The sequence below is a fragment of the Chelativorans sp. genome, assembly GCF_031180965.1.
Classification (GTDB): Bacteria; Pseudomonadota; Alphaproteobacteria; order Rhizobiales; family Rhizobiaceae; genus Chelativorans.
The window spans coordinates 18485-74509 of the sequence record NZ_JAPSLH010000013.1; the positions used below are offsets into that span (position 1 = coordinate 18485).

Here is a 56025-nt window from a genome sequence, read left to right on the forward strand (position 1 = left end):
CCGGGGCCTTCTCTCGGCGTTGACCGCTTTCAGATTTGGCCGGGAGGGAAGACTTTACTGGCCGTTCCCCTGGCTCGCGCCGCCGACAGCGGGAACATTGACGTCGACGTCGGGCGTCTCTACCTGCGGGGCCTCGACATTCACCTCCGGTGTCGTGATGCTGGACGTCATTTCGCCGTCCACGTCGCCACCGAATATGCCGCCGCCGAAAAGGAACGCGACCACCACGATCGCTGCGATGGCGAGAATGATGCCGGCGATCATCCCAGCACCGGTCCCGCCGCCGTCGGTTTCAACGATAGTCGTCCTTTCTTCAGGTTCACGCATGTTTCTCTCCATGTCTTTGGATCATCGGTGATGCAACATTGCTGTGCAGCCGATGGTTCCGGAAGCCGATTACGCGAAACATTCGGAACAGCAGGGTTAATCATGAAGACTATCAAGTATTTCTCCCTGTCGCGGCTGCTGTACCAAGGAGCAACTTAGATATCGGCGGGTTTCGGCGGCGCTTTTCTTCAGGAGAGGCTATGGAGCGTCTCTTTACCTGACCCCCGGGCGTCTGGTTCCGGTTTTCGGTCCCGGCATCATCGCAGGGGCCATCGGCATTCTCACGACTGAACCTGGTGCCAAGAGCTCGATCTGCACGAGGCGAGGTGGGGATAGAGCCTGGATGGAGAGGGGGCGCGTGGCGAGGCGGAGAGGATCTCCGGGTTCCTGGTACGCCCAAGGGGAATCGAACCCCTGTTTCCGCCGTGAAAGGGCGGCGTCCTAGACCGCTAGACGATGGGCGCGCATGGAACGAGGCGCGTTATAGTGGCCTTCATCGACCCGGGCAACCCCGGCTGGCCGCGGGAGGCAAGATTTTTCCGGCTCAGCCACGCCGTCCGCAGCGCCAGTTCCAGTCGCGCTCCGGACCGACATCCACATGCACCGCATTGGTATGGCAGTAGGTGCCGACGCCGCCGCGCCCCGGCAGCGAGCGGGCGAAACGCGCCAGTTCCCACTTGCTGACGCCTTCGACCACGATATCGGCTGCGGCGCAGTTCATGTGCTGCGACCTCGGCGCGCCGCGCACGCGCCGGTTATAGGCAGGGCTGCGATAGCCGGAGGTGACGACGACCCGCTTGCCGAAGCGCCGTTCGATCGTCTTCAGCACATGGACCAGCCTGGGCTTGAAGCAGGAAACGTCCACGCTTTCGCGCTGCTTGAGCAGACCGTTCGGCGCCAGGCGGGCAAGACCGGCAGCGGAGGCGATCTCCACATAGCCCGCTTCCTGTTCATAGACGTCCACATCGCCCTCGTCGGTCAAGTTACCGAGCCGCACCTCGAAGAGCTGCTCGCCGGCGCGCACGCCGGGTAGCGCGTCGCCGCTGAATGCGGCGGCCTGCACCGGGGCGGTTTCTGCGGACGCCACGGCAATGACGGGCTTTTCAGCTTTCTCCGCCTTGGATCTCGCCGCCTCGGCCGCAGCCTTTGCCGCTTCGGCAGCTTGTGCGGCCTCGGCGGGCTTGGCCTTTTCGTCCGGGAAGGGCACCCTTCTCTCGGAGGGCGCAAAGAAGGCGGAAAGGAAGCTCCGCTTCTGCGGCAGCGTCTCGGCGGCTGCAGGGGCGGGTTCCGCCGCGGCTGGCGCGTCTTCGGTCTCGGCGGCTTGCGCAGCGGCTTGGATCCGCTCGGCCGGCGCTGCGGATTGAGCAGCGGCTTCGGCGGGCTCCTGCTGCTGCGCTGGAGCAGCGGCGACCTCCGGATCGGGCGCGCTTGCAGTGGATTGTTCGGCAGGGGGCGAACTATGTTGGGGCCCGGCTGCGAACAGCCCGGCAAGGAAGCCGCGCTTCTGGCGCTGGGACGGCGCGCTTTCCGCCTGGGCTGCCGGCTCTTCCTTCGGTTCCGCTGCGGCCGCTTCGGCCGACGCGACCTGATTGCCGGAGGCTGCGTCCGGCTTTGGCTGTGCCTCTTCAGCCTGCCTGTCTTCCCCCGCCGTGGGGCGGGTCGAGGGTTTAGCGTCGGCCGGCTCCGTTGCCGCCGGATCGAGGTTCAAGCCGTCGAGGGCCGGACTTCCATAGGAGGCAGGGGCAAGATTGAGCTGTGCGGCTGTGTCGGGGGCGGAGCATGATGCAGCCAGCGCACAGGCGAATACCGCGCCAGCTATGCTCCGCGTAGAGAATTGTGCCGCACTCGGTATTCCGGCCGAAGCCGATTTGTCCGCAGCCAAAAGCGATCCTCTCCGGCGCAATAAATAACGCCTCCGCCCCTGCTCGTTGAAAAGATCCCGAGCGGCGAACGCGCCTCTTCGTAGCCAAATTACGGATTCGTGGCAATATAGACCGGGTCGGCAGCCGGCGTGTGGTCTGCGGCGCCGTTCAAAAGAGATTTACGGCTGTAACAATGGCTCAGGCCCGGACATACTCGCCGGGCGCGTCGGCCAGCCACTTCTTCCGCTTATCGAGCCTGCGGGCGGGAACCCGCTCGCCCTCCTGCCGTTCGACCCAGGCCTGCCAGTGCGGCCACCAGGACCCCGGCATTTCCTGCGCGCCCGAGAGCCAATCTTCCAAGCTTTCGGCCAGCCCTTGCCGGGTCCAGTACCGGTATTTGCCAAGCGCGGGAGGATTGATGACGCCAGCGATGTGGCCGGACCCGGAGAGCACGAATTCGACCGGCCCGCCGAACAGCTTGCTGCCTTGGAAGACCGATCTTGCCGGCGCGATGTGGTCGTCCATGGCGGCGAGGTTGTAGACCGGAATTCTTATGTCGGAAAGGAAGAGGTTCTTCCCACGCAGCCGCGCCAGGCCGCGCGCAAGGTTGTTTTCCAGATAGCAGTTGCGCAGGTAATAGGAATGGTTCGCCGCCGACATGCGTGTCGAATCGGCGTTCCAGTGGAGGAGGTCGAAGGGCAGGGGCTCACGCCCGCGCAGATAATTGTTCACCACATAGGGCCAGATGAGGTCGCGCGCTCTGAGCATGTTGAAGGCGGTGGCCATGCGGTTGCCGTCCAAAAAACCTTTCTCCTTCATGGCCCGTTCCAGGGCTGCGATCTGCTCCTCGTCGACGAAGACCTTCAGATCGCCGGCATGGGTGAAGTCCACCTGGGTGGTGAAGAAGGTCGCCGAGGCGATGCGCTGGTCCTTCTCCTGCGCCATCAGGGCGAGGTCTGCGGCGAGGAGGGTGCCGCCGACGCAATAGCCGACCGCGTTGACCTTCTCCTCGCCCGTCTGCTTCGCGATCGTCGCGAGTGCGAATTCGATCCCTTCGGTCACATATTCGTCCCAGCCATGGGCGGCGTGCCGCTCGTCCGGGTTCACCCAGGAGATGACGAAGACGGTATGGCCCTGCTCGACGGCCCAGCGGATGAAGGAGCGCTGCGGGTTGAGATCGAGCACGTAGAACTTGTTGATCCAGGGAGGAACGATGATGAGCGGCCGGCGCAGCACCCTGCGGGTCGAGGGCTCATACTGGATGATCTCCGCCAGATCGTTGCGCGCCACTACCTTGCCGGGAGTGGTGGCGAGGGTTTTTCCGAGTTCGAAATTGCGGCGGTCGGACTGGCGCAGCTTGAGCTCGCCATTGCCGGTCATCAGGTCCTCGGCCAGCATGCGCATGCCGCGAACGAGGTTCTCGCCGTCCGATTCCATGGTCTCGCGCAGGAGCTGCGGGTTCGTCAGGATAAAGTTCGAAGGTGAGAGAGCCTCGGTCAGCTGACGCACATAAAAGCGCGCCTTGTGGAGCGAATGCTCGTCCAGCCCCTCCGCATTCTCGACGAGATCGGCCGCCCAGCGGGTGGTCACGAGATAAGCCTGCTTCAGGAAATCGAAGAAGGCGTTCCTCGCCCAGTCGGGATCGGCGAACCGCTTGTCGCCGGGCTCGGGCTCGATGCCGTTTTCGGTCGGCGCTCCGCTCAGGCGGCGGACGGAACTGGCCCAGATCATCATGTAGCCGGAAAGGAGCCGCGTCTGCGCCTCGAGAGCGCGGGAGGGCTCCGCCAGCCAGTATTCGGTGAGCTTGGAGAAGGTCTTCACCATATCGGCGAAGGGTTCCGGCACCACGTCGCGCCTTTCGCCCGTCTCGCGCGGACGTGCCCAGGCAGCAGCCGCCCTGCCGGCCTCCTCCAGCGCACGGGCAAGGTTGAGGGCGAAGCGCTCGGGGTCGCGCACCAGATAGGGCTCGACCGGGGCGCCTTCCTCGCGCTCTTTTGGCTCTTCCGTGCCGGCCATTCTTGCTGCTGGACCTTTCCCTCGCCGCTGTGTCAAATAGCGCCTGATCATCCTAGGACGATGTTTTAGAAGAACATATGAAAATCGCGGCCCCTGTTCGACAGTTTTCGGCCCTCGCCCTTGCGGCCGCATGTCTCATGCCGGGCCTGCTTTCGGGCTGCGCGCAGCGCGGCCAAGAGGCTGCGCCCGTCGCGGCCTCGCCCACCCAGCCCGACGGCTATCCCAATCTCAACCTGCCGGTCCGGCCGGCCGCGCCGCAGTTGACCAATGAGGAGCGCGCCGGCCTTGCGCAGGAGCTTTCCGCCAAGCGCCCCCAGGCAGGCGGCGCGGACGCCCCAGCGGCAACAGAGACGGAAAGCCTGCGGCAGCTCGCGCAGCGCCAACAGGACCTGCTCACGGAGCTCTCCTCCGGCCGGCCGCAGGCCGGCAGCGGGGATGCCGCAGAGGCAGCCGAGGCGGAAAGGTTGCGCCGGCTGGCGCAACAGCGCCAGCAGGAAATGCTGGGCCAGATCGAGAGGGCGCAGTAGTTCTCGTCGCTTCCGATCCAGGGCTGCGGAAACTATCGACCGTCCCGGCGAAGCGGTGTATGAGGGCGGCAACCCACCACTCCGGAAACAATCGTCATGGAAGAGTTCCACAAGGTTCGCCGGCTTCCGCCCTATGTGTTCGAGCAGGTCAACAGGCTGAAGGCCAGCGCCCGCTCGCGCGGCGCGGATATCATCGACCTTGGCATGGGCAATCCGGACCTGCCGACGCCGCAGGCGATCGTCAACAAGCTCTGCGAGGTGGCGCAGGACCCCCGTACACACCGGTACTCCTCCTCGCGCGGCATTCCCGGTCTGCGCCGGGCGCAAGCTGCCTACTATGCGCGCCGCTTCGGGGTGAAGCTCAACCCCGAAACGCAGATTGTCGCCACACTCGGCTCCAAGGAGGGTTTCGCCAATATGGCGCAGGCCATCACGGCGCCCGGCGACGTGGTGCTCTGCCCCAACCCGACCTACCCGATCCACGCCTTCGGCTTCATCATGTCGGGCGGCGTGGTCCGCTCCATCCCCGCCGAACCCGACCACAATTTCATCCCGGCGCTGGAGCGTGCGGTGCGCCATTCGATCCCCAAGCCGCTGGCACTCATCCTCAATTATCCTTCGAACCCGACCGCCTGCCTCGCAACCCTCGACTTCTACAAGGACGTGGTGGCCTTCGCGCGCAAGAACGACGTCATCATCCTGTCGGACCTCGCCTATGCCGAGATCTACTTCGAGGGCAGCCCGCCGCCTTCGGTCCTGGAAGTGCCTGGTGCAATGGATGTGACGGTCGAATTCACCTCCATCTCGAAGACCTTCTCCATGCCCGGCTGGCGCATGGGGTTTGCCGTCGGCAATGAGCGGCTGATCGCCGCCCTTGCCCGAGTGAAATCCTATCTCGACTACGGCGCATTCACGCCCATCCAGGTCGCGGCCGCCGCAGCCCTCAATTCGAATGGCGGCGAGATCGAGGAGGTGCGCAGCGTCTACCGCCGCCGGCGGGACGTGCTGGTCGATGCCTTCGGCCGGGCCGGCTGGCATGTGCCGCCGCCGCCGGCGACGATGTTCGCCTGGGCGCCGATCCCGGAGCCGTTCCGCCATCTGGGTTCGCTCGAATTTTCCAAGCTGCTGGTGGAGAAGGCCGATGTGGCCGTGGCGCCCGGCATCGGCTTCGGCGAGCACGGCGACGACTATGTGCGCATCGCCCTCGTGGAGAACGAACACCGGATCCGGCAGGCGGCGCGCAGCATAAAGCGCTTCCTGTCCACGGCCGCCGAACGGCCCGACAATGTGGTGTCGATCGCCGCCCATCGCTGAGCGGAACCGCAGGTATCGAGACAGAGGAAGGCTGCAGACATGGCCGATGCCTTGCGCATAGGAATTGCCGGACTTGGCACGGTGGGCGCGAGCGTCGTGCAGATGCTCGGGACAAAGGGCGCGGAGCTGACGCGGCAATGCGGACGCGAGATTGCGACCGTAGCGGTGTCGGCGCGCGACCGCGGGCGCGACCGCGGCATCGATCTCGGCAATGCGCAGTGGTTCGATGACCCGGTGGCGCTGGCGCGCTCGGCCGAGATCGACGTCTTTGTCGAACTGATCGGCGGCGAGGACGGGGCCGCGCTGGCCTCCGTGCGCACGGCGCTGGAGACGGGCCGCCATGTGGTGACAGCGAACAAGGCGCTGCTTTCCAAGCATGGGGTGCAGCTTGCCGCGATCGCCGAGAAGAAGGGCGTCTTGCTCAACTACGAGGCGGCGGTGGCCGGCGGCATCCCGGTTATCAAGACGATGCGCGAGGCGCTGGCGGGCAATCAAGTCTCCCGCGTCTTCGGCATCATGAACGGCACCTGCAACTACATCCTGACGCGCATGGAGGCGGAGGGGCTTTCCTTCGAGGAATGCCTGAAGGAGGCGCAGCGGCTCGGCTACGCGGAAGCCGACCCGACCTTCGATATTGAAGGGCACGACACGGCGCACAAGCTGTCTATCCTGACCAGCATCGCCTTCGGCTGCCGCATTTCGGCCGATGATATTTACCTCGAAGGCATCTCCAACATCACCCAAGCCGACATCCGCGCCGCAGCGGAGCTCGGCTATCGCATCAAGCTTCTTGGCGTCGCCCAGAAGACTGACAGCGGGATCGAGCAGCGCGTGCATCCCACCATGGTGCCGACCAGCTCGGTGATCGCGCAGGTGCATGGGGTGACGAACGCGGTCGCCATCGAGACGGACATGCTGGGCGAGCTCCTGCTTTCCGGGCCCGGCGCCGGTGGCAATGCCACCGCTTCGGCCGTGATCGGCGACATCGCCGACATCGCCAAGAGCAGGCCGGGCTTCCAGCATGGCCCCGTCTTCGGGCGCCCGGCGAGGGAGCTTCAGCCCTATAAGCGCGCGCGGATGCGCTCCCATGCCGGCGGGTATTTCATCCGTCTTACCGTGCACGACCGCATCGGCGTCTTCGCCGCGATCGCCCGGCGCATGGCGGACAACGACATATCGCTGGAGTCCATCGTCCAGCATGGCGATGCGACGGAGACGGAGCACAAGACCGTCATCCTCGTGACGCACGAGACGACAGAAGCGGCGGTGCGCAAGGCGGTGGAGGGCATCACCAGGGACGGCCATCTCGTCGACAAGCCCCAGGTGATCCGCATCGAGCGGGCGGCGTAGGCTAGATGTAGGAGCGCTGGCGAGGCTCCCTTAGATCTCGGAATACCAGCCAGGATCCGGCCGCGGCCGGATCGTCGTTCAGCGTTCCTGCAGCGCAAGGCGAACTCCCAGCGCGCAGTAGATGCTGCCGACCACCTTGCCTTGCCATTTCAGCACGGTTGGATTGCGGCGCAGCAAGGTGCCGAGGCTTCCGGCCGACACGGCGAACACCACCGTGCTGATCAGGCCCAGCAGCACGAAGATCATTCCCAGGACGGTCAGCTGAAGAGAGACCGATCCGGCATCGGGGCGGACGAATTGCGGCAGGAAGGCCAGGAAGAAGAGCGCGGTCTTCGGATTGAGAACTTCTGCCAGGATCGCCTGCCGGAATGCCTGACGCGCCGTGATCGGGAGGGTGTGGGCGGTTGGCTCGGCAGGCGTCTTCGCAAGGATCGCTTGGATGCCGAGATAGAACAGGTAGGCCGCGCCAATATATTTGACGATGCTGAAGAGCGTTGTAGAGGCGGCAATGACGGCGGAGATGCCGATGATCGCCATGAAGGTGTGAATGACGTCGCCGGCGGCGATCCCTGCGCCGGTAGCGATGCCCACCTTCATGCCCGAACTCGTCGCCCGCGCGACGGTCAGGAGCGTTGCAGGGCCGGGTATGAAGACGAAACCAACAACGATGGTGATGTAGGTAGCCAGTAAGGTCCAGTCGATCATCCGGCGGCTCCTCCGCAGCAATCCTGGCCAAGAGGGCCACCCGCCTGCACGAAAAGCAATGGCTGATTTGCGCCCGACGCGGCAGCCGGCTGAGAGGAAGCGCCCGCTGCATCTAAGCTCGCTCTGACCGGCCACCGAAGAAAATGCTGGAGGGTCATATTTATTCAACCGATTCAAGTTAATAGCCGGAGCAGAGGGCCTCTTGCTGTCGAACCGTCTCTTTGCCACAAGAGGTCACCATTTAGCGGAACACAATGCTCGTCGCACTTCTTCCGGAGAACAGGGATGAACTTCATGCCGAAATCCGCCCATGCCGGTCTCGACCGGATCCTCACGCTCGAGCTCGTCCGCGTGACGGAGCGCGCCGCCGTGGCGGCGGCCAGGTTGCGCGGGCGCGGCGACGAGAAGGCAGCCGACCAGGCGGCGGTGGACGCGATGCGTTCTGAGCTGAACCGGCTGCCGATCAAAGGCACGGTCGTGATCGGCGAGGGCGAGCGCGACGAGGCGCCGATGCTTTACATCGGCGAGGAGGTCGGCCTGGGCGAGGGGCCGGAGGTCGATATCGCCCTTGATCCGCTCGAGGGCACGACCATTTGCGCCAAGAACCTTCCCAATTCGCTGGCTGTGATCGCCATCGCTGAGCGCGGAAGCCTGCTCTACGCGCCCGACGTCTATATGGAGAAGATCGCGGTCGGCCCGGGCTATCCCGACGGCATCGTCAATCTCGATGCGCCTGCGGCGGAGAACATCGAGAACCTTGCCAAAGCCAAGGGCGTGCCGGTGTCAGAGGTCACGGCTTGCATCCTCGACCGTCCGCGCCATGCGCGCCTGATCGAGGAGGTTCGGGCAACCGGCGCCGCCATCCGCCTGATCGGCGACGGCGACGTGGCCGGCGTGATCCACACGACGGACCCGGACAACACGGGAATCGACATCTATTTGGGCATCGGCGGTGCTCCGGAAGGCGTGCTGGCGGCGGCGGCGCTGCGCTGCATCGGCGGGCAGATGCAGGGCCGGCTGCAGCTCAATACCGAGGAGAAGGTGGCCCGCGCGGCCAAGATGGGCATTTCCGAGCCGAACAAGGTCTACCGCATGGAGGAGATGGCGAAGGGCGACGTGCTCTTTGCTGCCACCGGCGTGACGGACGGCAATCTCCTCTCCGGCGTGAAGTTCGCGCGCGACTATATTCAGACCCACACGATCGTCATGCGCTCGTCCTCGCGCACCGTGCGCGAGATCAAGGCGCGGCATCAGGATTTGGAAAAGTTTTAGATTTTTTGCAATTCGGGGCGCCGAGCGTCTATCTTCGCCCGCAAGGTTGGGTGAATGATGTTGAACGGCGAACGGCGGTATTTTCTCGGCGTGCAAAAATCGGCGCGCGGCGTCTCGTGGGAGCACCGTCTCGATGCGCGGGGCGAAAACCTGGCGCTCGGCATGGCCCAGAGCCACGGAATGCCGGAAATCGTCGCCCGCGTGCTGGCGGGCCGCGGCGTCCCGCAGGATGAGGCGGCGCGCTTTCTTGCGCCCTCCATCCGCGATTTGCTGCCCGACCCCTCAACCCTCACGGACATGGAGGAGGCCGCCCAGCGCATTGCCGGGGCGGTGCTTGCCGGAGAGAAGGTGGCCATCTTCGGCGACTATGACGTGGACGGCGCTGTCTCTTCCGCCATTTTGAAGCGGTTCTTGTCCCACTACGGCGTGACGGCGGATATCTACATCCCTGACCGGCTGTTCGAGGGCTATGGGCCAAATCCGGAAGCCATGCGCGAGCTGGTCCGACGCGGGGCCACTCTGATCGTGACGGTGGATTGCGGCACCAATAGCGCGCCATCGATTGCCGCGGCGAAGGAGTTGGGTGCGGACGTGGTCGTCCTCGACCACCATCAGGTGGGCGGTCCGCTGCCCGAGGCCGCCGCCGTCGTCAATCCCAACCGGGAGGACGACCTGTCGGGGCAGGGCCATCTATGCGCCGCGGGCGTCGTATTCCTGGCTCTGGTGCAGACGACGAGAATCCTGCGCAAGAAGCTCGCCGCCACGTCGCCGCCGGACTTGTTGATGATGCTCGACCTGGTGGCCCTTGCCACGATTTGCGACGTGGTGCCGCTCGTGGGGGTGAACCGTGCCTTTGTCGCGAAGGGGCTGGTGGCCGCGCGCCAGCTGAGGACCCCGGGGCTCTCGGCGCTCGCCCGCGTGTCGCGCATCGGCGAGCCGCTCAACTGCCATCACCTGGGCTTTCTGCTCGGCCCGCGCATCAATGCCGGCGGGCGCATTGGCAACGCGGCGTTGGGCAGCCTCCTGCTCGCCACGCTCGAGCCGAGCGAAGCCGAAGCGATCGCCGACACGCTGGACCGGCTCAATCGCGAGAGGCAGGACATGGAAGCGGCCATGCTGGCCGAGGCCCGCGCGGAGGCCGACGCGGAGCTGATGAACGGCTCCGGCCCCGCCATAATGGTGACGGCGAGCGAGACCTGGCATCCCGGCATTGTCGGGCTGATCGCCTCGCGGCTGAAGGATCATGCCCGCCGCCCCGCCTTCGCCATCGCCTTCGATCAAAACGGAACGGGCACCGGCTCCGGCCGCTCGATCACCGGCTTCGATCTCGGCCGGCTGGTTCGCGAGGCGGTTTCCGAAGGGCTGCTGGTGAAGGGCGGCGGACATGCAATGGCCGCGGGCATCACGGTCGAGCGCGGGAAACTGGGCGCGCTCCGTGCCTTCTTCGAGGAGAATGCGGCTGGTGTGGTCGCCTCCCTGCGCGAGGCCGAAAGCCTGAAGATCGACGCCGCACTCTCGGCCGACGGCGCGACGCTCGACCTTCTGGAGACGCTGGAGGCCGCGGGGCCCTACGGCTCGGGCCATCCCGCCCCTGTCCTCGCATTGCCGCGCCATCGGCTGGTGGACGCCAAGCTGGTCGGCAACGGCCATGTGCGGGCTGATTTGCGCTCCCATTCGGGCGCGAAGCTGCAGGCGATCGCCTTCCGCGCCGCTGAGACGGAGCTCGGGAACTTCCTCTTCGCCCATCGCGGCGCGACGGTTCATATCGCGGGCAATCTCGCCGTCAACCACTGGAACGGCAGCCGCTCCGTGCAATTCCGCATCACCGATGCGGCAGCGGACGCATGACCGGGGATCTGCGGGGATACGAGCTCCGGCCGTCGACCGCGGCTGACCGTGATGCAATTGCCCATGTCTGGCACGCCAGCGCGAGCTTGCCTCGGGTGGGCCCGCCGGACATACCGACCGTTGAAGAGTTGCGAACACGTATCGATCTGGAGCTTGCAGCAGGTTGGAGCATAACGGTCGCCGTCCGTGACGGCGATGTGATCGGTTTTGTGGCTATCAAGCCGCAGGCACCGGTTCTCGACCAGCTGTTCGTTCGACCTGGATATCTCGGCATCGGCGTCGGCAGGGCGCTTCTGGAGCACGCCATGGCGGCGATGCCGGACGGGTTCACCCTGCATACGAGGTCGGGCAACTGGAGAGCGCGCCGGTTCTATGAGAAAGCCGGCCTGACCTTCCTCCGCGAAGACGTGCATCCCCGAACGGGTGATCCGGTGTCGCACTATGGTTGGAAGATTCGGTAGGGCGGCAGTCCCTGTTTCCAGCATTGCGCTGAGAAGACGGCCGCCCTTCTGTGACTTACGCCAGCACCGTCAGCATGCGCTCGATCTCCGAGAGCTGCGCCTTGGTGGTGTCGTAACCGATCTGGATGGCCTCGCCGGCGCGATAGAACTCCGTGAGCCCGATATGCCCGAGCTTGGGCTGCAGCGACAGGTCGGGCGGGTCGCCGGCGAGCCGGGCGCGGGAGATGCGGTCCTGGATGATGTTGAAGGCTTCGACCATCACGCCGGTGATGCCGAGCCTCGAATCGTGCCGGTTCGGACCCCTTTCGACAATGAGAGGGGCCTTCACACCGTCGAGCTGCTGTCCCTCCCTTTCCGGGAGATCGGCGCTGTGCCGGATGACGGCGGCCCGGCCGAAGAGGTCGTAGTGCAGGTTGACGGCCACGACGAGCGGCTGCTCGTAGGCCCGGCACACGGAGACGGGCACCGGATTGACCAGGGCGCCGTCCATCAGGACGCGGCCATTGCACACGACCGGCTCGAAGACGCCGGGCAGGGCGTAGGAAGCACGCATGGCCGTTATGAGGGAGCCGCTGGAGATCCAGATCTCGTGCCCGGTGCGGATCTCCGCCGCCACGCAGACGAAGGGCCGGCCGAGATCGGCAAATGTGAGGCCTTCCAGATGCTCCTGCATGCGGGTCGTGAGCTTCATGCCGCCGAACAGCCCGCTGCCGCCGAAATTGAGATCGAGCAGGCCGAGGATGCGGCGGCGCGTCAAGGACCGAGCGAAATCTTCGAGCTGATCCAGCTTGCCGGCGAGATAGCACCCGCCGACCAACGCGCCGATGGAGGTGCCGGCGACCATGGCGACGCGGATGCCAGCCTCGTCCAGCGCGCGGAGGACGCCGATATGGGCCCAGCCACGCGCCGCCCCGCCGCCGAGCGCGAGCGCAATGCCCGGACCGGCGCTTTCCCGAGGAGCGTGAGTGGAAGGAGGAGGTTTCAGACCCGCCGTGTCGGCGCTATCCGCCTTGGCGCGCAGCGGCCCCCAGTCGAGCATCGCAATCTCCTTGTCCCCGCCTAGAGGCTAAGGCGGTTTGGTAATGAATTCATGAACCGGGGAGGCAGGTTCGAAGGGTTTGGCAGTGGCAATATCAACCGCTGTCGGCCAGAATTGGGCGACCGCCGACAAGGTTTACGTTTCGGTAGAAGCAGGAACGCCGCCCCGTGTGACAGGTGGCTCCCCGCCCTTCCACACGGACAATCAATTGCAGCGCGTCCTGGTCGCAGTCGGTGCGGATTGCCACCACGTGCTGCAGATTGCCGGAAGTCTCTCCCTTTTTCCAGAGGGCGCTTCGCGAGCGCGACCAGTAGTGAGCGATGCCGGTGTCGAGGGTGGTTGCCAGCGCCTCGGCATTCATATGCGCGACCATGAGGAGCGCACCGTCATCGGCGTCGGTCACCACGGCCGTGATCAGGCCGTTGGCGTCGAAACGGGGCGTGAAGGCGGTGCCTTCCTCCAGTTCGGACTTGTCCGAGGGTGGTGGGGAAAAGCGGGACTCCGACATCACCGCTCCCTCAGCCGTTGCGCGGGTCGCGCACCATGGTGATGAAGCGCACCTGCTCTTCCGGCTGCTCCTTGAAGGCGCCGGTGAAGGTGGTGGTGATGGTGTTGGAGCCTTGCTTGCGGATGCCGCGCATGGACATGCACATGTGCTCCGCCTCTATCATGACCGCTGCGCCGCGCGGCTTCAGGATCTCCTGGATCGCGCCGGCGATCTGCGCCGTCATCGACTCCTGCGTCTGCAGGCGTCGGGCGAAGATGTCGACCACGCGCGCGATCTTCGACAAGCCAACGACCTTCCCGTCGGGCAGATAGGCCACATGCGCCCTGCCGATGATCGGCACCATGTGGTGCTCGCAATGGGAGTGGAAGGAGATGTCCTTGAGCACCACCATGTCGTCGAAGCCGGCCACCTCCTCGAAGGTGCGCCCGAGCTCGTCGGCGGGGCAGAGATCATATCCTGCGAACAGCTCGCGATAGGCCTTCACCACGCGCGCCGGCGTCTCCTTGAGCCCTTCGCGGTCCGGGTCGTCGCCGGCCCAGCGCAGAAGAATCCTAACCGCCGCTTCCGCCTCCTCGCGGCTCGGCCGGTTCGTGACCGGCTTGTCCATGTAGGCGGATTTTTCGGCCGGGACGGCAGTCTGGTCGGGACGAGGCGGAAAGCTCTTGATGATCGCGTCCATGTTAAGGCGTCTCCCGTAGCCCCTGTCGCGGCAGAGGCGAGTTGAACGGTCACTGCCTTTCGCGGGTATCGGGGAGCTCTGTCCCGCCCGTAAGCGGCGTGGTCGGCGGACAGGTCCTTGCCGTCCGCCGGATACCCTCACTATATAGTTTTGGAACGGCGCAAATGAAAGATACATGCGCGACAAGCGATGCTTGGATCGCGCCGGCAGGCGGAAAATCCATGATCGATGATGTCTACAACGCAAAAATTCTTGGCTTTGCCGGCAATATCCGTCGGATCGGCCGTCTCGCCGACGCGGACGCCACCGCCACGGCGCATTCGAAGCTGTGCGGATCGACGGTGACGGTCGATCTCAAAATGGCAGACGGCGTGGTAACGGATTTCGCGCATGAGGTGCGCGCCTGTGCCCTCGGCCAGGCCTCTTCCTCGATCATGGCGCAGAATGTGGTGGGCGCCAGCGCCGAAGAACTGCGCGCCGTGCGCGAGGCCATGCGCCGCATGCTCAAGGAAAACGCCGCGCCTCCGGAAGGCCGTTTCGCCGACCTGAAATATCTGGAACCCGTGCGCGACTACAAGGCGCGTCACGCCTCCACCATGCTGACGTTCGACGCAGTGGTGGACTGCATCGACCAGATCGAGCGCAAACGGGCCGGAAAGGCAGCCTGAGACCAGACGAGCCATGCGCCCCTCCGAAGCCCTTGCAAAGCACCGCGAAGAGGTCCTGGAGATCCTTGCCCGCTACCCGGTGAGCAATCCTCGTGTCTTCGGCTCCGCAGCGAGGGGCGAGGATACGGAGGAAAGCGACCTGGACCTGCTAGTAGAGCGGGTCGGTCCAATGAGCTATTTCGATCTTTTCACGTTGGAGGACGAGCTCAAATCCGTGCTGGGGTGTGAAGTGGAAGTTTTTACCAATCTTAAGCCCCATGTAGCCGCTTCAGTCGCCCCCGAACTCCGTGCGCTCTGACAGCATGAACGATACATCGCGCCTGCTCTCGTCCGATATAGTGTTCTGGGGCGAAAGAGTCGCGGCCCACACCGAAGGGCTGACGGAGCAACAGTTCCTCAACGATGATCTCGCGGCTGATGTGGTGTGCTGGTGCTTACGTTGCATCGGCGAAGCGGCGGGAGCGCTATATCGCTCCAACGCGACGTTACGATCGTTCGATCCGGCGCTCGACCTGGTAAAGGCGTACGGGATGCGCAATCGCCTCGCACACGATTATGGAGGAATCGATCTCGGTGTCGTGTGGCAGGCGGCGACGGTATCGGTCCCCGCAATGGTCCTCGCCGCGCGGCAAGTTATCCAGCGGGGCACATGAAGCCCTCCCGAAACTGGTCCGGCGCCTGGCCGAAAACGCCGGGGCGTGTGCTCGGCACGTCGATGGTGCGGCTCTACCAACTCACGCTTTCCGGCTTCCTCGGCAATTCCTGCCGGCATTTTCCCACCTGCTCGGAATATGCCTATGAGGCGATTGCCCGCCATGGCCTATGGGCTGGCGGTTGGATGGGGCTCTTCCGGTTCGCACGTTGCGGACCGGGCGGAACGCACGGTATCGATCCGGTGCCGGAGCGGCTTTCGACCGGCCATGCCTGGTGGGCGCCCTGGCGCTATTGGCGGCCGTAAGCTTTCGGCAACCGGTCTTTACGCCGGGCGCGGATGCCGCTACATGCGGCAATCTCACCGTTCACCACCCGCGCTCGTTGGCGGGACTGGATAAGGAGATATCGTATGGCCGTTTCCCTGACATTTCCCGATGGCTCGGTGCGCGACTTCGACGCTGCGACGACCGGTGCCGCCATTGCCGAATCTATCTCCAAATCACTGGCCAAGAAGGCCGTGGCCTATGCGCTGGACGGCACGTTGCATGACCTTTCCGACCCGGTCGGACGCAACGGCAAGATAGAGATTATCACCCGCGAGGACCCGCGCGCTCTGGAGCTGATCCGCCATGACGCCGCGCATGTGATGGCCGAGGCGGTGCAGGAACTTTGGCCAGGCACCCAGGTGACCATCGGCCCGGTGATCGAAAACGGCTTCTACTACGATTTCGCCCGCAACGAGCCCTTCACGCCGGAGGATCTCCCCGTCATCGAAAAAAAGATGCGGGAGATCGTTGAGCGCAACGAACGGTTCAGAAAGGAAGTATGGCCGCGCGAGAAGGCCAAGAAAGTCTTCGCCGAGAAGGGGGAGAACTACAAGGTCGAACTGCTCGACGCCATTCCCGGGGGTGAGGACGTCAAGATCTACTTCCAGGGGGATTGGTTCGACCTCTGCCGCGGGCCTCACATGGTCTCGACGGGGCAGATCGGAAAGGCGTTCAAGCTGATGAAGGTGGCGGGCGCCTATTGGCGCGGCGATGCAAGGAACGCCATGCTGACCCGCATCTACGGGACCGCCTGGGCGGATCAGGCGCAACTCGATACTTACCTCCAGATGCTGGAGGAGGCGGAAAAGCGCGACCATCGCCGCCTCGGCCGCGAGATGGACCTGTTCCACTTTCAGGAGGAGGGTCCGGGCGTCGTCTTCTGGCACGCCAAGGGCTGGCGCATGTTCCAAAACCTGGTCTCCTATATGCGCCGCCGGCTGGACGGCGTCTATCAGGAGGTCAATGCCCCGCAGGTGCTCGATTCCTCCCTTTGGCAGACCTCGGGCCACTGGGGCTGGTACAAGGAGAACATGTTCAAGGTCGAGTGCGCGGACGAGGAGGCGGAGGATCAGCACGTTTTTGCGCTGAAGCCGATGAACTGCCCGGGCCACGTGCAGATCTTCAAGCACGGCTTGAAGTCATACCGAGATCTACCTATTCGGCTTGCAGAATTTGGTGCCGTGCACCGCTACGAACCTTCGGGGGCGCTGCACGGCCTGATGCGCGTGCGCGGCTTCACCCAGGACGATGCGCATATCTTTTGCACCGAGGACCAACTGGCCGAGGAGTGCTTGAAGATCAACGATCTGATTCTGTCCACCTATGCTGATTTCGGGTTCCAGGAGATCAGGGTCCTGTTCTCGACCCGGCCCGAAAAGCGGGTGGGCTCGGACGCGCTTTGGGATCACGCCGAGGAGATCATGGGCGAGGTCCTGAAGCAGATTCAGCGCTCCGACGATCGCATCAAGACGGCGATCAATCCCGGCGACGGCGCCTTCTACGGGCCGAAATTCGACTATGTGCTGAAAGACGCGATCGGCCGCGAATGGCAGTGCGGGACGACCCAGGTGGACTTCAACCTGCCCGAGCGCTTCGGCGCCTTCTACATAGACAAGGACTCGGAGAAGAAGCAGCCGGTCATGGTGCACCGCGCCATCTGCGGATCGATGGAGCGCTTCCTCGGCATCCTCATCGAGAACTATGCCGGGCATTTCCCTCTATGGTTCGCGCCTCTGCAGGTCGTCGTGGCGACGATCACCTCGGATGCCGATGACTATGCCCGGGATGTCGCGCGGCGGCTGAAGGGGGCTGGACTGACGGCGGAGACGGACCTGCGCAACGAGAAGATCAACTACAAGGTCCGCGAGCATTCTCTCGCCAAGGTTCCGGTTATCCTCGTCTGCGGCAAGCGCGAGGCGGAGGAGGGCACGGTGAACATGCGCCGGCTCGGCAGCCGCGACCAGGCTTCGCTTTCGCTGGAAGAGGCGGTTGCGCAGCTTTCCGCGGAGGCCACCCCGCCGGATCTTCGCCGCAACAGCGTTTAGCAGCCGCGCCGGCTTGCCGGAGCGATTGCAGAGCTAGTCGGAGCTGCCGTCCGTCAGCTGTACGAGGTCTTCGGGCAAGAGCTCGATTACCGTTTCGCCATCCGCGGCGATGGTTTTGGGATCGACGGTGACCGTGAAGTCGCGTTGGTAGGTGCGGTCTCGGTTTATGGCAACCGCCGTATATTGGCCCTCCGGCAGCACGATCGAGGCATGAGCGACGACCTCGTCAAAGACCACGCGGTCGCTTTCCGTCATGGCGATCTTCCACTGGGTGTCCGCTATGGCCTCGCCGCCCGGTTCCCGCACCAGCTTCAGCGTCACCTGGGCGGCTCGATGCTCGACCGTCGCCTCGGTTAGCTGGCCAGCTTCGACCCGGATATCGGAACGGATGGTGGCGATGGGGCCGTAGTTGGAGATGACGTGATATGTGCCGGCATTGAGCCGCACCACCGCATCCGGCTTCACGTTCGGGACGATCAGCTGGCCCTCGCTGCTAGGTGCGTCCTTGGCTTCGTAGATGGAAAAGCGCAGTTGGTTGGGGTCGATCGGGATGTCGCCCGGAAGCACGGCATCCAGCTTGAGCCCTCCGGCATCGAGCACCAGGCGCTCGCGCATGCTTTCGCGGCCGAGCCGGATGCGCTTCGTGACACCCGCGCGGCCATAGGCCGCGTGCACGAGGTAGCTTCCCGGCGCGAGCTTGAAGGAGCTGGTCCCGCCGCGCGCGCTCGCCACCAGCGGCAGTTTCCCGTCAGGGCCGGGTTCCGGGGCAAAGATGCGCCATGTCAGTCCAGCGGGAAGCTCAGGCGAGTCCTCCGTCAGCTTTGCCGCCAGCACCAGCTCCGCCTCCGCGGCAAGGGCGAGGGGCCCTTGGGTTCGCGGGGAGGCATACTCGGTGATGCCTTGCAGCCGCAGGCCGTCCAATGCGGGATTTTGCTCCTGGGCGATGGCCGCTCCCGAGACTGCGGCAACTAGAGGGATGAATATGAATCGTCTGACCACCAACCACATGCCTTGCCTTGAAGCCCAGACCGGTGGCAATTTCAAGGCTCTACAACGACAGCGCCGTCGCTGCCATGAGCCGGTCGGCTGTTTCTTCCATACAGGAGCCTGTTCTTGAACACCGCTGTGATCGACCTTCTGCTTGCCCGCCGTTCCCCTCCGATCCATGAGCTGGCGCCGCCGGCCCCCTCTAGCGCCGAACTCGACACCATCCTGAAGGCCGCGTCTCGGGTGCCCGATCACGGGCAGCTGACGCCGTGGCGCTTCATCCTCTATCGCGGCGAGGCACGGGAAAGGGTGGGCCGGCTGCTGGCCGACCTTGCCGAGAAGCGCGAGGGGCCGCTCACCGAAGCGCGGCGTCAGCAGGAACTGACGCGCTTCTCCCGCGCGCCGCTGGTGATCGGCATCGTCTCCTGCCCGAGGGAGAGCATCAAGGTCCCGCAATGGGAGATGTTCCTGTCCGGCGGCATGGTGGCCATGAACCTGATTATCGCCGCCAATGCGCTGGGCTACCAGACCAACATCATCACCAACTGGTACTCGGACGTAGAGGAAGGACGGCGCATCCTGGGCCTTGCACCGGAAGAGCGGGTCGTGGGCTTCGTGCATATCGGCAGACATCCAGGCGGCACGCCGGACCGGCCGCGGCCGGATGTGAAGAGCCTCGTCAGCGACTATGCCGGCCCGTGGGAGGGTTGAGCGCCATGTTCTACCAGCCGCGCCAGGGGCATGGTCTGCCGCACGACCCTTTCAAGGCGATCGTGGCGCCGCGTCCGATCGGCTGGATATCGACGCGGCAGCCGGACGGGAGCACCAATCTCGCGCCCTATTCCTTTTTCAATGCGCTGTCCTCCAATCCGCATCTCGTGTGCTTTTCATCCGAGGGCGAGAAGGACAGCGCGCGAGTCGCGCAGGAGACGCGCGAGTTCGTAGTGAACATCGTCGGGCTTGCTTTGGCGGAGAAGATGAACGAGACGGCCATCGACGCTCCGCCCGGCGTGAGCGAATTTGAGCTTGCCGGGATCACTGCTGCCGATTGTGAACTGGTCTCTTGTCCGCGCGTGATGGAAGCGCCTGCCGCGCTGGAATGCAAGGTTACCGAGATCCTCAAGCCGCGTGATATCGAAGGGAATCCGTCCCGCTCAATCGTCGTCATAGGCGAAGTGGTGGGCGTGCATATCCGAGACGATATGTTGAGCGGAGGTTTGTTCGATATCGCCAGGGCGCGGAATCTCGCGCGTCTCGGCTATATGGACTATACGGCGGTCGAGGAAATCTTCTCCATGCGCCGGCCGCGCTGGAAAGATCGCAAGTCAGGCTAATCCGGCCAGCCGCGCCCGCGCCAGGATGCGTTCGGCGCGGACGAGATGCGGCCGGTCGACCATTTCGCCGTCCACGCTTGCCACTCCGGAGCCCCCCGTTTCGCCGAAGGCGGCGACCACCCGCCGCGCATGATCGATCGCTTCTTCGGACGGTGTGAAGGCTGCATTGATGATGGGGACCTGCGCCGGATGAATCGCCATCTTTGCCGTGAACCCGTCGCGTTCGGCCTCGGCGCAATCCCGGCAAAAACCTTCCATGTCCCGGAAAGCGGGAAAGACCGTATCGATGGCCGGCACGTCCGCGGCGCCGGCCGCAAGCAGGGTAATGGAGCGGGCAAGGGAAAACGCGCCAGTGTAACGTCCAGCTTCGTCGCGCGTTGCGCGTGCGCCGATATCGGCCGAGAGGTCCTCCGCCCCCCAGGTGAGGCCGGAAAGCCGCTCCGTCGCGCCGGCAAAGGTGCCGGCCAGAAAGACGGCGCCGGCCGTTTCCGTGATGATGGGCAGGATGCGCGTGGCGCCATCCTCCAGGCCGTTTTCCGCCTCGTGGACCCGGAGCTTCGCTGACAGCACCGTCGCGTCCTTGCCGCCTTCCGCCTTCGGCAGCATGATGCCGTCCGGCCGAGCGGGCATCACGGCGGCAAGATCCTCGTCGGTGAGGCCGGTGCCAAGTGCGTTGACGCGTATGTAGAGAAGGGCAGGGCCTGCGCGCGTCGCGAGGAAGTCGGCAGCGATCTTCCGCGCCTCCGCTTTCCGCGAGGAGGCGACCGAGTCTTCAAGATCAAGGATCAGCGCATCGGCCCCCGCGTGAAGCGCCTTCTCAAGCTTCCTTTCCGAATCGGCCGGCACGAAGAGGAGCGAGCGCATCAAGCCGGCCTCTTCATGATCATTGCCTGGCGCAGGCAGCGGGCAACCAGCACGTCGTCCTGGTTATAGGCGCGGTGCTCAAACTCGACGATGCCGCGGTCGGGCTTCGAGCGGGATTCGCGCACGCTCTTCACTTCAGTTTCGACGCGGATCGTGTCGCCGTGAAAGAGCGGGTGCGGAAAGGTCGTTTCCGTCATGCCCAGATTGGCGACGGTCGTCCCAAGCGTCGTATCATGCACGGAAATGCCGATCATGAGGCCCAAGGTGAAAAGCGAGTTGACGAGCGGCCTGCCCCATTCCGACTTTGCGGCGAAATCGAAATCGATGTGAAGCGGCTGGGGATTGAGTGTCATCATCGAAAAGAGCACATTGTCGCTCTCAGTGATCGTCCGACGCAGCGCGTGCCTGACCACCTGTCCCGGTACGAATTCCTCCAGATAAAGACCCGCCATCTCCGCTCCTCCCGGCCTTTTCGCTATCTATGCGCCGCAGACCCGGCTCGCAAGCGCGCTTATGGTAAACGAATTCTATACGAAGGCGCGCTAGCTTGCGGCTCTCGGGGTATGGGGGCAGCACGTGGCAGTCATAGAATATTTCCTGAAGTGGATCGAAACGGCGAATGTTTCTCAACGCGCTGCCGCCGCGGAGGCGCTGGCGCGAGCCTATTTGCACAAGAACATATCCTTCGACGAGAGAATGGCGGCCGAGGCTGCTCTGACGCTGCTTCTGGACGACCCTTCGCCTCGGGTACGGCTTGCGCTCTCCGAGGCGCTGTCCCTCAGCCATCGCGCCCCGGTGCAGGTAGTGGCCGCGCTTGCGAACGATCAGGCCGAGATCGCGGCGCCCGTGCTGGTGCGCTCGCCGCTTCTGTCGGACGTGGACCTGAGGCAGCTGGTCGCCGCAGGCGAAGCAAGGACGCAGGTGCTGATTGCCTCCCGGCCACGCATCTCCATGGCGCTGTCGGCAGCGATCGCAGAGGTCGGAACGGCCGCCGCGTGCCTCGCGCTACTGCGCAACGGCGGCGCGCAGATCGCGGCTATCAGCTTCCGCCGCATCGTCGAGCGCCATGGCGCCCATCCAGAACTGCGCCATGCGCTGGCTACCGACCGCCGCTTGCCGCCAGATTGCCGGCATCTGCTCCTGGTGCAGGTAGGGGAGGCGCTTTCCTCGGCGCCGCTGGTCCGGGCGCTGATCGGGCCGGACCGCGCCGAAACGCTGACGCGGGAGGCCTGCGTATGGGCGTCGATCGGGCTGTTGGACGCTACAGACGGCAGCGAACATGCGGCGCTCGTCGAGCATCTACGGCTGCGCGGCGACCTCACATCCGCCTTCCTTGTACGCGCGGTCGCGCATGGAAAGGTCGACTTTCTGGCTGCGGCACTGATAGCGCTGACCGGCCAAAGCGAAGCGAGGGTGCGCGCCCTCCTCGCGCGCGGGCGCACGGGCGCCGTACTGGGGCTTCTGTCACGAGCCGGGCTCGCATCGGTCACGCACGGCCCCATTCTCGCGGCGCTGGCAATCTGGCGCGAGGTGGCCAATGGCAGGCAGGTTGCCGGCGTGCAGGAAGTCTCCTGGCATATGCTGCAGGCGCTCGAAGCCGAGCAGACGGGCCGGGAGAGCACCGGCGGGATCGCGCTTGCCGGCCTCCTCAGGCGGATACACCTTCAAGCGCTGCGCGAGAACGCCCGGCTGCAGGCATTGGCGCTGGCAGCCTAGATATCGATCTCCTCCACGAACTCGGCATTCTCTTGGATAAAGCGGAAGCGTGCCTCGGGCTTGGTGCCCATCAGCGCGTCAACGGCGCTGCTCGTCGCTTCGGCGCTGTCAATGATCTCCACACGGAGCAGCGCGCGGAAGCGCTTATCCATCGTCGTTTCCTTGAGCTGCGCGGGCATCATCTCGCCAAGACCCTTGAAGCGGCCGATCTCGACCTTGCCGCGGCCATTGAACTCCGTCTTGAGGAGCTCGTCCTTGTGGGCGTCGTCGCGCGCATACATGGTCTTGCCGCCCTGGCTGATGCGGTAGAGCGGCGGCACTGCAAGAAACAAATGGCCGTTGGCGATCAGCTGCGGCATTTCCTGGTAGAAGAAGGTGATGAGGAGCGAGGCGATGTGCGCTCCGTCCACATCCGCATCGGTCATGATGATCACGCGCTCGTAGCGCAGGTCCTCGTCCCGGTACTTTGAACGCGTGCCGCAGCCCAATGCCTGGACGAGATCGGCAATCTGCTGGTTGGCGGCGAGTTTCCCCGAGCCGGCGCTGGCGACGTTGAGGATCTTGCCGCGCAGAGGCAGTACGGCCTGGGTCGCGCGATCGCGCGCCTGCTTTGCCGAGCCGCCGGCCGAATCGCCCTCCACGATGAAGATTTCTGCGCCAGCCGCTGCCCCGACCGTGCAGTCCGCCAGCTTTCCTGGCAGGCGCAGCTTTTGCACCGCCGATTTCCGGCTGACTTCCTTCTCCTGACGGCGCTTCAGCCGCTCGTCGGCGCGCGCGATCACCCAATCGAGCAGCTTTGACGCTTCCGACGGATTGTCCGCCAGCCAGTGATCGAAGGGATCGCGCACGGCATTTTCGACGATCCGCATGGCGGCTGCGGTAGCCAGCTTATCCTTGGTTTGGCCGACGAATTCCGGCTCGCGCACGAAGACGGAAAGCATGCCGGCGGCCGAGATCATGACATCTTCGGCCGTAATGATGGATGCGCGCTTGTTGCCGGTGAGATCGGCATAGCCGCGCAGGCCTTTCAGAAGCGCCGTGCGGAAGCCGAGCTCGTGCGTGCCGCCTTCCGGCGTGGGGATGGTATTGCAGTAGGAATTGAGGAAGGCGTCGCCGCCATACCAGGTGACTGCCCATTCGACCGAGCCGTGGCCGCCCTGCTTCTCGCTGCGACCGGAAAACACCTCGCGGGTGACCTGGAACTCGCCTTCGATGGAGGCGGCGAGATAGTCCTTCAGCCCGCCGGGGAAATGGAAGGTCGCCTTCTCCGGCGTCTCGTCTTTTTCCTTGAGCAGAGACGGCGCGCAGTTCCAGCGGATTTCGACGCCGCCAAAGAGATAGGCTTTCGAGCGCGTCATGCGGTAGAGGCGGGCGGGCTCGAACTTTGCGCCCTCGCCAAAAATCTGCGGGTCCGGCTTGAAGCGCGTGCGCGTGCCGCGCCGGTTGTGCACCTCGCCGAGATTCTCGAGCGGCCCGAGCGGGTGCCCGCGCGAAAAACGCTGGCGATAGAGCTGACGCCCGCGCGCCACCTCGACCTCCAGCGATTCCGACAGCGCGTTGACGACCGAGACGCCGACGCCGTGCAGGCCGCCGGAGGTCTCATACACCTTGGAATCGAACTTGCCGCCCGAATGCAGCGTCGTCATGATGACTTCGAGAGCCGACTTGTTCTTGAATTTCGGGTGCGGATCGACAGGGATGCCGCGGCCATTGTCCGTGACGGTGAGGAAGCCGTCTTCAGACAGCTCGACATCGATGAAGGTGGCGTGGCCGGCAACGGCCTCGTCCATCGAGTTGTCGATCACCTCGGCGAAGAGATGGTGCAGCGCCTTGTCGTCCGTGCCGCCGATATACATGCCCGGCCGGCGGCGCACCGGCTCCAGCCCCTCCAGCACCTCGATGTCAGCGGCGCTGTAGCTCTCGCTGGCGTCGCGCGAGGGCGCGGGCTTGACCGCCCTGCGGGCAGTAATGATCGGGTCGGGCTGCTTGACGCGCTCGACATTGGCTGCGAATCCAGCAAAGAGGTCGTTGCTATCTTCCATCAAGGACTCTTTCCGTACCCACGAATCACCGGCAAGTTTGCCACGTCTTTCGCGGCAAAGCGAAGGCCGTTCCGGTTCTGTTCAAAAGAATGAGCGAGGTCATACAGGAAGAACCGGTGCTCGCCAACCCGAGATGATGCGGTGCGCTCCTTAACGGGAGCACACCGGTTTCGTTAACGGTCTTGTGGAGACGTCAGCTCGCCAGCGCTTCGATCGGGGGGCAAGCGCAAACGAGGTTGCGGTCACCAGCCACATTGTCGATGCGCGAGACCGGCGGCCAGTATTTTGCCGTCCAATCCATGCTGCCGGAAGGGAAGGCGGCCTCTGCGCGGGAATAAGGATGCACCCAGCTGTCGGCCATCAGCTCAGCTGCGGTATGCGGGGCGTTGACGAGAGGGTTGTCCTCCTTCGGCCATTCGCCTTTTTCCACGCGCTCGGCTTCCTTGGCGATGGAGATCATCGCGTCACAGAATCGGTCGATCTCGCTCTTTGGCTCGGATTCCGTCGGCTCTACCATCAGCGTGCCCGCCACCGGCCAGGACATGGTCGGCGCATGGAAACCGTAGTCGATGAGGCGCTTGGCGATGTCCTCAACCGAGATGCCCGCGCGCTCCTTGAACACTCGGGTGTCGAGGATGCATTCATGCGCGACGCGCTCGTTGCGGCCCTTGTAGAGCACGGGATAATGCGCCTCCAGCCGCTCGGCGATGTAGTTGGCGTTGAGGATCGCCATTTCTGTCGCGCGCTTCAAGCCGGAGGCACCCATCATGCGGATATACATCCAGGTGATGGGCAGGATCGAGGCGCTGCCGAAGGGGGCGGCGGCCACCGCATGGCTGGAGCCGATCTCCACATGGCCGGGGAGGTAGAGCTTGAGGTGTTCCTTGACGCCGATGGGGCCGATGCCAGGCCCGCCGCCGCCGTGCGGGATGCAAAAGGTCTTGTGCAGGTTCATGTGGCAGACATCGGCGCCGAGATCGCCGGGCCGTGCGAGGCCGACGAGTGCATTCAAGTTGGCGCCGTCAAGATAGACCTGCCCGCCATGCTCGTGGATGACCCCGCACATGTCGCGCACGCCTTCCTCGAACACGCCGTGCGTGGAGGGGTAGGTGATCATTAGGGCGGCAAGCCGGGGAGCATGCTCGGCGCCCTTGGCCTTCAAATCCTCCATGTCGATGTCGCCATCCTCCGTGCAGCGCACGACGACGACGCGCATGCCGGCCATGGCCGCGGATGCCGGGTTGGTGCCGTGGGCGGAGGAGGGGATGAGGCAGACGTCCCGGTGGCCTTCGCCGCGAGCGGCGAAAAAGCGGCGGATGGCAAGCAGCCCCGCATATTCGCCCTGGCTGCCGGCATTGGGCTGCAGTGAGACGGCATGGAAGCCGGTGATTTCCGCCAGCCAGCCCTCGAGTTCCGAAATCATGCGACGGTAGCCCTTGGTGTGGCTTTCCGGAGCAAAGGGGTGCAGGCCGTTCACCTCCAGCCAGCTGACCGGCATCATCTCGGCCGCCGCGTTGAGCTTCATGGTGCAGGAGCCGAGCGGGATCATGGCGCGGTCGAGCGCCAGGTCCTTGTCCGAGAGCCGGCGCAGGAAGCGCATCATCTCCGTCTCCGAGCGGTGCTCGTGGAAGACCGGTTGGGTGAGGAAGCGCTTGTCGCGCGGACCTGCAGGAGTGATCGACGGGGCTTCGGCAGGGACCGATACGTTGAAGAGGCTGGCGATGGCGTCGAGGTCGGCCTCGGTAGAAGTCTCGTCGAAGGCGATGCCGATGCGGTCGGCGTCGATGACACGCAGGATGCGGCCGCCCCTTTCCGCCTCGGCGGCGATCGCCTCGGCACGGCCAGGAATGGAAACCGTGACCGTGTCGAAAATCTTCTCGCCGGCGAGCTTCAGGCCAGCGGCCGTGAGGCCGGCATGGAGCCGGGTGGCAAGGTTGTGGACGTGGGAGGCGATGGCCTTGAGCCCTTCTGGCCCGTGCCAGATCGCATAGGCCGCCGCCATGTTGGCGAGCAGCGCCTGCGCGGTGCAGATGTTGGAGGTGGCCTTGTCGCGGCGGATGTGCTGCTCGCGCGTCTGGAGCGCAAGGCGGTAGCCCGGCCGGCCATGTGCGTCGACGGACTGGCCGACAAGACGGCCGGGCATCAGGCGCGTCAGCCGGTCGGAAACGGCGCAATAAGCAGCGTGCGGGCCGCCGAAGCCCATCGGAACGCCGAAGCGCTGCATGGGGCCGACGGCGATTTCCGCACCGAGCGCGGCGGGGCTTTCGCTCAGGAGCAGGCCGAGCGGGTCGGCCACGAAGATGACGATGATATCCTTTGCTTTCGCCTCGCGGATGAGCGCTGAATGGTCATCATAGACGCCGCACGTATCGGCCCAGGGAACGACGAGAGCGAAGGTGCTGTCGTCCAGCTCTCTGGTGGCGATCTCGATACCGAGCGGCTCGGCACGGGTGGCGACCACGTCGCGGGTTTGCGGGTTGAGTTCGCCCGCGAGCGCCAGCCTGTTTCGGCTGCTGCGGTGGTGGCGCCAAGCGATGCCGACAGCCTCGGCGACTGCGGAAGCTTCGTCCAGCAGCGAGGCAGAGGCAACAGGAAGCCCTGTCAGCTCCGTCACCAGGGTCTGGAAATGAAAAAGCATCTCCAGGCGGCCCTGGCTGATCTCCGCCTGATAGGGCGTGTAAGCCGTGTACCAAGCCGGGTTCTCGAACAGGTTCCGCTGGATGACGGGCGGCACATGGCAGCCGTGGTAGCCGGCGCCGATGAAGCTCTTAAGGACCTTGTTGTCGCGCATGTAGCTTTGCAGTTCGGAGAGGGCCTGCGCCTCGCTCGCAGGTTCCGGCAGGTTCAGCGGCCGGTCGAGGCGGATAGACTTCGGCACGGCCTGGCTGATCAGGGTTTCGAGCGAGGGCACGCCGAGGGCGGCGAGCATCGCCTTGGTGTCATTGCTGCCCGGACCGATGTGGCGGGCGGAAAAAGGTGCGGTCATGGGAAAACTCCTAGGCGATCGTCGCCTTGTACGCGGCTTCGTCCATAAGGCCGGAAAGCTGGCCCTCATCGGTAAGCTTCATCTTCCAGAGCCAGCCCTCGCCGGTCGGGGCGGTGTTGACGAGGGCGGGGTCGCTCTTCAGCGCCTCGTTGACTTCGGTAATCTCGCCATCGACCGGGGCATAGACGTCCGAAGCGGCCTTCACCGATTCCACCACGACGGCCGAATCTCCCTTCTTCACCGCCTTGCCGGCCTCGGGAAGCTCGACGAAGACAAGGTCGCCCAACTGTTCCTGGGCATAGTCGGTGATGCCCACCGTGGCCGTCCCGCCCTCGACGCGGATCCATTCATGGTCTGCCGTGAAATAGGTCTTGCTCATGTCGTCATCCTCTGCGGTAGCGGTGGGGCGAGAAGGGAAGGGGGTGCACGTTCATCGGGATGCGGTTTCCCCGCACCTCGGCGAAGAGTGGAGTTCCAACGGCGCTTGCGTCCTCGGCCACGTAGCCCATGGCGATCGGGTGGTTCACGGATGGTCCAAAGCCACCGGAGGTGACGCGGCCGACCGTTCGGCCGTCCTCCGTCATCAGAACGGCGCCGGCACGTACCGGCTGGCGGCCTTCGGGCTTCAGGCCGATGCGGGTTTCCCTAGGACCTTCAGCGAGGATGCGGCGCAGGGCATCGGCCCCGATGAATCGGCCCTGCTCGCGCAGCGGTTTTGGAATCGCCCAGAGGATGGCGGCCGAAGCCGGATCGGTGATCTCGTCCAGATCCTGGCCGTGCAGGCAGAGGCCGGCTTCGAGCCTGAGACTGTCACGGGCGGCAAGGCCGATCCACATGGCGCGCTCGTCGGCGAGGATCTTTTCGGCGAAGGTCCGCGCCTCGTCCGGCGGCAGCGCGATCTCGAAACCGTCCTCGCCCGTATAGCCGGAGCGGGAAGCAAACCAGTTTTCGCGCGGCTCGACTGCCGTCATGAAGGTGAGGTCGGAAAGATCGAGCCCCGCGCCGAGGAGCACGCTTTCGGCATCCGGCCCTTGGAGGGCCAGCAGGACACGTTTGAGCGGGGTGAAGCGGACGTCGAAATCCTCTGCGATCTTACGGAAATGCGCCTCGTCCTTGGCGGCATTGCCGGCATTCGCCACGACCATGAAGCGGTCGGGCCCGAGACGGGTGACGATCAGATCGTCGATGATGCCGGCAGCGTCGGTAAGCAGGACCGTGTACTTGGACTTGCCCTCGCCGAGGGCGGCCGCGTCGAGCGGGCAGGCGCGGGCGAGGAAGGCCGCAGCACCTGGACCGTCGACGGCGAAAAGCTGCATGTGGGAGATGTCAAAGAGGCCGGCTTTTTCCCGCGTGTGGATGTGTTCCTTCATCACCCCAGCAGGATAGGTCAGCGGCATGCGCCAGCCGGCGAAGGCGCCGAAGCGCGCACCGGCTTCCTCATGCATGGCCTCGAGGGGGAGGTGTTTCTCGCTCATCATTCCTCCAAAGTTGCACGCACGCCGCTTGCGCGACGTGTCCGTGCCCCTCTGTCGGAAGCCTGAGAGACTCGCGCCGCCGGAACCCTGTCGGCAACGCTTACACCTTCGGCGCGGGGGCGAAGCCCCGACTTTCCAGAGTGTCTAACCCATCCGCGGTTCTTTTGCCTGAGAGATTTCGGGCGATTTCCCCTTCGGCGGCAACTTGTGCTGCTCTCTCCCACGGACGGGCAGGGCTTGGCCCTCGACAACTCCATACCTAGCGCAGCCAGGCAGGCTTGTCACGTGCAGCCTTTGCTCTCCACAAGCTATGCATCATCGCATCGGCCAGCGCCGGAAGACGGCGCGAGCCACCATTCAAGCCGATCCGCCGCGCGCATCGCCCTCCGCACGGCGGCGTCGAAGGCCTGAAGGAAGGCGCTGCGGTCCTTTTGTGAAAAGCCAGGGTTGAAACCTTTGATCTCACCCGATTCGCGCAGATCCTGCTTCAGATTGCGCATCGCGACATCCATGCCGATCGTTTCGCGGGTGAAAGTGCGGCCCGTGGGCCCGAGCACCTGCAGTTCTTTCTCCACGAGCCGCGCCGCCAGGGGCACATCTGCTGTGACGGCAATGTCGCCCTCCGTCGCGTGCTGGACGATCCAGTCGTCAGCCGCATCGGCTTTTCCAGGCACCACCACATGCCGCACCATTGGATCGCGCGAGGGCCGGAGGCCTCCATTGGAGACGAAGACGACGGGCAGGCCGTGGCGCTCGGCCACGCGGGTGACCTCGTCCTTTACCGGGCAGGCGTCGGCATCGACGTAGATGGTGGGCATGATTCCTCGGCGTTCTTGAAGAGCGTCGCAACAGTCCGCTAGGGGAGCTAGCTGCGCTCTGAGTCAAGTACCTGTCGCCAAATTGCTTGAGCAGGTCAATCCGAGTTCATAAAAAGGGCTTCAGGAGGGGAAAACGGCGCATGTTCAAAAAGATACTGATTGCCAACCGCGGCGAGATCGCGTGCCGCGTCATCAAGACGGCGCGGAAGATGGGCATCGCCACCGTCGCAATCTATTCCGAAGCCGACGCGGATGCGGTGCATGTGGACATGGCCGACGAGGCGGTGGCGATCGGCCCTGCGCCGGCCAGCCAGAGCTATCTCGCTGCCGACCGCATCATCGCCGCATGCAAGGAGACCGGCGCCGAGGCCGTGCATCCAGGCTATGGTTTCCTGTCCGAGAACGCGGATTTCTGCGAGCGGCTCGAAGCGGAAGGTATCGTCTTCATCGGCCCAAAGCCCAAGGCGATCCGCGCCATGGGCGACAAGATCACTTCCAAGAAGATCGCGGCTGAGGCCGGCGTTTCCACCGTACCCGGCCACATGGGCCTGATCGAGGATGCGGAGCATGCGACAAAGATTGCGGCCGAGATCGGGTATCCGGTAATGATCAAGGCTTCCGCTGGCGGCGGCGGTAAGGGCATGCGGATCGCCTGGAACGATGCGGAAGCGCGTGAAGGCTTCGAGCGCTCGCGCTCGGAGGCGGCATCCTCCTTCGGCGACGACCGCATTTTCATCGAGAAATTCATCGAAGAGCCGCGTCATATCGAGATACAGGTGCTGGCGGACGCTTTCGGTAACTGTGTTTATCTGGGCGAGCGCGAATGCTCCATCCAGCGCCGCAACCAGAAGATCGTCGAGGAGGCGCCTTCGCCCTTCCTTGACGAGGCGACGCGGAGCGCCATGGGGGAGCAGGCGGTGGCCCTGGCTAAGGCCGTGGACTACCAGAGCGCTGGCACTGTCGAGTTCATCGTCGACAGGAACCGCAACTTCTTCTTCCTTGAGATGAACACGCGCCTGCAGGTGGAGCACCCGGTCACGGAACTCGTTACCGGGCTCGATCTGGTCGAGCAGATGATCCGGATCGCAGCGGGCGAAAAGTTGGGGTTGGCGCAAGCCGATGTGAAATTCACCGGATGGGCCATCGAAAGCCGCATCTATGCCGAGGATCCCACTCGCAACTTCCTGCCCTCCATCGGTCGTCTCAAGCGATATCGTCCGCCGGAGGAGGGTCAGGGAGGCGATATCGTGGTGCGCAACGACACCGGCGTGGCCGAGGGGTCGGAGATATCCATGTTTTACGATCCGATGATCGCAAAACTCTGTACCTGGGCCCCGGACCGGATCAAGGCGATCAATGCCATGTCCGAGGCGCTCGATCGTTTTGTGCTCGACGGGATCGAGCACAACATTCCGTTCCTCTCCGCCCTGATGCGCCATCCGCGCTGGCGCGAAGGCCGGCTCTCGACCGGCTTCATCGCCGAGGAATATCCGGACGGGTTTTCCGTTTCCCCACCCGATGGGGAGGAGCGGATCCTCTTCTGCGCCGCAGCGCTTGCCGTAGAACTCGTGCGTGGCAAGCGGCTTGACCGTCTCCCGGGGCGCCTGGGGCCCCCCTCCGGCGACTTCAGGCGCGAGTGGGTGGTAAAGCTCCACGAGGACTATGTGGCAGTGCAGGTCGTGAGAGGCGCCGTCTCCGTCCCCCTGGAACTGGAACTCGCCGTTGAAGGAGCCGGCCCAGTGACGGTGGCTTCTTCCTGGCGGCCGGGCGAACCGATTTGGCAAGGGCAGATCAATGGCAATCCGGTTGCGATCCAGATTCGCCCTGTCCTCAACGGGGTCCGGCTTTCCCGCAAAGGGCGTGCCGCCACGCTTCATGTCCTGTCGCCGCGCGTGGCGGAACTGGACCGCCTGATGCCAGCCCGCAGGGTGGCAGATAGTTCTAAGAAGCTGCTCTGCCCGATGCCGGGGCTTGTCATCTCGATTGGTGTGAAGGAGGGGCAGGAGGTGAAGGCAGGCGAGGTGCTGGCCGTTGTGGAAGCGATGAAGATGGAAAACGTGCTGCGCGCCGAGCGCGACTGCACCATCGCCGCCGTCAACGCAGCGCCCGGGGACAGCCTCGCCGTTGACGCGGTCATCATGGAATTTGCTTAGCCGGACAGCCGATTCGGCTTGCGCATCGGCGCGGCAAACTACCTTTGCGCCTCGCCGAAGGTGGGTTCGGTTTCGGCCTCTTGCTCGGCTCTGGGCTCTTCCGGTCCGGGTTCGCGCATCTCGGTCTGTCCTGCCGCCGCAAGTGCGCGCGAGAAATCTCCCTTCCGCGCTACCTCTACCCGTTCCAGCCCCAGCCACGAAGCCATGATCTCGAGCGCCCTCCAGAGCTCTTCCGCCGTTTCCGGCGGCGCGCCGGGTTCGGAGTGGGCGGCCTGCACGCGCAGTGCACCAATCTGGCGGTCGGCCTTCAGATCGACGCGGGCGACGATCCTTTCGCCAAGCAGGAACGGATAGACATAGTAGCCGTAGACCCGCTTGTGAGCGGGCGTATAGATCTCGATGCGGTAGTGGAAATCAAACAGCCGCTCGGTGCGCGAGCGCTCCCAGATCAGCGGGTCGAAGGGTGCGAGAAGCGCCCGCGCCTCCACTCTCCGTGGCATGCGGGCATCGCGATGCATGTAGGCCTTCTGCGGCCAGCCTTTCACTGCGACTGGGAGGAGAACGCCGTTCTCCACCAGTTCGTCGATGCGCGGATAGGCGTCCTCGGGCGACAGACGGAAATAGTCGCGCAGATCGCTTGGCGTCGCCACGCCAAGCGCCCGGGCGGAAATCTCGATGAGCGCGCGCTGCGCATCTTCGGGTGAGGGGGTCGGTGCGGCAACGATAGCGGGCGGCAGCACGCGTTCGGGAAGGTCGTACAGGCGTTCGAAGCTCGGCCGACGGGAATGGGTCGTCACCAGGCCCGCCCAGAACAGCCATTCGAGCGCGCGCTTGGCGTCGCTCCACTGCCACCAGCCCGTAGTGCCCTTGTGACCGTCTATGTCGGAGGCGCCTAGGGGACCTCGCGCCGCCACCTCCGCGAGCACTTGGTCGATAAAGGCGCGCTGCTCGCGGCCGAAACGAGCAAGTCCGCCATAGATGCCGCTCCCTTCTTGAGCACGGGCCATACGCCAGCGCAGGAGCGGCTGCGTTTCGACCGGCAAAAGCGAGGCCTCATGCGCCCAATACTCGAACAGCGAGCGCGGCTTTCGCGAGGAGGCGCGGTCGAGAAGCCCGGCATGATAAGGGCCGAGCCGGGAAAAGAGCGGCATGTAGTGGGCGCGCACCGCCACATTGACCGAGTCGATTTGAAAAAGGCCGGTGCGGGCAAGGACGCGACCGAGATGGCGCCGCTCCACCGAGCCATCTGGCGCCCGGTCCGCAAAGCCTTGCGCAGCGAGGGCAATTCGCCGCACTTCTTTCAGCGTCAGCCTTTCCTTTGCCCTCATTGCTTGCTCCAGCTCCGGGAATCCGCGGGGAAATTAAGCGTTTGGCGCGCGCAGCACCACCCGTTTGCAGGATATCGGGTACACCATCCTGACAAAATTTCGCTCCGGCGGCGCAGGGGCGCTTCAAATCGCGCCGAAACGACCTAGATGAGGCCTAGCCGCTGGAACGCGTGGCGGACGCCGCGGTCTTACCTCGAAAGCAGATGCCGGGTCGCGCTTGCCCGATTCTTGCCAAGATGGCTTGCGTCACCCGACCGCCTGCGCTAACCCTCGCCGCGTTGCAACATGGGCTTGCCTCGCTGCCGGTCTCGCCAGCCAGCGTAATTGCAATGCGCCCAGTACGGAGCCTGCCGGCCAGGCAACGGAAGTTGGAAAATGAACGATCTCTTGAGTTCGTATCTACCCATCATCATCTTCATCGGGGTGGCGCTGGGGCTCTGCCTCGTGCTGATCGCCGCGCCTTTCGTCGTGGCGTTCAGGAATCCCGATCCGGAGAAGCTCTCGGCCTATGAATGCGGCTTCAACGCGTTCGACGACGCGCGCATGAAGTTCGACGTGCGCTTCTACCTCGTCTCGATCCTGTTCATCATCTTCGATCTGGAGGTGGCGTTCCTGTTTCCCTGGGCCGTTTCCTTTGGCGAGATTGGATGGTTCGGCTTTTGGTCGATGATGATCTTCCTGGGCGTGTTGACGGTTGGCTTCATCTACGAATGGAAAAAGGGAGCGCTGGAATGGGATTGAACCAGACCCTCGTTGCGCAACAACCCCGCGGCATCATCGACCCGAATACCGGCAAGCCGGTGGGCGCGAATGATCCGTTTTTTAACGACATCAACGAAGAGCTCACCGACAAGGGTTTTCTCGTCACTTCATCCGAGGCGCTGGTCACCTGGGCCCGCACCGGCTCGCTTATGTGGATGACCTTCGGCCTCGCCTGCTGCGCGGTGGAGATGATGCACATGTCCATGCCGCGCTATGACGCAGAGCGTTTCGGCATCGCGCCGCGGGCGAGCCCACGCCAATCGGACGTGATGATCGTCGCCGGCACGCTAACGAACAAAATGGCGCCGGCGCTGCGCAAGGTCTATGACCAGATGCCGGAGCCGCGCTACGTCATCTCCATGGGCTCCTGCGCAAATGGCGGCGGCTATTACCATTATTCCTACTCGGTGGTACGCGGCTGCGACCGCATCGTGCCGATCGACATCTATGTGCCCGGCTGCCCGCCCAGTGCGGAAGCGCTGCTCTACGGCATTCTTCTCCTGCAGAAGAAGATCCGCCGCACGGGTACGATAGAGCGCTAGGAGGCACAATGAGCGAAGCGCTGCGGGACCTTGCAGGATACATCAAGGAGAAGCTGGACGGGCGGGTTCAGGACTGGGCGGTCGCCTATGGCGAACTGACCCTCTTCGTGGAGCCGGGCGACATCATCGATGTGCTCACTTTCCTCAAGACGGATGTGCAGTGCCAGTTCTTCGCCTTCGTCGACATCTGCGGCGTGGACTATCCCGCACGCGAGAAACGCTTCGAGGTCGTCTATCATCTCCTCTCGCCGCGGCAGAACCAGCGCATCCGCGTAAAGGTCTCGACCGACGAAGAGACGCCGATCCCTTCCGTCATCGAAGTGTTCCCGGCGGCGAACTGGTACGAGCGCGAGGTCTACGATCTCTACGGCGTGCTCTTCACCGACCACCCGGACCTGCGCCGCATCCTGACGGACTATGGTTTCGAGGGGCATCCGCTGCGAAAGGACTTTCCGCTGACCGGCTTCGTCGAGGTCCGCTACGACGATGAGGCGAAGCGCGTGATTTACGAGCCTGTCGAACTCCGCCAGGAGTTCAGGAATTTCGATTTCCTTTCACCTTGGGAGGGGACGGAGTACGTCCTGCCCGGGGATGAGAAGGCGAAGCAGTGATCTGGAAGGTGTCGCGTGGCTGAAGCTACCGTCCGCAACTTCAACATCAATTTCGGCCCGCAGCATCCGGCTGCGCACGGCGTGCTGCGCCTCGTGCTGGAACTCGACGGCGAGATTGTCGAGCGGGTCGATCCGCATATCGGCCTGCTTCACCGCGGCACCGAGAAGTTGATCGAATACAAGACCTACCTGCAGGCGCTGCCCTATTTCGACCGGCTCGACTATGTCGCGCCGATGAATCAGGAGCATGCCTGGGCCTTGGCGATCGAGCGGCTGCTCGGCATCGAAGTGCCGATCCGCGGCCAGCTGATCCGCGTGCTCTATTCCGAGATCAGCCGCATCCTGAACCATCTCCTGAATGTCACCACCCAGGCGATGGATGTCGGCGCGCTAACGCCGCCCCTCTGGGGCTTCGAAGAGCGCGAGAAGCTAATGGTTTTTTACGAGCGCGCGTCCGGCGCACGCATGCATGCGGCCTATTTCCGGCCCGGGGGCGTCCATCAGGACCTGCCCGAGAAACTGGTCGAGGATATCGGCAGGTGGATCGATCCTTTCCACAAGACGCTGAATGATCTGGACGAGCTCCTGACGGAGAACCGCATCTTCAAGCAGCGCAATGTCGATATCGGCGTGGTCAGCCTTGAGGACGCCTGGGCCTGGGGCTTTTCCGGTGTGATGGTGCGCGGTTCGGGCGCCGCTTGGGACCTGCGCAAGAGCCAGCCCTACGAATGCTATCCGGAGATGGATTTCGATATCCCGGTCGGCAAGAATGGCGACAATTACGACCGTTACTTGATCCGCATGGAAGAGATGCGCCAGTCGGCGAAGATCATGCGGCAATGCGTGGAGCGCCTGCTCGGTAAGGATCGCGTCGGACCGTTCGCAAACCAGGACGGCAAGGTGGTCCCGCCGAAGCGCGGCGCGATGAAGCGCTCGATGGAAGCGCTCATCCATCACTTCAAGCTCTACACGGAAGGCTTCCACGTGCCGGCTGGCGAGGTTTACGCCGCCGTAGAGGCGCCGAAGGGCGAGTTCGGCGTCTATCTCGTCGCCGACGGTACAAACAAGCCCTACCGCTGCAAGCTGCGAGCGCCGGGCTTTGCGCATTTGCAGGCTATGGATTTTCTCTGCCGCGGTCACCTGCTCGCCGACGTCGCCGCCGTCCTGGGCAGTCTCGACATCGTGTTTGGTGAGGTAGACAGATAATGGCAGTCCGCCGTCTCGCAGACGAAGCCGTCCAGCCTCGGGGCTTTGCCTTCACGGCCGAGAACGAGGCATGGGCGCATCAGACGATCCGGAAATATCCGCCGGGACGCCAGCATTCGGCGGTCATCCCGCTCTTGATGCGCGCCCAGGAGCAGGAAGGCTGGGTCACCCGTGCGGCCATCGAATATGTGGCGAAGATGCTCGACATGGCGCTGATCCGCGTCCTCGAGGTGGCTACTTTCTATACGCAATTCCAGCTGGCGCCCGTCGGCACGCGCGCTCATGTACAGGTCTGCGGCACCACCCCCTGCATGCTCAGGGGGGCGGGCGAGCTGATCGAGGTTTGCAAGAAGAAGATCCACCCGGAGCAGTTCCACACCAATGAGGCGGGCACGCTCTCCTGGGAAGAAGTGGAATGTCAGGGCGCCTGCGTGAACGCGCCCATGATCATGATCTTCAAGGACACTTATGAGGATCTGACGCCGGAGCGGCTCGAACAGATCATCGACGCTTTCGAAGCGGGCAGGGGGCACGAGGTCAAACCCGGCCCGCAGATCGATCGCTTCAATTCGGCTCCCGCCTCCGGCTTCACCACGCTTACCGACGAGAGCGTGGTCATCAAGTTCCCGCAAACCGAGGAGAAGGTGGGTCGCCGGGGCAAGGCGGAGGCGCCAGGTGTTGCCGTCCCGCCGACGCGTGCGGGCCGGCCGGTGACGGATGCGCTGGAAACCGATCCCGCGATCAAGTCGCCATCGCCGGTGAAGGCGCGCCAGAGGGGGGAGAAGGCCGAAAGCGTCGCCCCGCCGCAGGAGGATGCAATCCAGGCGGATCGCGTGGCCGAGGAGGCCGAAGTCGCTTCGCGCACCCGCCACCACAGCGACAAGCCGCGCGAGGAATCGCCGTCCCTGCGCGCCGCGGAATTGAAGAAGCAGCGAGCGGCGCCGGGGATGGATCTCGGGCCAGAATCGCCCGAAAGGGAGAAGACCGTCGAGCCGGTTGCCGAGGGTGGAAAGCGCGCCCCGCAAGGGATCGAACGCCCCGCCCAGCCCGACGACCTGCAGATGATCGCCGGCATCGGCCCGCGCGTCGAGGCGGTCCTGCATAGCCTGGGTGTGTACACCTTCGCCCAGATTGCCGCATGGGGGCCTGCTGAACGCGCATGGGTGAATTCCCATCTGCGGTTCAACGGCCGCATCGAGCGTGAGGATTGGGTCCGCCAAGCGGAAGTGCTCGCCCGGGGCGGCGCCGAAGAATATGAGCGCGTCTTCGGCAGGAAGCCGCGCTAGGAGAAATAGATGCTTCAGGACAAAGACCGCATCTTCACGAATATCTACGGACGCTTTGACCTCTCGCTCAAGGGCGCGATGGCGCGCGGCCACTGGGACGGCACGAAAGCGATCATCGAGAAGGGTCGGGACTGGATCATCAGCGAGATGAAGGCGTCCGGCCTGCGTGGGCGCGGCGGGGCGGGCTTCCCGACCGGCCTGAAGTGGTCCTTCATGCCCAAGGAGCCGGGCGACAGGCCGCATTACCTCGTCGTCAACGCCGATGAATCGGAGCCCGGCACCTGCAAGGACCGCGACATCCTGCGCCACGATCCGCACACACTGGTGGAAGGGTGCCTGATCGCCGGCTTCGCCATGGGCGCGCATGCGGCCTATATCTATGTGCGCGGCGAGTTCATCCGTGAGCGCGAGGCGTTGCAGACGGCGATCGACGAAGCCTATGCCGCCGGCCTGCTCGGGAAGAACAACAAGAACGGCTGGGACATGGACGTGTTCGTCCATCACGGCGCCGGCGCCTATATCTGCGGCGAGGAGACGGCGCTGCTCGAAAGCCTGGAAGGCAAGAAGGGTCAGCCGCGGCTAAAGCCCCCATTTCCAGCCAATATGGGCCTCTATGGCTGCCCGACCACGGTGAACAATGTGGAGAGTATCGCCGTGGCTCCGACCATCCTGCGCCGGGGTGCGGCCTGGTTCTCCTCCTTCGGGCGGCCGAACAATGCGGGGACGAAGCTTTTCTGCATCTCCGGCCACGTGAACAACCCCTGCACCGTGGAAGAGGAGATGTCGATCCCCTTCCGCGAGCTGATCGAGCGCCATTGCGGCGGCGTGCGCGGCGGGTGGGACAATCTGCTAGCGGTCATTCCAGGCGGCTCCTCCGTGCCGCTGGTCCCGGCCGAGCAGATAATGGACGTGCCCATGGACTTCGACTCCCTCCGCGACCTGAAGTCGGGCCTCGGCACGGCGGCGGTGATCGTCATGGACAAGTCCATCGACATCGTGAAGGCGATCGCCCGGCTCTCTTATTTCTACAAGCACGAGAGCTGCGGCCAGTGCACGCCTTGCCGCGAGGGCACTGGCTGGATGTGGCGCGTGATGGAGCGGCTGGTGCGCGGCGAAGCGCAAAAGCACGAGATCGACATGCTGCTGGACGTGACCAAGCAGGTGGAAGGGCACACGATCTGCGCCTTGGGCGATGCGGCGGCGTGGCCGATCCAGGGCCTGATCCGGCATTTCCGGCCGGAGATCGAGCGGCGCATCGACGAATTTACCCGCAACGCGCATAGGGCGGAGCCCGCGCTTGTGGCGGCCGAATAAGCAGGCGGTGAGCGGATCATGGCAAAGCTGAAAATCGACGGCATTGAGGTCGAGGTTCCCGATCACTACACGCTGCTGCAGGCTGCCGAAGAGGTGGGCGCGGTGATTCCGCGCTTCTGCTTCCACGAGCGGTTGTCCGTGGCCGGCAATTGCCGCATGTGTCTGGTCGAGGTGAAAGGCGGGCCGCCGAAGCCGCAGGCCTCCTGCGCCATGGGCGTGCGCGACCTGCGCCCCGGACCCAATGGCGAGCTGCCGGAAGTCTTCACCAAGACGCCCATGGTGAAGAAGGCGCGCGAAGGCGTGATGGAGTTCCTGCTTATCAACCATCCGCTGGACTGCCCGATCTGCGACCAGGGCGGCGAGTGCGACCTGCAAGACCAGGCCATGGCCTTCGGCGTGGATTCCTCGCGTTTCCACGAAAACAAGCGTGCCGTCGAGGACAAGTATATCGGCCCCCTCGTCAAGACGATCATGACGCGCTGCATCCACTGCACGCGCTGTGTTCGCTTCACGACGGAAGTGGCTGGAATCTCTGAACTTGGCGCCACCGGCCGCGGCGAGGACATGGAGATCACCACCTATTTGGAGCGGGCGATGACGTCCGAGCTTCAGGGCAATGTGATCGACCTTTGCCCCGTCGGCGCCCTGACCTCCAAGCCCTACGCCTTCCAGGCACGGCCCTGGGAACTCGGCAAGACGCAGTCCATCGACGTGATGGACGCGGTCGGCTCGGCCATCCGTGTCGATACGCGCGGCCGCGAAGTGATGCGCATCCTGCCGATCGTCAACGAGGCTGTGAACGAGGAGTGGATTTCCGACAAGACCCGCTTCGTCTGGGACGGTCTTAGGACTCAGCGCCTCGACCGGCCGTATGTGCGCAAGGGCGGCCGCTTGCAGCCGGCGAGCTGGACCGAAGCGTTTCAGGCCATTGCGGCCGCGGTGAAGAATACCTCACCCGAAAAGATTGGCGCGATCGCCGGCGATCTCGCCAGCGTGGAAGAGATGTATGCGCTGAAGAAGCTCATGCAGTCGCTCGGCTCGACCAATATCGACTGCCGGCAGGACGGGACGGCGCTCGATCCGGCGCTGGGCCGCGCGAGCTACATCTTTAACCCGACCATCGAGGGCATCGAGCAGGCGGACGCGCTGCTCATCATCGGCGCCAACCCGCGCATCGAGGCGGCGGTTTTGAACGCCCGCATCCGCAAGCGCTGGCGCATGGGCGCCTTCCCGATCAGCGTCATCGGCGAAGGCGGCGAGATGCGCTACGACCATACGCATCTGGGCACCGGAACCGAGACCCTGGCCGAGTTGGCCGAGGGTAGGGGCACCTTCCTTTCCGTGCTGAGGAACGCGCAGCGGCCCATGGTGATCGTAGGGCAGGGGGCGCTGGCGCGCGCGGATGGCCGGGCGGTGCTCGGCCGTGCAGCCAAGGTTGCCCATGCCATCGGCGCGGTGACGGCCGAGTGGAACGGCTTTGCCGTGCTGCACACGGCCGCCAGCCGCGTGGGCGGCCTAGATCTCGGTTTCGTGCCTGGCGAGGGCGGCAAGGACGTGGCCGGCATGATGGGCGCAATGGACGTGCTCTTCCTGCTCGGCGCCGACGAGCTCGACATGAACCGGATCGGCAGCGCCTTCACGGTCTATATCGGCACCCATGGTGATGCCGGCGCGCATCGCGCGGACGTGATCCTGCCGGGAGCGGCCTATACCGAGAAATCCGCCACCTACGTGAACACGGAAGGGCGCGTGCAGATGACCAACCGCGCCGGCTTCGCCCCGGGCGATGCCCGCGAGGACTGGGCGATCCTGCGCGCTCTGTCGGATGTGCTCGGCCACAAGCTGCCCTTCGATTCGCTCCAGCAACTGCGCGCGATGCTCTACGCCGAGCATCCGCACTTCGCCGCTCTCGACAGCATCGAGCCGGGTATTGCCGGCCACGTCCTTGGGCTTGCCGATCTGGGGGGTACGCTTGATCCGGCGCCGTTCCTGTCGCCGATCAAGGATTTTTATCTGACAAACCCGATCGCCCGCGCATCCGCCATCATGGCGGAATGCTCGGCGCTGGCGCGGGGCGAATTGAAACAGGCGGCTGAGTAGAGGCGAGAATCTATGGAATCCTTCTTCTCAGTCTACGTGGTGCCAGGCCTGATCGTCCTTCTCCAGTCGGTCGCGCTTGTCACCATCCTGCTGATCGGCGTTGCTTATCTGCTTTACGCCGACCGCAAAGTGTGGGCGGCGGTGCAGCTTCGCCGCGGCCCGAATGTGGTGGGCCCATGGGGCCTGCTGCAGGCATTCGCCGACCTATTTAAGTTCGTTTTCAAAGAGCCGGTGATTCCGTCCGGCGCCAACAAGGGTATTTTTCTTCTCGCGCCGCTGGTTGCCGCAGCCCTGGCGATCGCCGGCTGGGCTGTGATCCCTGTCAACGAAGGTTGGGCGATCGCCGACATCAATGTCGGCATCCTCTATGTCTTCGCCATCGCCTCGCTCGAGGTCTATGGCGTGATCATGGCCGGCTGGGCGTCCAACTCGAAATATCCCTTCCTGGGAGCGCTGCGTTCGGCAGCGCAGATGGTCTCCTACGAGGTCTCCATCGGCTTCGTGATCGTGACCGTGCTGCTCGCCGTCGGCTCGCTCAACCTGTCCGATATCGTGCTGTCGCAGCGCGACGGGCTCGGCACCATGGTTGGCCTGCCGAACTCCTTCCTCGACTGGCACTGGCTGGCCCTGTTCCCGATGTTCATCATCTTTTTCATCTCCGCGCTCGCGGAGACGAACCGCCCGCCGTTCGATCTGGTCGAGGCCGAGTCGGAGCTCGTGGCCGGGCATATGATTGAGTATTCCTCGACGCCGTTCCTGCTCTTCTTCCTCGGGGAATATGTCGCGATCGTGCTGATGTGCGCGCTCACCACCATCCTCTTCCTCGGCGGATGGCTGCCGCCCTTCGACTTCGCGCCCTTCACCTGGGTGCCGGGCGTGGTGTGGTTCGTGCTCAAGGTGGTGCTCGTCTTCTTTATGATCGCCTTGGTGAAGTCCTTCGTGCCGCGCTACCGCTATGATCAGCTGATGCGGCTTGGCTGGAAAGTGTTCCTGCCGATCTCGCTTTTCATGGTGGTCGCGACGGCGGCCTTCCTGAAATTCACTGGGCTGGCATGACCGCCAGTCCCAGAAAATTCTCCGGAGAATGAAATGTCCGCCTTAGCCCATGCCGCAAAATCCCTTCTGCTGAAGGAATTTTTTGGCGCTGTCGTCCTGTCCATGCGGCAGTTCTTTGCGCCCAAGGCAACCATCAACTATCCGCATGAAAAGGGGCCGCTCAGCCCCCGCTTCCGCGGTGAGCATGCGCTGCGCCGCTATCCCAACGGCGAGGAGCGCTGCATAGCCTGCAAGCTCTGCGAGGCGATCTGCCCAGCGCAGGCCATCACCATCGAGGCCGGCCCCCGTCGCAATGACGGCACGCGCCGTACCGTGCGGTACGACATCGACATGGTGAAATGCATCTATTGCGGCTTTTGCCAGGAGGCATGCCCGGTTGATGCCATTGTCGAGGGCCCGAATTTCGAATTCGCGACGGAAACGCGCGAGGAACTCTACTACGACAAGGACAAGCTCTTGGCGAATGGCGACCGCTGGGAGCGCGAGCTTGCGCGCAACATCGCGCTCGATGCGCCGTATCGCTGAGCGGGCGGTAGCGAGAGTAGACGCGGGCGGGGTGCTCGTCTAAAGACACGGTCCAAAACGGCTGGCCAATAGCGGCCGGACAAGCTGGCGCGGCAGCACCGGCGGGGCAAATACCGAGGGAATCGATGCTGACAGGACTCGAGGCGGTCTTTTTCTACCTCTTCGCCTTTGTTGCGGTGGCGGCGGCCTTCATGGTCATCTCCGCGCGCAATCCCGTGCATTCGGTTCTTTACCTGATCCTGACCTTCTTCAACGCGGCGGCGCTCTTCCTGCTTACCGGGGCGGAGTTCCTGGCGATGATCCTGCTCATCGTCTATGTCGGCGCGGTCGCGGTACTCTTTCTCTTCGTCGTGATGATGCTCGACGTCGATTTCGCCGAGTTGAAGCAGGGTGCGCTGCAATATGCGCCAATCGGCGCCACCGTCGGCATCATCCTGGCCGTGGAACTCGTGGTGGTGCTGGGCGGCTACGCCTTCACTCCCGAGATCGCGGCCGAGGTGGCGAAGCCCGCGCCGGCAAGCGCCGAGCGCCATAACACGGCTGCGCTCGGCGATATCCTCTACACCGACTATTTCTATTTCTTCCAGGTTGCAGGGCTGATCCTGCTCGTGGCCATGATCGGCGCCATCGTGCTCACCCTGCGCCACAAGCCGAATGTAAGGCGGCAGAACATTGCCGCGCAGGTGGCACGCACGCCGGCGACCGCAATCGAGATCCGCAAGGTCGAAACGGGCGAGGGGATTTGAGCATGGAAGTCGGCATCGCGCACTATCTCACCGTCTCGGCCATCCTCTTCACGCTCGGCGTGTTCGGCATCTTTTTGAACCGCAAGAACGTGATCATCATCCTGATGTCGGTGGAGCTCATCCTGCTTTCGGTGAACCTAAATTTCATCGCCTTCTCGGCGGTGTTGGGAGACCTTGTCGGCCAGGTCTTCGCGCTCTTCGTGCTCACCGTTGCTGCGGCGGAAGCCGCGATCGGCCTCGCCATCCTGGTGGTCTTCTTCCGCAACCGCGGCTCGATCGCGGTGGAAGACATCAATACGATGAAGGGCTGAAGAGGACATCATGTATCAGGCGATCGTTTTCCTTCCCCTCATCGGCTTCCTGATTGCCGGGCTCTTCGGCCGCTCAATCGGCGCAAAGGGTGCGGAATATATCACGTCCGGCCTGCTGGTCGTCTCGGCCGTCCTTTCCTGGGTGGCTTTCTTCCAGGTGGCGCTCGGCGAAGGCGAAGCGTTCACCGTGCCTCTACTGCGCTTCATTTCCTCCGGCGCGCTGGATGTCGACTGGGCTCTCAGGATCGATACGCTCACCGTCGTGATGCTGGTGGTGGTCAACACCGTCTCCGCTTTGGTGCACATCTATTCGATCGGCTATATGCACCACGATCCGCACCGGCAGCGCTTCTTTGCCTATCTGTCGCTCTTCACCTTCGCCATGCTGATGCTGGTGACGTCCGACAATCTGGTGCAGATGTTCTTCGGCTGGGAGGGCGTGGGCCTCGCCTCCTATCTCCTGATCGGCTTCTGGTACAAGAAGCCTTCGGCCAACGCGGCGGCCATGAAGGCCTTCATCGTCAATCGCGTCGGCGATTTCGGCTTCGCGCTCGGTATTTTCGGCGTGTTCGTCCTGTTCGGCTCGACCAGCTTCGATACGATCTTCGCCAATGCCGCCTCCTTCCTGCCCGCCGAAGGGGCGGGCGATGCGGGCGCGCCGGCGCTGAATTTCCTCGGCTACGCGCTCGATTCCCAGGCGGCGCTGACCGTCGTGTGCCTGCTCCTCTTCATGGGCGCCATGGGCAAGTCGGCGCAGGTGCCGCTGCACACCTGGCTGCCCGACGCCATGGAAGGTCCAACGCCGGTCTCCGCCCTCATCCATGCCGCCACGATGGTGACGGCCGGCGTCTTCATGGTGGCGCGGCTTTCCCCCATCTTCGAGCTGTCGACCACCGCGCTGACCGTGGTGACGGCGGTCGGCGCCTTCACCGCCTTCTTCGCGGCGACCGTCGGCCTCGTGCAGAACGACATCAAGCGCGTCATCGCCTATTCGACCTGCTCGCAGCTCGGCTACATGTTCGTGGCCTTGGGAACGGGCTTCTACAGCGCGGCGATCTTCCACCTCTTCACGCACGCCTTCTTCAAGGCGCTGCTCTTCCTCGGCGCCGGCTCGGTCATCCATGCGGTCTCCGACGAGCAGGACATGCGGAAGATGGGCGGCCTGCGCAGGCACATCCCCAAGACCTACTGGATGATGATCATCGGCACGCTGGCGCTGACGGGGGTCGGTATTCCCGGCACCATCATCGGCACCGCCGGCTTCTTCTCCAAGGACGCCATCGTCGAAGGCGCATTCGTGGCCCACAATGCCGTGGCGCCCATCGCATTCGTGTTGCTCGTGGTCGCCGCCGTCTTCACCAGCTTCTACTCCTGGCGCCTCATCTTCATGACCTTCCACGGCAAGCCGCGCGCGCCTGCCGATGTCATGCATCACGTGCATGAATCCCCATTGGTGATGCTCGTGCCGCTGGTCATCCTGGCTGTTGGCGCGCTATTCGCCGGTGCGCTGTTCGAGGGGTTCTTCGTCGGCCACGAATACGAGCACTTCTGGAAAGGCGCGCTCTTCACTCTGCCGGACAACCATATGGTGGAGGAATTTCACCACGTTCCGCTGTGGGTGGCCTTCTCGCCCCTCGTCGCCATGCTGCTCGGCCTTGGCATCGCCTGGCGGTTCTATATTCGCTCGCCTGAGAGCCCCAGGAGGCTGGCGGAGCGGCACCGGCTTCTCTACGCCTTCCTGCTCAACAAGTGGTATTTCGACGAGCTCTACGATTTCCTATTCGTCAGGCCCGCGATGCGGCTCGGCCGCTTCCTCTGGAAGCGGGGTGACGTGTGGCTCATCGACGGCTTCGGCCCGGACGGCATTTCCGCGCGCGTGGTCGACGTGGCCAACAGAGTCGTCAAACTGCAGACCGGGTATCTCTACCACTACGCCTTCGCCATGCTGATAGGCGTCGCCGCCTTCGTGACCTGGATGATGCTCGGGAGCACCTTCTAAATGACCGATTGGCCGATTCTTTCCACGGTCACCTTCCTACCGCTGGTGGGCGCGTTCCTCATCCTGCTCATCCGGGATGACGGGCAGGGCGCGCGGCGCAACATCCGCAACGTGGCGCTGCTGACGACCGTCTTCACCTTCATCCTGTCGCTCTTCATCTGGATCGGCTTCGACTACTCGACGCCGGGATTCCAGATGGTCGAGAAGCGGGAGTGGATGGACGCCGGCACCTCCTATCACATGGGCGTGGATGGCATTTCGATGCTGTTCGTGATCCTGACCACGTTCCTGATGCCGTTCTGCATCCTGGCAAGCTGGGAGTCGGTCGAGCACCGCGTGAAGGAATACATGATCGCGTTTCTGATCCTGGAAACGCTCATGATAGGCGTCTTCTGCGCGCTCGATATCGTGCTCTTCTACGTCTTCTTCGAGGCCGGCCTCATCCCGATGTTCATCATCATCGGCGTGTGGGGCGGCAAGCGCCGCGTCTACGCGAGCTTCAAGTTCTTCCTCTATACGCTCGCCGGCTCGGTCCTGATGCTGCTCGCCATGATGGCCATGTACTGGCAGGCGGGCACGACGGACATCCCGACGCTGCTCACCCACGTCTTCCCGACGCCGATGCAGTACTGGCTGTGGTTGGCCTTCTTCGCCTCCTTCGCGGTCAAGATGCCCATGTGGCCCGTGCACACATGGCTGCCCGATGCCCACGTCGAGGCGCCCACGGCGGGCTCGGTCATCCTGGCCGGCATCCTGTTGAAGATGGGCGGCTACGGCTTTCTGCGCTTCTCCTTGCCCATGTTCCCGGTCGCCTCGGTCGATCTGGCGCCGCTCGTCTTCACCCTGTCGATCGTCGCCATCATCTACACCTCCCTGGTGGCGCTGATGCAGGAGGACATCAAGAAGCTGATCGCTTATTCCTCGGTCGCCCATATGGGCTTCGTCACCATGGGAATCTTCGCGCTCAACGAGCAGGGCATCCAAGGGGCCATCTTCCAGATGCTCTCGCACGGCCTCATCTCGGGCGCGCTGTTCCTTTGCGTGGGCGTCATCTACGACCGCATGCATACCCGCGAGATCGCCGCCTATGGCGGCCTGGTCAACAATATGCCGAAATACGCCGTGGCATTCATGATCTTCACCATGGCGAATGTGGGCCTGCCGGGCACGAGCGGATTCGTCGGCGAGTTCCTGACCCTGCTCGCCGCCTTTGAGGTGAACACCTGGGTGGCGTTCTTCGCCACGACGGGGGTGATCCTGTCGGCCGCCTATATGCTGTGGCTTTACCGCCGGGTGATCTTCGGGGCGCTGACCAAGGAGAGCCTGAAAGGCCTTACCGATCTTTCCTTGCGCGAGAAGACGATCCTCTATCCGCTGGCGGTACTGGTCATCTTCTTTGGCGTCTATCCGGCGCCGCTGCTCGACGCGACCGCGGCTTCCGTCAGCGCGCTGCTCGACCAGGTGAACGCCTCGCTGCAAACCGCGCAGGCCGCGGCATCCAATTGAACGGGAAGACTTCGCATGACGTTTGATCTCGCATCGAGCCTGGCTCTCGCGGTTCCCGAGGTGGCGCTTGCCGTCGGCGCGATGGTGCTGTTGATGATCGGCGTCTTTTCCGGCGAGCGCGGCAACACAACCGTGATGGGCCTCTCGGTCGCGCTGTTCCTCGCAGCCATCGCCTGGATCGTCATCTTTCCCGCTGACGGCGAAGCCTTCGACGGCGCCTTCATCAGCGACCCCTTTTCCCGTTTCATGAAGCTGCTGACCCTCGTGGGCTCCGTCGTCACGCTTGTGATGTCAGTGGGTTTCGCAAAGGCGGAAAAGTTCGACAAGTTCGAATACCCCGTCCTCATCATGCTTTCGACCCTCGGCATGATGCTGATGGTGTCGGCCAATGACATGATCTCGCTTTATCTCGGGCTGGAGCTCACCTCGCTCGCGCTCTATGTCGTGGCCGCGATCAACCGCGACAGCGTGCGTGCGACAGAGGCCGGACTCAAATATTTCGTCCTGGGCGCACTCTCCTCCGGAATGCTGCTCTATGGCGTCTCACTGGTCTACGGCTTCACCGGCAATACGAGCTTCGATGCGATCGCCGCGGCTCTGGCTGATGGCGAGCGGCAGCTTGGCCTTGTCTTCGGTCTTGTCTTCGTGCTGGCCGGCCTCGCCTTCAAGATCTCGGCCGTGCCCTTCCATATGTGGACGCCGGACGTCTATGAGGGCGCGCCGACCCCGGTGACCGCCTTCTTCGCCGCCGCGCCGAAAATGGCGGCCGTCGCGCTGCTCGTCCGCGTCACGATGCAGGCCTTCGAGCCGATCGCCGCCGACTGGCAGCAGATCATTGTCTTCATCTCGATTGCATCCATGGCGCTCGGCTCCTTCGCCGCGATCGGCCAGCGCAACATAAAGCGGCTGATGGCCTATTCCTCCATCGGCCATATGGGATTTGCGCTGGTGGGACTCGCTTCCAATTCGCAGGCCGGCGTCCGCGGCGTCATCATCTATATGCTGATCTATCTCGCGATGACGCTCGGCACCTTCGCGTTCATCCTAGCGATGCGGCGCAACGACACCAATGTTGAGCAGGTAGATGATCTGGCGGGGCTTTCAGCCACCAATCCGATGATGGCGACCGTCATGACCATCCTGATGTTCTCGATGGCCGGCATTCCGCCGCTCGCCGGCTTCTGGGCAAAATGGTACGTCTTCCTGGCCGCTATCGATGCCGGTCTCGTGCCGCTCGCCGTGATCGGCGTCCTCACTTCGGTGGTCGCTGCATACTACTATCTGCGCATTATCAAGGTGATGTGGTTCGACGAGTCCGTCGGCGCGTTCCAGCCAATGGCCGGCGAGTTGCGCTTCGTCCTCTCCCTCTCCGGCGCCTTCGTGCTTCTCTACGTGTTCTTTGGCGGCCCGGTCGGCCGGCTGGCGGAAGCCGCGGCAATGACGTTCTTCTGAGATGTTCGCGCTTGCGCCTTCCGCTCTGGCGGCCGGTTACCGGCTGGAGGCGCATGGAAGCGTCGGCTCTACGAATGCGCTGGCGCTTGAGCGCGCCACAGAAGGCGATACCGGAAAGCTTTGGATCGTCTCCAAGAACCAGACGAGCGGGCGGGGCAGGCGCGGCCGGCCCTGGGCGACACCACCAGGCAATCTCGCCGCAACGCTGCTGCTCGCCGACCGGATAGAGCTGGGAATGGCGGCCACACTTGGTTTCGTAGCGGGTCTTTCTCTTGCCGACGCGTTGCGCGAAGTCGCGCCCGAGGCGCGGCTCGGGGTAGGCTTGGATGGCGGTGAGGGCACCCGCAGCCGGTTCGAGCTGAAATGGCCGAACGACCTGCTAGCCGACGGGGCAAAGCTTGCCGGCATCCTGCTCGAGTCCTCGGTGCTGGGCGATGACCGCTTCGCCGTCGCGATCGGCATCGGCGTCAATGTCGTCTCGCACCCGGGTGATGTGCCTTATCCCGCCACCTCGCTCGCCGCGCTTGGGAATGATTGCAGCGCGGAGCGGCTTTTCACGGCCCTCTCCGCCGCCTGGATCGAAAATTTCACACTTTGGCAGGGGCCGCGCGGGACCTCGATTATTCGCGACCGCTGGTTGTCGCAGGCAGCCGGCCTCGGCTCCCAGGTCGCCGTCCGTGCCGAGGGGCGCGTGGTGCGCGGGGTGTTCGAAACAATCGACGAAGCCTGCAGGTTCGTCATTCGCGGGGATGACGGCTCGCAGCTTCTGATCGCCGCGGGCGACGTGCATTTCGGCGCCGTCGCCTCGGTGCGAGACTGACGGAAAGGTAGAAGGCGTGGCGTCGCAGCAAGCGGAACTGGTTTTCTGCCCCCTGGGAGGGGTTGGCGAAATCGGCATGAATTTCGCCCTTTATGGCTATGGCCCGCGCGAGAAGCGCAGCTGGATCGTGGTCGATTGCGGCGTCACTTTTCCGGGCCCCGACCTCCCCGGCGTGGACCTCGTGCTGCCCGATACGCGCTTCATCGAGGAGCAGTTGGAGAACCTCGCCGGCATCGTGATCACGCATGCCCATGAAGACCACTACGGCGCGCTGCTGGACCTCTGGCCCCGGCTGAAGGTCAATGTGTGGATGACGCCCTTCACCGCGGGACTGCTCGAGGCAAAGCGCGAGGGGGAGGCGAATGCTCCAAAGGTGCCGGTTACGATCTTCCGTCCCGGCGAGACTTTTTCCGTCGGACCCTTCTTGATTGAGGCGATCGCTGTCAGCCACTCCATTCCCGAGCCGGTCTCGCTCGCCATCACCACGCCTGCGGGCACTGTCATCCACACGGGTGACTGGAAGATCGATCCGGCGCCGGCGCTCGGACCGAAGATCGATGAAGCGCGGTTCCGTGCGCTGGGCGAAAAGGGTGTGCTCGCCCTGATCTGCGATTCCACCAATGCGCTGCGCGAGGGCATCTCGCCTTCCGAGCAGGCAGTGGCCGAGGGGCTGAGGGAGGTGATCGACAAGGCGCCGGGGCGCGTTGCCGTCACCACCTTCTCCTCCAATGTCGGGCGCATCCGAGCCATCGCGGAAGCGGCGCGCGATACGGGGAGGCAGGTGCTTGTGCTGGGTCGATCGCTGCAACGCGTTATCGACGTCGCCACTGAACTCGGCTATCTCGACGGCCTGCCGCCTTTCCTCTCCGAGGAGGATTTCGGCTTCATTCCGCGCGAGAACGCGGTGATCCTCTGCACGGGAAGCCAGGGCGAGCCGCGGGCGGCGCTTGCCAAGCTCGCGCGCGACGAGATGCGCAACGTGGCGCTCTCTCCGGGCGACACGGTCGTCTATTCCTCGCGCGTCATCCCCGGCAATGAGAAGGCCATCCTGATCACGAAAAACCTGCTGATCGAGCAGGGCGTGCAGATCATCGAGGATGGCGATGCGCTCGTCCATGTCTCCGGGCACCCGCGCCGCAGCGAACTGAAGCAGATGTATGAATGGGTGAAGCCGCGCATCCTGGTGCCGGTGCATGGCGAGGCGGCGCATCTGGTCGGGCATGGCTCGCTCGCCGCGACGGCGGGCATCCCTGAGGTGGTGCAGGTGCGCAACGGCGATGTGCTGCGCCTAGCGCCCGGACCCGCCGAGATCATCGACCAGGTGCCGTTCGGCCGCATCTTCAAGGACGGCAGGGTGATCGGCACGGACGAAGAGGTGGGCGTGCGCGACCGCCGCAAGCTCTCCTTCGCGGGCCATGTCGCGATCAATGTTGTACTCGACGACCGCTATGACCTGGCGGGCGATCCGGACCTGGTTGCGATCGGCCTGCCGCAGGCGGATTCTTCCGGTGAGCCCTTCGAGGAGATCATGCTGGATGCCGCCATTGGCGCCGTGACCAGCATCCCGCGCGCCAACCGCAGGGATCTCGATTTAGTGGGGGAGGCGGTGCGCCGGGCTGTGCGTTCCGCCGCCAATGATGCCTGGGGCAAGAAACCCATCGTCACCGTCTTCGTGACCCAGTGAGGCAAAAATGCTGGGCAGGCTGAATCACGTCGCCATCGCCGTGCCGGACCTTGCGGCGGCAGCGGCTGCCTATCGCGACGTGCTGGGCGCCCGCGTCTCGCGGCCCCAGGCCTTACCCGAGCATGGCGTGACGGTGGTCTTCATCGATCTCGGCAACAGCAAGATCGAACTCCTTGAGCCGCTGGGAGAAAACTCCCCCATCGCCGCGTTCCTCGAAAGGAATCCCGCAGGGGGCATGCATCATATCTGCTACGAAGTGGCGGATATCCGCACTGCCCGCGATAGGCTCACCGCGGCCGGCGCGCGCGTGCTGGGCGACGGCGACCCCAAGATCGGCGCGCACGGCAAGCCGGTGCTCTTCCTGCACCCGAAGGATTTCAGCGGCACGCTCATCGAGCTGGAAGAGGTGTGACGGCGCGCCGCGGCGGCGGCCGTTCTATTGTGTTGGCCGAACGGCTATCTAGCCGTGATGAACTGCATGAAGCCGGGGTGGCGCGGCGCCACATGGCAGGCCGCAGGTGGTGAGGTGATGCAAGTGGCCTCGGGCTTGAGCCCTGGGACCATGCCCGGACGGTGGTCGCGAAGGTCGGGCGCATGGCCAGCCGCGCCGGCACTGGAGCAAGTGGAATGAACTGGATATCCCTCGCGGCGGTCTTCTTCATCATCTGGTGGCTGATGCTGTTCGTCTCGCTGCCATTCGGCTTGCGCACCCAGGATGACGAGAACGAACTGGTTCTGGGCACCACCTCCAGCGCGCCGCGCGGACCGCACATGCTGCGCGCGGTGATCCGCACAACCCTGCTCACGGCGGCCATCTTCGCCCTGTTCTATGTGCTGACGCGCGTGCTGGGATACTCGATCGACGACATCCCGCGCGTGGTTCCGGAGTTCCGCTGAGGAAGAGGCTGCGCAAAAAAAAAGCAAGGCGCAAGCCTTGCAACTAGAACGCGTCGGTCCGATTCCGTTCTCTTAAACGGCGGCTGCGAGAGACCGCGCCAGGACCGTATCCTCCCAAGACTTTTGACCGCGTAATGAGAACGGATTGCCTTCCGCCCTCTTGTTTTTGTGAAAAACACACTAGACCAAGTTTTGACTCAATGTCACGTGAAATCTTGCGTCTCGATGGTCGGATTGCTCGGTATGGTTGACGCGACGGGGGTAGCTTCTGGCTGGACGGAGCGTTGGGCGAGCGCCGGGTTTTCAAGCTACCTTGAAATCGATATGAAGCCTTGCCACTGCCGCCGGGCGGAGTGATTCCGCCCGGCCTTTCCTCACGGGTCTTTTCCATGCGAATGTCGCGTTTCTTCCTGCCCATCCTAAAGGAGAATCCCCGTGAGGCGGAGATCGTCTCACACCGGCTGATGCTGCGCGCCGGCATGATCCGGCAGCAGGCGGCCGGCAGCTTCTCCTGGCTCCCACTTGGAAAGCGCGTCCTCGACAAGGTCTGTCAGATCATTCGCGAGGAGCAGAACCGGGCAGGGGCGCAGGAGATCCTGATGCCGACAATCCAGTCCGCCGACCTCTGGATCGAAAGCGGGCGCTACAATGACTACGGCAAGGAGATGCTGCGCATCCGTGACCGGCAGGATCGCGCCATGCTGTATGGCCCGACCAACGAGGAGATGGTGACGGACATCTTCAGGGCCTATGTGAGGTCCTATAAGGACCTGCCGCTGAACCTCTATCACATACAATGGAAGTTCCGCGACGAGGTACGTCCGCGCTTTGGCGTAATGCGCAGCAGAGAATTCCTGATGAAGGACGCCTACAGCTTCGATCTGGACTACGAGGGCGCACGGGCGGCCTATAATCGCATGTTCGTCGCCTATCTGCGAACGTTTGAGCGCATGGGCCTGAAGGCGATCCCGATGCGGGCCGATACCGGCCCTATCGGCGGTGATCTGAGCCACGAATTCATCATCCTTGCTTCGACCGGCGAGAGCGCCGTCTTCTGCCACAAGGATTTCCTCGACCTGCCGGTGCCTCCGGCCGGCATCGATTTCGACAATGATGAGGAGATCGGCGGTGTGGTCGCCCAATGGACCGAGCCCTACGCCGCGACGGACGAGATGCATGATGAGGCGGCTTGGGCAGGTGTGCCGGAAGACAAGCGTCTGGCCGCGCGCGGCATCGAAGTGGGCCACATCTTCCACTTCGGTACAAAGTATTCAAAGCCGATGAAGGCGGCCGTGACCGGCCCTGACAGGCAGGAGCATTTCGTCTCCATGGGTTCGTACGGCATTGGCCCGAGCCGTCTTGCGGCCGCGATCATCGAGGCCAGTCATGACGAGAACGGCATCATCTGGCCAGAGGGCGTCGCTCCCTTCGAGATTGCCCTGATCAACATGAAGCCGGGCGATCGCGACTGCGACCGGGTCTGCGAGGAACTCTACGCGGGCATGACCTCCGCCGGCCGCGAGGTGCTTTACGACGATACCGATAGCCGTGCGGGCGCGAAATTTGCGACCGCCGATCTTATCGGCCTGCCTTGGCAGGTGATCGTCGGGCCGCGCGGCGTGGCCGCCGGGGAGGTGGAGGTGAAGAGCCGCGCAACCGGCGAACGGGAAAACCTACCCGTTTCGGCCCTTGCCGAGAGGTTCGGCGCGCGCCGATGAGCAAAGCCGCCGCGGCAAATGGGGGGATAAGGCCCTTTTCCTATTTCGAGCGCCTGGTCGCCTGGCGCTATCTGCGGTCGCGGCGCAAGGAAACGGTCGTTTCCATCATTGCCCTGATCTCCTTCCTAGGCATCATGCTGGGCGTGGCCACACTTATCGTCGTCATGGCAGTGATGAACGGGTTCCGCGCCGAACTCATGTCCCGCATTCTCGGCGTCAACGGCCATATCATTGTGCAACCTTTGGATTCGCCGATGGACGACTATGAGGCGGTTGCCGGACGGATTGCGGAAGTGCCGGGCATCCGCTTCGCGATGCCGCTGGTGGAGGGGCAGGTTCTTGCATCCGGCCACAGCGGCGCCGGCACCGGCGCTCTCGTCCGGGGCATGCGGGCGGAAGACCTGACGAAGCTCGACATGGTCGCCGAGAATGTGCGCGTGGGCACGCTCGTAGATTTCGCCGCCGGGCAAGGGGTGGTGGTCGGCTCCCGCTTGGCGCAGAGCTTGGGGCTTGCTGTGGGGGATTCGATCACGCTCGTCGCCCCGGAAGGAGACGTGACGCCCTTCGGCACGACGCCGCGGGTGAAGGGATATCCGGTCACCGCCATCTTCGAGATCGGCATGTCCGAATACGACGCCTCCATCATCTTCATGCCGCTCGAGCAGGCGCAACTCTTCTTCAACGCGTCGGGGCTGGCGCAGGCGATAGAGGTCTTCGTCGACGCGCCGGACGAGGTGGGCGCGCTGCGGCCTCTGATTGAGCAGGCTGCGCAACGCCCCGTCTCCATCACGGACTGGCGCCAGCGCAACCAGGCGCTCTTTTCCGCACTCGAGGTAGAGCGCAATGTGATGTTCATGATCCTGACGCTGATCGTGCTGGTCGCGGCGCTCAACATCATCTCCGGCATGATCATGCTGGTGAAGGACAAGGGGCATGACATAGCCATCCTGCGCACGATGGGCGCGACGAGCGGCGCAATCATGCGCATTTTCATGATGGCCGGGGCTTCGATCGGCGTTGCCGGAACTCTTGCCGGCTTCATCCTTGGCACGCTGCTCTGCCTCAACGTGGAATCCATCCGTGAATTCTTCACCTGGCTGTCGGGGACAGTCATTTTCGATCCGGAAGTCTATTTCCTAAGCCAGCTGCCGGCGGAGATGGAGACCGGAGAGACGATCTCGGTCGTGCTGATGGCGCTCGTCCTTTCCTTCCTGGCCACGATCATTCCCGCATGGCGTGCCTCGCGCCTCGATCCCGTCGACGCATTGAGATACGAATGACGCAGAGCGTATTGGAGCTGAGTTCCGTGGACCGGCACTATGTCCAGGGGCCGAATACGCTAACGATCCTGAAGGGCGCGGATTTTGCGCTCCGGTCGGGCGAGATCGTGGCGCTGGTGGCGCCCTCCGGCACCGGCAAGTCGACGCTGCTGCATGTGGCCGGCCTGCTCGAATATCCCGACAGTGGCGACGTGATCCTCAACGGCCAGTCCTGCGCGTCGCTGTCCGACGACCGGCGCACGGCCATCCGGCGCAAGGAAATCGGCTTCGTCTACCAGTTTCATCACCTCCTGCCGGAGTTCACGGCACTGGAGAATGTGATGATGCCGCAGCTTATCGCCGGCCTCGGCGTGGCGGAGGCGAGGGAGCGCGCATCGCAGCTCCTCGCCTACATGAAGATCGGCCCGCGTGCGGAGCACCGCCCGTCCGAGCTTTCCGGCGGCGAGCAGCAGCGCGTGGCTATCGCCCGCGCCGTGGCCAACGCGCCCCTCGTGCTCCTGGCGGACGAGCCAACCGGCAATCTCGACCCCGCGACGGCTGGCTATGTCTTCGAGGCGCTGGAGGCGCTTGTACGCCATTCGGGCCTGGCCGCCCTCATCGCGACGCACAACGAGGAGCTGGCCTCGCGAATGGACCGCCGCATCACGCTTGTGGAAGGCCGCGTGGTCGAGTTGCCTCGCTAGGCGTATTCTTCCTTTACCAGTTTCAGGGACTGCTCTTGTCCTGGTGGACGAGAATATTGACAAGCTTCCCGAAGGGGTCGCGGACATAGAAGCGCCGAACCCCCCAAGGCTCCTCGACCGGCCCATATTCGATCGGCACGCCCGCGTTGCTCATCCGCTCCAGCGCAGCATCAAGATCGTCCACCTCGACCGACAGGTCTGGCACCGTGGTGCCTGAACCTCC

The 56025-nt window shown here is 64.0% G+C and carries 53 protein-coding genes, 1 tRNA gene and 1 riboswitch (1 of these 55 running past the window's edge); of the genes, 36 read left to right on the top strand and 18 right to left on the bottom strand.

The window, feature by feature from the left end; translation table 11 throughout:
* Positions 1-54 precede the first annotated feature (54 nt).
* From RIN79_RS11715 to RIN79_RS11730, 4 genes are all read right to left on the bottom strand, one after another.
* On the bottom strand, positions 55-327 hold the full coding sequence (locus RIN79_RS11715; RefSeq protein ID WP_309084844.1) for a hypothetical protein: 273 nt from the start codon (positions 325-327) through the stop codon (positions 55-57).
* A gap of 388 nt (positions 328-715) precedes the next feature.
* Positions 716-791, bottom strand: a tRNA-Glu gene (locus RIN79_RS11720).
* Positions 792-871: 80 nt separating this feature from the next.
* Complete coding sequence (locus RIN79_RS11725) at positions 872-2035, bottom strand: YcbK family protein (protein WP_309084845.1); 1164 nt, start codon at positions 2033-2035, stop codon at positions 872-874.
* 352 nt (positions 2036-2387) lie between these two features.
* Positions 2388-4205, bottom strand: coding sequence for a class I poly(R)-hydroxyalkanoic acid synthase (locus tag RIN79_RS11730; RefSeq protein ID WP_309084846.1), 1818 nt, complete (start codon positions 4203-4205; stop codon positions 2388-2390).
* A 77-nt stretch (positions 4206-4282) separates the two neighbouring features.
* On the opposite strand from RIN79_RS11730, the gene RIN79_RS11735 reads away from it, so the two are divergent.
* The 3 genes from RIN79_RS11735 to RIN79_RS11745 all read left to right on the top strand — a co-directional run bounded on the left by RIN79_RS11735 (position 4283) and on the right by RIN79_RS11745 (position 7396).
* Positions 4283-4732, top strand: a complete 450-nt coding sequence (locus RIN79_RS11735; protein ID WP_309084847.1) for a hypothetical protein — start codon at positions 4283-4285, stop codon at positions 4730-4732.
* A gap of 96 nt (positions 4733-4828) precedes the next feature.
* Positions 4829-6046, top strand: coding sequence for an LL-diaminopimelate aminotransferase (locus RIN79_RS11740; RefSeq protein ID WP_309084848.1), 1218 nt, complete (start codon positions 4829-4831; stop codon positions 6044-6046).
* A gap of 39 nt (positions 6047-6085) precedes the next feature.
* Complete coding sequence (locus RIN79_RS11745; RefSeq protein ID WP_309084849.1) at positions 6086-7396, top strand: homoserine dehydrogenase; 1311 nt, start codon at positions 6086-6088, stop codon at positions 7394-7396.
* A gap of 78 nt (positions 7397-7474) precedes the next feature.
* On the opposite strand, the gene RIN79_RS11750 is transcribed toward RIN79_RS11745, so the two are convergent.
* A complete protein-coding gene (locus RIN79_RS11750) occupies positions 7475-8101 on the bottom strand; it encodes a LysE family translocator (RefSeq protein WP_309084850.1) in 627 nt (208 codons plus the stop codon).
* A gap of 294 nt (positions 8102-8395) precedes the next feature.
* On the opposite strand from RIN79_RS11750, the gene glpX reads away from it, so the two are divergent.
* From glpX to RIN79_RS11765, 3 genes are read left to right on the top strand one after another with little or no spacing between them, the layout of a single operon-like run.
* On the top strand, positions 8396-9373 hold the full coding sequence (glpX, locus tag RIN79_RS11755) for a class II fructose-bisphosphatase (protein ID WP_309084930.1): 978 nt from the start codon (positions 8396-8398) through the stop codon (positions 9371-9373).
* 57 nt (positions 9374-9430) lie between these two features.
* The gene (recJ, locus tag RIN79_RS11760) at positions 9431-11221 is read left to right on the top strand and encodes a single-stranded-DNA-specific exonuclease RecJ (RefSeq protein ID WP_309084931.1); all 1791 of its coding nucleotides are present in this window, start codon (positions 9431-9433) and stop codon (positions 11219-11221) included.
* Positions 11218-11682 (top strand): GNAT family N-acetyltransferase, encoded by a 465-nt coding sequence (locus RIN79_RS11765; RefSeq protein WP_309084851.1) that lies wholly within the window; start codon positions 11218-11220, stop codon positions 11680-11682. The genes recJ and RIN79_RS11765 overlap by 4 nt, the downstream gene beginning before the upstream one ends.
* Before the next feature lie 55 nt (positions 11683-11737).
* On the opposite strand, the gene RIN79_RS11770 is transcribed toward RIN79_RS11765, so the two are convergent.
* From RIN79_RS11770 to folE, 3 genes are all read right to left on the bottom strand, one after another.
* Complete coding sequence (locus RIN79_RS11770) at positions 11738-12721, bottom strand: patatin-like phospholipase family protein (RefSeq protein ID WP_309084852.1); 984 nt, start codon at positions 12719-12721, stop codon at positions 11738-11740.
* A 94-nt stretch (positions 12722-12815) separates the two neighbouring features.
* Positions 12816-13229 carry a phosphoribosyl-AMP cyclohydrolase gene (gene hisI / locus RIN79_RS11775; RefSeq protein WP_309084853.1) on the bottom strand — a complete coding sequence of 138 codons (414 nt, stop codon included), beginning with the start codon at positions 13227-13229 and terminating at the stop codon, positions 12816-12818.
* Between the two features lie 10 nt (positions 13230-13239).
* Complete coding sequence (gene folE, locus RIN79_RS11780; RefSeq protein WP_309084854.1) at positions 13240-13908, bottom strand: GTP cyclohydrolase I FolE; 669 nt, start codon at positions 13906-13908, stop codon at positions 13240-13242.
* 221 nt (positions 13909-14129) lie between these two features.
* Between folE and RIN79_RS11785 the strand changes: the two genes are divergently transcribed.
* From RIN79_RS11785 to thrS, 5 genes are all read left to right on the top strand, one after another.
* Complete coding sequence (locus tag RIN79_RS11785; protein WP_309084932.1) at positions 14130-14576, top strand: iron-sulfur cluster assembly scaffold protein; 447 nt, start codon at positions 14130-14132, stop codon at positions 14574-14576.
* A 13-nt stretch (positions 14577-14589) separates the two neighbouring features.
* Positions 14590-14874, top strand: coding sequence for a nucleotidyltransferase family protein (locus RIN79_RS11790; protein ID WP_309084855.1), 285 nt, complete (start codon positions 14590-14592; stop codon positions 14872-14874).
* A 4-nt stretch (positions 14875-14878) separates the two neighbouring features.
* Positions 14879-15229 carry a HepT-like ribonuclease domain-containing protein gene (locus RIN79_RS11795; RefSeq protein ID WP_309084856.1) on the top strand — a complete coding sequence of 117 codons (351 nt, stop codon included), beginning with the start codon at positions 14879-14881 and terminating at the stop codon, positions 15227-15229.
* Positions 15226-15534, top strand: a complete 309-nt coding sequence (gene yidD, locus RIN79_RS11800; protein ID WP_309084857.1) for a membrane protein insertion efficiency factor YidD — start codon at positions 15226-15228, stop codon at positions 15532-15534. The genes RIN79_RS11795 and yidD overlap by 4 nt, the downstream gene beginning before the upstream one ends.
* Before the next feature lie 105 nt (positions 15535-15639).
* A complete protein-coding gene (thrS, locus tag RIN79_RS11805) occupies positions 15640-17601 on the top strand; it encodes a threonine--tRNA ligase (RefSeq protein WP_309084858.1) in 1962 nt (653 codons plus the stop codon).
* A 33-nt stretch (positions 17602-17634) separates the two neighbouring features.
* Here thrS and RIN79_RS11810 read toward each other — a convergent pair whose 3' ends face one another.
* Entirely contained in the window at positions 17635-18609 is a 975-nt protein-coding gene (locus tag RIN79_RS11810; RefSeq protein ID WP_309084859.1) for a hypothetical protein, read from the bottom strand.
* Between the two features lie 105 nt (positions 18610-18714).
* Between RIN79_RS11810 and RIN79_RS11815 the strand changes: the two genes are divergently transcribed.
* Both RIN79_RS11815 and RIN79_RS11820 read left to right on the top strand, forming a co-directional pair.
* Complete coding sequence (locus RIN79_RS11815) at positions 18715-19299, top strand: nitroreductase (protein ID WP_309084860.1); 585 nt, start codon at positions 18715-18717, stop codon at positions 19297-19299.
* 5 nt (positions 19300-19304) lie between these two features.
* Complete coding sequence (locus tag RIN79_RS11820) at positions 19305-19922, top strand: flavin reductase family protein (protein ID WP_309084861.1); 618 nt, start codon at positions 19305-19307, stop codon at positions 19920-19922.
* Here the strand turns inward: RIN79_RS11820 and RIN79_RS11825 are convergent.
* Both RIN79_RS11825 and RIN79_RS11830 read right to left on the bottom strand, forming a co-directional pair.
* Complete coding sequence (locus tag RIN79_RS11825) at positions 19914-20786, bottom strand: CoA ester lyase (RefSeq protein WP_309084933.1); 873 nt, start codon at positions 20784-20786, stop codon at positions 19914-19916. The genes RIN79_RS11820 and RIN79_RS11825 overlap by 9 nt on opposite strands.
* Positions 20786-21238 carry a MaoC family dehydratase gene (locus RIN79_RS11830; RefSeq protein WP_309084862.1) on the bottom strand — a complete coding sequence of 151 codons (453 nt, stop codon included), beginning with the start codon at positions 21236-21238 and terminating at the stop codon, positions 20786-20788. Before RIN79_RS11830 ends, RIN79_RS11825 begins: the two co-directional genes overlap by 1 nt.
* A gap of 124 nt (positions 21239-21362) precedes the next feature.
* Here RIN79_RS11830 and RIN79_RS11835 point away from each other — a divergent pair, with 124 nt between their 5' ends.
* Positions 21363-22502: a DUF2336 domain-containing protein gene (locus tag RIN79_RS11835; protein ID WP_309084863.1), complete on the top strand. Its 1140-nt coding sequence runs from the start codon at positions 21363-21365 to the stop codon at positions 22500-22502.
* Here RIN79_RS11835 and parE read toward each other — a convergent pair.
* The 5 genes from parE to RIN79_RS11860 all read right to left on the bottom strand — a co-directional run bounded on the left by parE (position 22499) and on the right by RIN79_RS11860 (position 29823).
* Positions 22499-24544, bottom strand: coding sequence for a DNA topoisomerase IV subunit B (gene parE / locus RIN79_RS11840; protein ID WP_309084864.1), 2046 nt, complete (start codon positions 24542-24544; stop codon positions 22499-22501). The two genes, RIN79_RS11835 and parE, sit on opposite strands and share 4 nt — an antisense overlap.
* A 193-nt stretch (positions 24545-24737) precedes the next feature.
* Positions 24738-27530 (bottom strand): aminomethyl-transferring glycine dehydrogenase, encoded by a 2793-nt coding sequence (gene gcvP / locus RIN79_RS11845; protein ID WP_309084865.1) that lies wholly within the window; start codon positions 27528-27530, stop codon positions 24738-24740.
* 10 nt (positions 27531-27540) lie between these two features.
* On the bottom strand, positions 27541-27909 hold the full coding sequence (gcvH, locus tag RIN79_RS11850; protein ID WP_309084866.1) for a glycine cleavage system protein GcvH: 369 nt from the start codon (positions 27907-27909) through the stop codon (positions 27541-27543).
* Between the two features lie 4 nt (positions 27910-27913).
* Positions 27914-29008 carry a glycine cleavage system aminomethyltransferase GcvT gene (gcvT, locus tag RIN79_RS11855; protein ID WP_375165924.1) on the bottom strand — a complete coding sequence of 365 codons (1095 nt, stop codon included), beginning with the start codon at positions 29006-29008 and terminating at the stop codon, positions 27914-27916.
* A gap of 143 nt (positions 29009-29151) precedes the next feature.
* A riboswitch (glycine riboswitch) is annotated at positions 29152-29238 on the bottom strand.
* A 75-nt stretch (positions 29239-29313) separates the two neighbouring features.
* On the bottom strand, positions 29314-29823 hold the full coding sequence (locus RIN79_RS11860; RefSeq protein ID WP_309084868.1) for a YaiI/YqxD family protein: 510 nt from the start codon (positions 29821-29823) through the stop codon (positions 29314-29316).
* A gap of 140 nt (positions 29824-29963) precedes the next feature.
* On the opposite strand from RIN79_RS11860, the gene RIN79_RS11865 reads away from it, so the two are divergent.
* Positions 29964-31976: an acetyl/propionyl/methylcrotonyl-CoA carboxylase subunit alpha gene (locus RIN79_RS11865; RefSeq protein ID WP_309084869.1), complete on the top strand. Its 2013-nt coding sequence runs from the start codon at positions 29964-29966 to the stop codon at positions 31974-31976.
* 38 nt (positions 31977-32014) lie between these two features.
* On the opposite strand, the gene RIN79_RS11870 is transcribed toward RIN79_RS11865, so the two are convergent.
* Positions 32015-33304, bottom strand: coding sequence for a winged helix-turn-helix domain-containing protein (locus tag RIN79_RS11870; RefSeq protein ID WP_309084870.1), 1290 nt, complete (start codon positions 33302-33304; stop codon positions 32015-32017).
* Between the two features lie 375 nt (positions 33305-33679).
* Here RIN79_RS11870 and RIN79_RS11875 point away from each other — a divergent pair, with 375 nt between their 5' ends.
* The 21 genes from RIN79_RS11875 (at position 33680) to RIN79_RS11975 (ending at position 55802) form a co-directional block, all read left to right on the top strand.
* Positions 33680-34045 (top strand): NADH-quinone oxidoreductase subunit A, encoded by a 366-nt coding sequence (locus RIN79_RS11875; protein WP_309084871.1) that lies wholly within the window; start codon positions 33680-33682, stop codon positions 34043-34045.
* Positions 34036-34608, top strand: coding sequence for an NADH-quinone oxidoreductase subunit B family protein (locus RIN79_RS11880; RefSeq protein WP_309084872.1), 573 nt, complete (start codon positions 34036-34038; stop codon positions 34606-34608). The genes RIN79_RS11875 and RIN79_RS11880 overlap by 10 nt, the downstream gene beginning before the upstream one ends.
* A gap of 8 nt (positions 34609-34616) precedes the next feature.
* The gene (locus RIN79_RS11885; protein WP_309084873.1) at positions 34617-35219 is read left to right on the top strand and encodes an NADH-quinone oxidoreductase subunit C; all 603 of its coding nucleotides are present in this window, start codon (positions 34617-34619) and stop codon (positions 35217-35219) included.
* Between the two features lie 15 nt (positions 35220-35234).
* Positions 35235-36425 (top strand): NADH-quinone oxidoreductase subunit D, encoded by a 1191-nt coding sequence (locus tag RIN79_RS11890; protein WP_309084874.1) that lies wholly within the window; start codon positions 35235-35237, stop codon positions 36423-36425.
* A complete protein-coding gene (locus RIN79_RS11895) occupies positions 36425-37711 on the top strand; it encodes an NADH-quinone oxidoreductase subunit E (RefSeq protein WP_309084875.1) in 1287 nt (428 codons plus the stop codon). Before RIN79_RS11890 ends, RIN79_RS11895 begins: the two co-directional genes overlap by 1 nt.
* 9 nt (positions 37712-37720) lie before the next feature.
* Positions 37721-39025 (top strand): NADH-quinone oxidoreductase subunit NuoF, encoded by a 1305-nt coding sequence (gene nuoF / locus RIN79_RS11900; protein WP_309084876.1) that lies wholly within the window; start codon positions 37721-37723, stop codon positions 39023-39025.
* A gap of 18 nt (positions 39026-39043) precedes the next feature.
* A complete protein-coding gene (nuoG, locus tag RIN79_RS11905) occupies positions 39044-41125 on the top strand; it encodes an NADH-quinone oxidoreductase subunit NuoG (protein WP_309084877.1) in 2082 nt (693 codons plus the stop codon).
* A 12-nt stretch (positions 41126-41137) separates the two neighbouring features.
* Positions 41138-42181: an NADH-quinone oxidoreductase subunit NuoH gene (gene nuoH, locus RIN79_RS11910; RefSeq protein ID WP_309084878.1), complete on the top strand. Its 1044-nt coding sequence runs from the start codon at positions 41138-41140 to the stop codon at positions 42179-42181.
* A 33-nt stretch (positions 42182-42214) separates the two neighbouring features.
* Positions 42215-42706, top strand: coding sequence for an NADH-quinone oxidoreductase subunit NuoI (nuoI, locus tag RIN79_RS11915; RefSeq protein ID WP_309084879.1), 492 nt, complete (start codon positions 42215-42217; stop codon positions 42704-42706).
* 125 nt (positions 42707-42831) lie between these two features.
* Positions 42832-43452 carry an NADH-quinone oxidoreductase subunit J gene (locus tag RIN79_RS11920; RefSeq protein ID WP_309084880.1) on the top strand — a complete coding sequence of 207 codons (621 nt, stop codon included), beginning with the start codon at positions 42832-42834 and terminating at the stop codon, positions 43450-43452.
* Between the two features lie 2 nt (positions 43453-43454).
* Entirely contained in the window at positions 43455-43763 is a 309-nt protein-coding gene (gene nuoK / locus RIN79_RS11925) for an NADH-quinone oxidoreductase subunit NuoK (protein ID WP_309084881.1), read from the top strand.
* Between the two features lie 10 nt (positions 43764-43773).
* Entirely contained in the window at positions 43774-45762 is a 1989-nt protein-coding gene (nuoL, locus tag RIN79_RS11930) for an NADH-quinone oxidoreductase subunit L (protein WP_309084882.1), read from the top strand.
* Complete coding sequence (locus tag RIN79_RS11935) at positions 45763-47268, top strand: NADH-quinone oxidoreductase subunit M (protein WP_309084883.1); 1506 nt, start codon at positions 45763-45765, stop codon at positions 47266-47268.
* A gap of 15 nt (positions 47269-47283) precedes the next feature.
* Positions 47284-48720: an NADH-quinone oxidoreductase subunit NuoN gene (nuoN, locus tag RIN79_RS11940; protein ID WP_309084884.1), complete on the top strand. Its 1437-nt coding sequence runs from the start codon at positions 47284-47286 to the stop codon at positions 48718-48720.
* Between the two features lies 1 nt (position 48721).
* Positions 48722-49540 (top strand): biotin--[acetyl-CoA-carboxylase] ligase, encoded by an 819-nt coding sequence (locus tag RIN79_RS11945; protein ID WP_309084885.1) that lies wholly within the window; start codon positions 48722-48724, stop codon positions 49538-49540.
* A gap of 76 nt (positions 49541-49616) precedes the next feature.
* Positions 49617-51224 (top strand): ribonuclease J, encoded by a 1608-nt coding sequence (locus RIN79_RS11950; RefSeq protein ID WP_309084886.1) that lies wholly within the window; start codon positions 49617-49619, stop codon positions 51222-51224.
* Positions 51225-51231: 7 nt separating this feature from the next.
* Positions 51232-51636: a methylmalonyl-CoA epimerase gene (mce, locus tag RIN79_RS11955; RefSeq protein WP_309084887.1), complete on the top strand. Its 405-nt coding sequence runs from the start codon at positions 51232-51234 to the stop codon at positions 51634-51636.
* Between the two features lie 215 nt (positions 51637-51851).
* Positions 51852-52121 carry a DUF1467 family protein gene (locus tag RIN79_RS11960; protein WP_309084888.1) on the top strand — a complete coding sequence of 90 codons (270 nt, stop codon included), beginning with the start codon at positions 51852-51854 and terminating at the stop codon, positions 52119-52121.
* A gap of 389 nt (positions 52122-52510) precedes the next feature.
* Positions 52511-53839, top strand: a complete 1329-nt coding sequence (proS, locus tag RIN79_RS11965; protein WP_309084889.1) for a proline--tRNA ligase — start codon at positions 52511-52513, stop codon at positions 53837-53839.
* Positions 53836-55119, top strand: coding sequence for a lipoprotein-releasing ABC transporter permease subunit (locus RIN79_RS11970; RefSeq protein ID WP_309084890.1), 1284 nt, complete (start codon positions 53836-53838; stop codon positions 55117-55119). Before proS ends, RIN79_RS11970 begins: the two co-directional genes overlap by 4 nt.
* Entirely contained in the window at positions 55116-55802 is a 687-nt protein-coding gene (locus RIN79_RS11975) for an ABC transporter ATP-binding protein (RefSeq protein WP_309084891.1), read from the top strand. The genes RIN79_RS11970 and RIN79_RS11975 overlap by 4 nt, the downstream gene beginning before the upstream one ends.
* A 22-nt stretch (positions 55803-55824) precedes the next feature.
* Here the strand turns inward: RIN79_RS11975 and RIN79_RS11980 are convergent, their stop codons facing one another.
* Positions 55825-56025, bottom strand: the 3' portion of a protein-coding gene (locus RIN79_RS11980; protein ID WP_309084892.1) for a VOC family protein. The gene runs 165 nt beyond the window's last position; 201 of the gene's 366 nt are visible here — the last part of the coding sequence; the start codon falls outside the window, past its right edge; it ends in the stop codon at positions 55825-55827.

Bases quoted from the DNA above. Each gene is read 5' to 3' on its own strand.
- RIN79_RS11715 (WP_309084844.1), bottom strand. From the start codon at position 327: ATGCGTGAACCTGAAGAAAGGACGACTATCGTTGAAACCGACGGCGGC.
- RIN79_RS11730 (WP_309084846.1), bottom strand. From the start codon at position 4,205: ATGGCCGGCACGGAAGAGCCAAAAGAGCGCGAGGAAGGCGCCCCGGTC.
- RIN79_RS11735 (WP_309084847.1), top strand. From the start codon at position 4,283: ATGAAAATCGCGGCCCCTGTTCGACAGTTTTCGGCCCTCGCCCTTGCG.
- RIN79_RS11740 (WP_309084848.1), top strand. From the start codon at position 4,829: ATGGAAGAGTTCCACAAGGTTCGCCGGCTTCCGCCCTATGTGTTCGAG.
- RIN79_RS11745 (WP_309084849.1), top strand. From the start codon at position 6,086: ATGGCCGATGCCTTGCGCATAGGAATTGCCGGACTTGGCACGGTGGGC.
- RIN79_RS11750 (WP_309084850.1), bottom strand. From the start codon at position 8,101: ATGATCGACTGGACCTTACTGGCTACCTACATCACCATCGTTGTTGGT.
- glpX (WP_309084930.1), top strand. From the start codon at position 8,396: ATGCCGAAATCCGCCCATGCCGGTCTCGACCGGATCCTCACGCTCGAG.
- recJ (WP_309084931.1), top strand. From the start codon at position 9,431: ATGTTGAACGGCGAACGGCGGTATTTTCTCGGCGTGCAAAAATCGGCG.
- RIN79_RS11765 (WP_309084851.1), top strand. From the start codon at position 11,218: ATGACCGGGGATCTGCGGGGATACGAGCTCCGGCCGTCGACCGCGGCT.
- RIN79_RS11770 (WP_309084852.1), bottom strand. From the start codon at position 12,721: ATGCTCGACTGGGGGCCGCTGCGCGCCAAGGCGGATAGCGCCGACACG.
- hisI (WP_309084853.1), bottom strand. From the start codon at position 13,229: ATGTCGGAGTCCCGCTTTTCCCCACCACCCTCGGACAAGTCCGAACTG.
- folE (WP_309084854.1), bottom strand. From the start codon at position 13,908: ATGGACGCGATCATCAAGAGCTTTCCGCCTCGTCCCGACCAGACTGCC.
- RIN79_RS11785 (WP_309084932.1), top strand. From the start codon at position 14,130: ATGATCGATGATGTCTACAACGCAAAAATTCTTGGCTTTGCCGGCAAT.
- RIN79_RS11790 (WP_309084855.1), top strand. From the start codon at position 14,590: ATGCGCCCCTCCGAAGCCCTTGCAAAGCACCGCGAAGAGGTCCTGGAG.
- RIN79_RS11795 (WP_309084856.1), top strand. From the start codon at position 14,879: ATGAACGATACATCGCGCCTGCTCTCGTCCGATATAGTGTTCTGGGGC.
- yidD (WP_309084857.1), top strand. From the start codon at position 15,226: ATGAAGCCCTCCCGAAACTGGTCCGGCGCCTGGCCGAAAACGCCGGGG.
- thrS (WP_309084858.1), top strand. From the start codon at position 15,640: ATGGCCGTTTCCCTGACATTTCCCGATGGCTCGGTGCGCGACTTCGAC.
- RIN79_RS11810 (WP_309084859.1), bottom strand. From the start codon at position 18,609: ATGTGGTTGGTGGTCAGACGATTCATATTCATCCCTCTAGTTGCCGCA.
- RIN79_RS11820 (WP_309084861.1), top strand. From the start codon at position 19,305: ATGTTCTACCAGCCGCGCCAGGGGCATGGTCTGCCGCACGACCCTTTC.
- RIN79_RS11825 (WP_309084933.1), bottom strand. From the start codon at position 20,786: ATGCGCTCGCTCCTCTTCGTGCCGGCCGATTCGGAAAGGAAGCTTGAG.
- RIN79_RS11830 (WP_309084862.1), bottom strand. From the start codon at position 21,238: ATGGCGGGTCTTTATCTGGAGGAATTCGTACCGGGACAGGTGGTCAGG.
- parE (WP_309084864.1), bottom strand. From the start codon at position 24,544: ATGGAAGATAGCAACGACCTCTTTGCTGGATTCGCAGCCAATGTCGAG.
- gcvP (WP_309084865.1), bottom strand. From the start codon at position 27,530: ATGACCGCACCTTTTTCCGCCCGCCACATCGGTCCGGGCAGCAATGAC.
- gcvH (WP_309084866.1), bottom strand. From the start codon at position 27,909: ATGAGCAAGACCTATTTCACGGCAGACCATGAATGGATCCGCGTCGAG.
- gcvT (WP_375165924.1), bottom strand. From the start codon at position 29,008: ATGATGAGCGAGAAACACCTCCCCCTCGAGGCCATGCATGAGGAAGCC.
- RIN79_RS11860 (WP_309084868.1), bottom strand. From the start codon at position 29,823: ATGCCCACCATCTACGTCGATGCCGACGCCTGCCCGGTAAAGGACGAG.
- RIN79_RS11865 (WP_309084869.1), top strand. From the start codon at position 29,964: ATGTTCAAAAAGATACTGATTGCCAACCGCGGCGAGATCGCGTGCCGC.
- RIN79_RS11870 (WP_309084870.1), bottom strand. From the start codon at position 33,304: ATGAGGGCAAAGGAAAGGCTGACGCTGAAAGAAGTGCGGCGAATTGCC.
- RIN79_RS11875 (WP_309084871.1), top strand. From the start codon at position 33,680: ATGAACGATCTCTTGAGTTCGTATCTACCCATCATCATCTTCATCGGG.
- RIN79_RS11880 (WP_309084872.1), top strand. From the start codon at position 34,036: ATGGGATTGAACCAGACCCTCGTTGCGCAACAACCCCGCGGCATCATC.
- RIN79_RS11885 (WP_309084873.1), top strand. From the start codon at position 34,617: ATGAGCGAAGCGCTGCGGGACCTTGCAGGATACATCAAGGAGAAGCTG.
- RIN79_RS11895 (WP_309084875.1), top strand. From the start codon at position 36,425: ATGGCAGTCCGCCGTCTCGCAGACGAAGCCGTCCAGCCTCGGGGCTTT.
- nuoF (WP_309084876.1), top strand. From the start codon at position 37,721: ATGCTTCAGGACAAAGACCGCATCTTCACGAATATCTACGGACGCTTT.
- nuoG (WP_309084877.1), top strand. From the start codon at position 39,044: ATGGCAAAGCTGAAAATCGACGGCATTGAGGTCGAGGTTCCCGATCAC.
- nuoH (WP_309084878.1), top strand. From the start codon at position 41,138: ATGGAATCCTTCTTCTCAGTCTACGTGGTGCCAGGCCTGATCGTCCTT.
- nuoI (WP_309084879.1), top strand. From the start codon at position 42,215: ATGTCCGCCTTAGCCCATGCCGCAAAATCCCTTCTGCTGAAGGAATTT.
- RIN79_RS11920 (WP_309084880.1), top strand. From the start codon at position 42,832: ATGCTGACAGGACTCGAGGCGGTCTTTTTCTACCTCTTCGCCTTTGTT.
- nuoK (WP_309084881.1), top strand. From the start codon at position 43,455: ATGGAAGTCGGCATCGCGCACTATCTCACCGTCTCGGCCATCCTCTTC.
- nuoL (WP_309084882.1), top strand. From the start codon at position 43,774: ATGTATCAGGCGATCGTTTTCCTTCCCCTCATCGGCTTCCTGATTGCC.
- RIN79_RS11935 (WP_309084883.1), top strand. From the start codon at position 45,763: ATGACCGATTGGCCGATTCTTTCCACGGTCACCTTCCTACCGCTGGTG.
- nuoN (WP_309084884.1), top strand. From the start codon at position 47,284: ATGACGTTTGATCTCGCATCGAGCCTGGCTCTCGCGGTTCCCGAGGTG.
- RIN79_RS11945 (WP_309084885.1), top strand. From the start codon at position 48,722: ATGTTCGCGCTTGCGCCTTCCGCTCTGGCGGCCGGTTACCGGCTGGAG.
- RIN79_RS11950 (WP_309084886.1), top strand. From the start codon at position 49,617: ATGAATTTCGCCCTTTATGGCTATGGCCCGCGCGAGAAGCGCAGCTGG.
- mce (WP_309084887.1), top strand. From the start codon at position 51,232: ATGCTGGGCAGGCTGAATCACGTCGCCATCGCCGTGCCGGACCTTGCG.
- RIN79_RS11960 (WP_309084888.1), top strand. From the start codon at position 51,852: ATGAACTGGATATCCCTCGCGGCGGTCTTCTTCATCATCTGGTGGCTG.
- proS (WP_309084889.1), top strand. From the start codon at position 52,511: ATGCGAATGTCGCGTTTCTTCCTGCCCATCCTAAAGGAGAATCCCCGT.
- RIN79_RS11970 (WP_309084890.1), top strand. From the start codon at position 53,836: ATGAGCAAAGCCGCCGCGGCAAATGGGGGGATAAGGCCCTTTTCCTAT.
- RIN79_RS11975 (WP_309084891.1), top strand. From the start codon at position 55,116: ATGACGCAGAGCGTATTGGAGCTGAGTTCCGTGGACCGGCACTATGTC.